Below are 56,610 nucleotides of genomic sequence, written 5' to 3' on the forward strand. Positions count from 1 at the left end.
AACCACTTTTGCATCCGTTTGTAGCAGACATAGCCGCGGTCCATGACGTACGTCACAAAAGGATCTGTCACTAGAAGGTCTGAACCTTCGTAATCACTAACGTTACCCGTTGAAGGAATGATTTTATCCGGATAAGGGGTTTCCTTATCGATGACGAGCAGTCGCGTATGCACCTTAATTCCACTCCGATACTGGGTTACATAAGCCCAATCGGCCAAAGTGAAGGGTAGACGAATATTGGTAGAGTCCACAAGCGCTAAAGGGTCTGTGTTAGAGGAAGCATCCCGTTTACAATGCTGCATTTGAATTTTTTGCACGACAGCATGAAATAGAGCTTGTGGGAGTTCTACTGGAATTTCGTTCATCCGCCGACTTAGCTGAGACTTACTAATCGACGTGAGATTAAACTCTTTCTGAAGCTCCCGACTTGAGCGAATTTTCTTCTCAATATAGTCTAGAGAATGCCAGTTTAGCAGTTGAGCTGTAATGAAAATCTTTAGGATGTTCGCCGCAGGTAATTTGTGTCTACGGTAGTCGAGAATGGGTAAAACAAAATCTTGCAAGGGTAGCAAAGATAAACATTGACTTATGACCTGATTTTCCGATACACTCAAGGGGCTGTGTCTCCTTTGTGAGAAGTGATCGGGTAGTGACCTGCCTATACTTCACACTAGGAGATTTTTTGTGTTTTATCCATGAAAATTAATCTTATTTTTACAAAAATAGTAATTTCATGTTAGATTTGATGCAACGCCAGTGAGTCCTGTTCCGTTCGCAGGCCGCGACGGCGCCTCCTCGCCAGCCCATACGTTCAGTCCGATGTGATGGTGATATCCGCCGGCGGAGATGAATAAAGCTTTCATCGTCTCCCTTGCATCTGCCACCACATCAAAGCCAAGCAGATCGCAGTAAAACTCTTTGGACTGCTGCAAATTTTTAACATGGAAATGAATATGTCCCATCGTTGTTCCGGCAGGCAAACCGCTCCAAGACGTGCCTTCCGCTTCGCGCAGCAAGCCGTCCCAGTCGATCGGATCAGAGGCCATGATGTAATTCCCGTCCGCATCGCGGCGCCATATGCTTCTAGGCCGGTCGCAATAAATTTCAATCCCGTTATGATCCGGATCTGTGATGTATAGCGCTTCGCTGACCAAATGATCCGCTTGCCCGATATGAATGCCGGATTGGATCAAATTGTTCAAGCTAAGCCCGAGATCTTTGCGTGTAGGCAACAAAATCGCGAAATGATACAGCCCGGCTGCCGATCTGCGGGGAGTGATCCGTGCATCTGCAATCTCTTCCAGCAGTAGAAAGGGCTGAGCGCCGTCAACCGTTAATTCAGCAGACGTAGCGTTAGATTTTCCTAAGCGCAGACCAACGATCTCTTGATAGAAGCGAATAGAACGCTCTAAATTTGAAACATATAATTTTAAGATGCCTAGTTTTATATCCGAAGGTAATGTCGTGGACATTGGATAATCCCCCTCAATGCTTACTATTTGTAATTAAGTTTATTAAAGTTATTTAATTACGTCAAGTTGTGTTTGTAGGAGTGGCAGCTCTAAATCAACGCCATTCTTAACTTTTCTCCCGTCTGAGCTAAGCGTCCAGCTGCATGCGAGCTGTCTGCCGGTTCCAGCCATGCAAACCCGTCCTCCTGATATCGCGGAAAAATATGCATGTGGTAATGCGTTAAATCATTGAAAATACCGCCGTTTTGCATCATCGTTATGCCATCAGGGCGGAAAATTTCAGCCGAGACACGAATCGTCCAGCATATCACTCCCTCCTCCCTGCCCGCCAAGTCACCCAAGCACTGCTTGCATATAACAGGGCACTGGCATAAAATAGCGCATTGATGGTCAGCCAATCAATCACATAACCGCCAAGGATCACAGCGAAGCCTGAAGCGACCGACGTCCAAAAATGGAAATTTCCAATAACAGGCCCACGCTCGCCTTTCTCTGTATAATCGGCCAACAACAGGCGTTCGCTCATTTTTTGCATAGCATTGCAAACGCCCATCACAAGCTGCAAAACAAGTACCCAAGAGTAACTTGTTATCCATGGGAAGATCAGCATGGCAGCCATCATGCCAACCGAGCTCCAAGTCAGCAGCCGTATCCCGTGGCGATCCAGTTTCGAACCCAACCATTGCGACACAGCCGCTGAACTAATTGTGAAGACGGCAAATGCAAGCCCGTATTTCGAGTAGCTGTTGCCGAGATTTTTAAGAAACAATAAATAATAAGGATAAATCATCCCTGCTGCCAACGTCACGATACTTTGTGATCGAATGAGCCATTTTGTATCCATGACTGGTTACTCCCCTTTGTAATCCGTGTAAAAATAGTTCATGAAAACATGATCTGGATCATACTGCTCTTTCTTTTGAAAAAACTCCGCATACCTCGGGTAGACAGTACGAAACTGATCAAGCCGCGGATAAGCGATGTACGGCAAATAATACGATCCTCGATGCTCAATCACGCGATCTAGCACTTTCTGGATACCTGAGCGCACATGATCCTGCCCATCTTTTGACAGAGGAACGTTAAACAGACACACAAGCGCGAACATATCGTCCGTCGCATAGGAGAGCGCTGCTTCCTCATCATGGTTGACATAACGCACCGTAATGTTCAGCAGATTTAACTTCTCCGTTTGCAGCACCGTCCTCATATCGTCGACAAAACCGGCGAATTCTTTGACCGGAATAAAATATTCCTGCAAAATATCATTGCTCCCCGCATGGCGATAGTCCATGAACTGAGATTCCGAACGCATAGCGTTATTGCGGGTTATTAACTTTCCTTCCTGCTGGGCAAAAAGCGGCTTTTGCAGCTTCCACAGCACATTTTTTCCCCAATCGAACGTGCGGTTCAGATTGAACATGAGCTTGGCAATGACCACACCGTCTTCTCTCGTTGTCAACCGGTCATTCCTTTCCAGCGGAACGGAACGCTCTTCCACATAATTCAACGCATACATATCCTTCAGAAAACTGTCAGGCGCTACCGATATACGCGCAATATGCAGACGAATATCAGGGTTCGCCTTCACCTGCTCCTCAAAATAACGGCTGTACGAGCTAACGTCCATTTGATCGTAGCGCAGCTTATACATTTCGTTTTCAGTCAATGCAAGCGTAGCGTCAAGAATAATCCCGAACAAACCGTAGCCTCCGATTGCTAGTTCAAATAGCTCGGCGTTCTCATTTCGGCTCACGTTAACGATACGTCCATCTGCGAGAAGCAGGCGAAACGCTTCAACGCTTTTAATAAGCGAGCCGTTCCGGATATCCCGGCCATGCGCATTCACGCTAAGCGATCCGCCGATCGTAAAAATGTTTTGCGACTGCATCGTTTTCACAGCCAACCCGTACGGGTTAACGTAATCTTGCACGTCTTTCCAGGTCGCTCCCGCCTCAATGCGAATCCGCTTCTGCTGCGGCTCGAATGATAGCACTCTGTTGAATGACGTCATGTCAACGACAACGCTGTCTTTGTAGAACGTATGCCCTCCTTGACTATGCCGCTGTCCGGCAATGGAGACCGTTAAATGCTTTTCCCGTGCTTCCCGCAAGATGTTTTGAAGCTGCTCTTCCTCACGGCCTTTAACGACACTTGTAACTTTCACCGGATGCAGTCGACTGTAATCTGTGATGAGGTACGGATCCTGATCCGACGAATCGTTTTGCACATAATTAACGACGCACAAGGCTGTGAGAAGAAGCAGAGCGATCCATTTTTTCATTGCAGCTGCTTGCTCCTGTTCATTTCGAATTCATCTAACCACATTGTCATATATATCCTTTTGACGATTCTAACACGAAATTAGGTAAAAAAGCCCCCAAAAACTTTGGATAAAGTTCTTGGAGGCTTTTGCTTATCACAGATTAATCCATGAAACGAACTACTTAAAATAGGAGGGATATTTCAACCGAAGCTCTTCCTTTTCGAAACTGACTCGGCCCAAATGCTCGCCCATCGCTTTCTCAGCTTCGTCGGGATTTTTCTCACGGATAGCCCGAGTAATGGCTTGATGTTCGGATAGTATAATTTGCCAATCGTAATTCACGGCTAATCGCAGAAAGCGAATCCGATTATAGTGGGTGCTGAGCTGCTGCAGTAAGTTCCAAGTCCGGTATTTGCCGCAGCCAACGATGATTGTCTTATGAAACTCTTCGTCCAGTTCAAACAACCGCTCGTAATTATTCCCCTCTACGCACAGTTCTTGGAGCGAGATCAGATTTTGCAGCTGCATCACTTGCTCGGCATTCAGCATCTCGCAAGCCTGCCGGATGATGGCACACTCCATCGTCTCCCTTACGAATCTTGATTCCTCGACCAGCGCAAGATCAATCAACGAAATGAACGAACCTTTTTGCGGGATGGTCTCGATCAATTCCTCTTGCGACAGCTTGACGAACGCTTCCCGGATCGGGGCGCGGCTAACCTGCAGCATTTCGACGACTTCTTTCTCGGAAATAACACGGCCGGGCTCCAGCTTAAGCTCCATAATATTTCGCTTTAGGGTATTATGGACATAGTCGCGGACTAGTCCTTTCGCGTCTCGTGAAGCATCCATTCTTATGTTCATCGTTCTTGTGACCCTCCTAAAGGAGCTCAACTACTACTACGACGTACGAGCCAAAAAATCGCATCCTCAGACTAGTATTACTAGTAATACTAAATTGATTATATATGCCATTGTAAGGGTTTGCAACCCCTTATTTTTCAAAAATTTCACAGTCCTGCTACAAAAAAAGACCTAAGAACCGTTATGAACCGGCTCTTAGGCTTTTGAACTCACGCATTTGCTCCAGAATTAGCGGCAGTCGCTGCTGTAGGAATCTCCTCTTTGGACGTTAAAACTTCTTTCTTCATGATCCAAGTCACAAGAAAAGCAACGATCGCGAAACCGATACTAATCGCAAAGATGTGCTGGAAGGCTTCGGCGAAAACCAACTTGATCTTCAGCACCAAATCAGCGGAAAGACCATGCGGGATTCCTCCGTTCATGATTGTCTCGCTAGTGCCCGCAGGAAATTGACCGGATAAGCCGTGGATGCCGCCGGTAATATTTCTGGACAGGAGACTGCCAAAAATACTAAAGCCCAGCGTCGTTCCAATCGCCTGAAATAATTGAACGGTCGCCACGCCCACACCGCTATGCTCCTTGCTCACGGATTCCTGAACGATCAGATTATCGGAGCCGAATAAGACCCCAATCCCAAGCCCCATAATGAAAAAGGAAACGATGATATACCATACTGTCGTATCCACATGAATGCGTGACAGCATAATGAAGCTGGCGATCGGAAACACGAATGAGACGAGAAACAGATGCTTGTAAGCAATCTTCGTAATGAGATTTCCGCAGATCACGCTCGCCGGAATCGCCCCGACCATAAATGCAAGCGACAAGTAGCCGGAAGCTGTCGGGGTCAAGCCCATGACATTTTGAGCGAAGAACGGGAATCCGGACATCCCGCCCATAATGCCTAACATCGTTACGAATACGATAACGGAAAGGACGACTATGGAACGGTTTTTGAACAGGACAAGAGGAATGACAGGTTCCTTGGCTTTCGCTTCAATCCGTACAAAGAGGACGATCAGAACCAAGGATAAAGCCAGCAGACTAATAATGACCGGTGAAGCCCAGGTGTAGCCTTTTACATCGATTAATACAGGTGCCAGCAGCAGCGATAACATAGCAAGAACCAAGGTGGTCGCGCCGGCCCAATCAATCGATTGTCTCTCCGCACGCATCGACTCGCGCAGACCTTTGGATACGAAGATGGCCGAAGCTATGCCGACCGGAATGTTGATGAGGAATATCCAATGCCAACTCACATGAGAGACAAAATATCCGCCGACCGTCGGCCCGAGCAGCTGCGGCAATATTAATAACGGGCCAACGAGACTTTGTACTTTCGCCCTCTGCTCCAGAGGAAACGTATCTCCGATAATGACCATGCCCAGGGGCATGAGTCCGCCTGCGCCAATGCCTTGAATGCCTCTGCCGATTAGCAGCATGGTCATTGAACCGGATAAACCGCAAATGACTGAACCGGCCAAGAACAGTGCGACACAGCTCAAGTATATTTTCTTTCGACCGTAAATATCGGCGAGTTTGCCGAAAATAGGCATGAACATCGTAATCGAGAGCATATAAATGCCCGCTACCCAACCGTATAGCGATAGTCCGTGCAGATCACGAATGATGGTTGGCATTGCCGTGGACACGACGGTTTGGTCCAATTCGGAGAATACCAGGCCTAACAGCAGGCCGATTAAGATCAATTTTTTGTTATTCCCTTGCTTATTCACTTACACACCTCATCTTTTCAAAATGTTTGAATTCCATACGCTAATCTTACCTGCGCATATGAACGCAATCATCCGACTAGAGGATTTATAAGCTCTCCGTCTTCAGACGGAATTTCAGATTGGAAAACTAACTTGAAGACTTCTCCGAACAAGCAAAGCACAGGAGGCTTTATCCTCCAAAACGATACCGTCAAGAAACCCTTCCCGACAATAAATCTTTTTCCCGCAAGCTTTACATAGACCAACAAATTCCTGCATCCGATGCCCTCCGACTGTGATCGTCAGTAAATACCTTCCGCGTCTTGAGGAAGCTTTCTTACATGTGCCAGATGCGCTGTCACCCGTTCATCTTCCTCCGCATGATAGCGATAGCCGAAATGCTGAGCCACTTCCATGGCTGTTTCCCTAAATAGCTCGCACATGGCAAAAAGCCCGTTCCATATGTTGTCGTAGCCCCCATCCGGGAAGGTACGAACAAATGCCGCCCATTGATCAGGCTCCAAGTAAAGCTCGAAATATTTGCCGCATTTCCCTGAATCAACGGCGAAATCCGTTTTCACCCCGATATGCCATTGCAGCATCTGTATCAACATATCTCTCACTGGCCGGTCATACATAAACTTCGCATAAGCAAGCTCCCTGCGCCATAAGCCTTTGGCAATATATGTACTTACCCACCAGAACTCATTGCAGCAATGGGCAAATTCGGTCGCGCTCGGCGGTTTTACCAAATAGTCGCGATTGCTGGGTTCGGCAAAAGGCTCGATAATACCGTCTTTATCCAGCAAAAGCACGCTTAAGCTGTCTCTCTCAAAAGCAGCCATTTGGTCAATCTCATAGAAAGTAAGATCGATCCGGTTTCCATCTGTAAATTGCATGAGAAAAGTAAACTTATGAGGGGGCTCTGCAGCCTCAAGTCCCATTTCATCCGGCGTTTGCATGATGATCAATTCCCCGAATCCAGCTATCCAACTACGGTCGTTAATAAAAGGCTGGAGTGATTTCACCATATACACGACGTCGTAATCCTGAAAAATATCCCGCGGAACGCTCGGATTGACCCTCGATCCATTCATGACGACCGCACGGATATGCTCGCTCTCTTGGGCAAACTGCAGGATGGATTGCAGCATTTCATTTTCCGTTCTCATTTCTCTCACCTCTACAAATATTCGCGTTTTATAATACTCACGTTTTCCTTATGGCACTCTTCGGTAAAAGAGGACAGGAAGGCATGTTCTTGATACAGCGCCTCCAGCGCAGCCTCGTCGTTCGCAATTACGGACTCCCGGAGCCGTTTCAAATAATCAGACGCTGTTTCCAGCCGTCTTTTCATTTCTGCTCTTTCCGTTGTTACTGCGCCATGTCCAGGAATTAATAGCTGTACTGAATGCTTCTCGAGCATCATCGCGCATTTTTCAAGTGTTTGGGTATAAGCCTTCGCACTCTGGTAAATAAACGGAAGTTCAAAATTCGATAAATAATCCCCCGCAATCAAAATACCGAGCGGTTCAACAACCGTCATCAAACCATCAGCCGTATGACCGGGCGCGTGGTAGAAAGTCAACGTTGCGTCTCCCAGATGAAGCTGTTGACAATCTTCTTGGATCACAATATCCAGCTCCGGAAACTGGATGGGATAGTTTCTGACGATATAGTTTTGATTGTCAAAATCCCGGATAAGCTTCAATTTATGCTCTTTCTTAGGGTGATTATGAAGCTCCAGACTTCCGATCGTTTTCGCATTCGGAAATGCTTGATAGCCAATAATATGGTCGAAATCGCCATGAGTAAAAAGCAGATAAGCCTCCCGATTCCCCTGGATCGCATTAACATGATATTGAATGGCTTCAATTTCATGCGGCAACCAATTCGGGTCCACAATAAGGATCGCTTCTTTGCTCTGGATGACCGTCGAAGTGGTTTGATATAGTGCGCTCTGGAACACAGTAACGTGTTCATTTTGATATTGAATCATGACGGTTCAGTCCTTCTTTCTAGCAGCTGTTTCATTCATCTTATAATAATTTTCTATGAATTCACAACAATAGCCTTGGCTAATATCCCCATGAGACCCAGCAATCAACTAAAGCTCCCTATGATTATCTATGGTACAGTTATCCCATAAAAACTTCATACTACCAAATTTGGAATAAGGATGTGTTGTCAGCAATGAAAAAACTAGTTATTTCCACCTCGGTAGCGCTTTCCGTTCTATTCTCAACAGTTGGGATGTCCTTACCGGCTTCTGCCTCTGCACAAGAGATTTATGCGACGAACGGCCATATGTTTGTCAATACCGCCAAATCTTATATCGGCAAAGTCACTTACCGTTTCGGCACAAGAGATCCGCAGCATCTGACATTTGATTGCTCCGCATTTACACAATTTGTGTTCCAAAAAAATGGCGTGAATATCCCGTGGGGCTCAAAAGCTCAAACCAGCTTCGGCACCAAAGTTCCTAGCAAAGATCAATTAGCCATTGGCGATCTTGTAATGTTCAGCGTGAGCAAACCTGGTCAAATCGATCATGTAGGGATTTACGTAGGAGACGGTAATTTTATAAGCAATACCAAAAGTTCCGGTGTGGTCATTACATCTTTGAACACAGGTTACTGGAGTACTCGCTACATAACAGCTAGGCATTACTAGCACTTACACAACTAATAAAGAGAGTTCAAGGATATCTTCCTTTGAACTCTCTCCTTTTTTTGCGTCTTGATCCTACCTATCTAGATCCGAGAATGATTTCATCTAAATTTGGGTTTGCTTTTACGTTCACTTTTCAATAGAATAAATAAATTCGCTAACAACTATGCAAAGAAGGAATCAGCATGCCGTTTCTCCGTTTTAAAGGATTTCAGCAAGACTTCGTTTCTGCGATTTCGACCGATGTGATTCAGGAGTTTTCGAAGATAACAGGCGTTTTGCCGCAAAAAGTCAAAATCGAGCTTCTGCTTGTGGAACAGATAACCAATTCTCCGCAGTCTCTGGAAATTCTCATGTTCCCGCGAGATCAGGAAATGCATGACCGCATTGCACTAGAGATGAACAACTTGTTGGCCGCGCATGGCTTTGGCGAGGTTCATATCTTTTTTATCCTATTGTCCCCGCATTTGTACTACAAAGAAGGACAACCTTTGAAATCCAGCCTCGAAGAGCCGATTTCGCTGACATGACGTTCAAAAAAATGATAGGCTGTCCCCGACATGTGGGACAGCCTTTTGTGCTGGTGCTACAGCTGCACATTTCCTTCCGCTGCAAAAGGCACGGAGGACTTGCGCAAAACAAGCTCAGGCAGCAACACAACGCGCTGCTTAAGCACTTTCTCGCCTTTGATCTCCTGTACGAGCAGATCGACCGCCCTGCGCCCGATTTCCTGTATCGGTTGGGCGATGGTCGTCAGCGGCGGATCGATTAAAGTAGCTAATATCGTATTGTCGAAGCCGACAACCGAAAGATCATCCGGCAGCTGCACCCCCGCTTCCCTGGCTGCGCGTATGGCACCGATCGCCAGCAGATCGTTGCAAGCAAACACCGCCGACGGCGGGTCGTCCAGTTGAAGCAGCTGCTGCATAGCCTTTTGCCCGGTTTCGACCGTGAACCCTCCGGTTGCGATCAGCCGCTCCTCTGCTTGCAAACCAGCGCCGCTCAATGCTTGCTTACAGCCTCGAACCCGCTCGCGATTGCTCATGTTATCCATATCCTCTACGAGGATGGCAATTCGCTTATGACCTAGCTCTACCAAATGGTTGCCCGCTTGAAAGCCTCCGAGGAAATCGTCCACCATGACCGTATCCACTGCGAGCGTTGGCATTTCGCCTGTTATTAAAGCGATCGGGATATTTTGCTGGATCAGCTTTTTCAGGAAATGATCGTTTTGAATCCGGGTTGCGGAAATTATGCCGTCTACTCGCTTTTGCATAAGCAGCGACAAATATTTCACTTCCTTATCCGGATCGTTGTCCGTGCTGCAAATAAACACGCTGAAACCATGTTCGTGCCCACGGTCCTCGACAGACCGGGCAATTTCGGCGAAGAATGGATTCGCCAAATCAGGGAGCGTAAGCCCGATGGTGTAGGTGCTTTTCCCCGTCAAGGCAGCCGCTACCATGCTTGGCTGGTACTTCAACTGCTCCATTACGCTGTGTACGTGTTTCCGCGTCTTATCGCTAATACGGCCAGTGGCATTAATCACTTTCGATACGGTAGCGATGGACACCCCGGCAGCTTGGGCCACATCGTAAATAGTCGGTTTCATGCCTTGCCCCTCTCAACATACGTTCCATTTCATAAATATTCCATATTGGATTTATCATACGATAAGAACGTCCGCGCTGTAAACTTGAGAGTGAGTCTTCATTGAGGATGCCGCGAATTCATTCCTCCAGGCCGCAAAATTCGGTGTGTGTCGTATAGGGAAGCTTGTGCCATATCAGTTGTCGATTCTCCAGAAAGGCCTGCGCTCTCTGCTTCTCTTCCTCATGACTCTAGCAGCATGCTTCTGCCTACAACCTGCCACCGGCACTCACTTGTGAAAATAAATGGGATTCGTAAGCACGGCCATTAACGTCATATCCACTTCCTCAAAATAGCGCCATACCTCGACCCGGTAAAACATGCTGCCGTTCTGTTCAAACGCCAACTCGAATGCGCCCGCAGTCGAGCAAATTTCCGTTCGTTCCACGCCTCGCTCGCTGATTAGCTTCAATTGATCTCCAGCCCACAGGTTTTCTGCATGGACAAGTATGCTGCTCGTCACTTCCGCGGGTACCGTATCTCCAATCATATATCCGCCACAAGTCAGCTGCGCGAATGGCCCCTCCGGCGAGTAGCTGATCGCCACATGCCCTTTCTCAATCCCCTGCATAATGCCCGGAACGGTTTTCGCCTCCGCGAACACCCATGTACATGGCATAGCATGCTTCACATAAGGATCAGGCCGGTGAACGTCGCTGCCGCCAATCGCGACAAGCTTCCTACCTGAGGCAAGCTGCTCCTGCCACCAAGCTAATGCCCGCTCATTGCGCGCTGTCCAAGGGCCATTCCATACTTCCCACCAATCATGATCGACAAACAGATCCCACTCCCAAGGACAATAATCGCAATGCGGATGGTTGAGCACGATTTTGGCCCCTCGCTCACGTGCAGTTGCCAATCGAACATCAACATCCTTTTGACTTTTTACCCGAAAATCATCGATAGGCTCTAATACGCCTAAGAAATTGCTATGGCCGAAGTTCGTTGTAAACTCCATCCCGGGAATCATGACAACGGATGTATTTCGGGGATACGTATAATTTTGACTAACCGCATTGTGATCCGTCATCGCAATGAAATCGCAGCCAAGCTGCTCCATGATCGCAGCATTTTCTTCTAATGTGTACGTGCCGTCGCTGTTCACGCTATGCGTATGCAGATCCCCTTTTAACCAGCGCGCTGTATAGAAATAGAACGTGATGGTGATCGTCACTTCGCAGCCTTCCACCGGAACTTTGTAGGCGTTATGAAGAACCGCCCAATCGCCGGCCTGCAGCTCGCCAGGCAAATAGCCGGGAGTTGCCTTTTCCACTCCGATGACAAATTCGGAACGCGCCCCGCCGCTCCAGCCCCGTACTTTACGGTTGTCTCTCACGCCAAGATCAATGACAGGCCTAGCCTCGCCATGGGATTGGACCGAGACATGCACATGCATCTCTTCCACCTGTTCAGGCATTTCAAATGGCACTTCAATGTACGAGCTTTGCTCAAAGTGATGAATATTTCTTCGGTATGTGGCGATTTGGGTTTTTCGATTATGTTGCAGCATGACGACTACCACGCTCCCTTTTTTATGATGAAGATTACTCTTTGTTTGCTCCTACCAAAATGCCTTTAACGAAATATTTCTGCACATAAGGATAAATAATGACGAGAGGGAGCAGCGCGATCACAATCCCTGCCATCCTGACATTCGTAGTGACAATAAAGTTGCTCGATGTCGCATCGGTATCCACAATCAGCGATTTCAAAGCAATTTGCAGCGTATACTTCGCGTGATTGTTAATGTACAAAAGAGCAGGCGTAAATTGGTTCCAACGGCTCACGAATTCGAACAGCGTCACGGTCGCAAGTCCAGCCGCAGCAAGTGGTATGTACATGGTAAAGAAAATCCGGAACGCGCCTGCCCCATCCATCGTCGCAGACTCCGACATTTCAACAGGCACAGATAAGAAGAAATTGCGCATGAGTAAAATACTGAACCCGGAAACTAAACCGGACATAATTAATGCCGTTAAGGAATTTAACAAACCAAGCTCTTTATTAACCACATAAAGCGGGATCATAATGGCTTCGCTTGGGATCGTCATCGTCAGCAGAATGGCTGAAACCATCAGCTTTTTCCCGGGCAGCCCTTTTTGGATCAAGACATAACCGGCCATCGAGCATAAAAAAACATGACAAACCGTTCCTACTAACGTGACGATCACATTATTCATGAAAGGCAGATATAACTGCATCCGATTCCAAACCGTCGTAAAACCTTGAACACTGAATTCTTTCGGATATAAAATAATGCCTGGCTGCATTGAAGCAAAATTGGATGAGAAGGCCAGCGCGAACGTATTCAATAACGGAATCAGCATGGTAGCCAGCAGAATGAATAAAAATAACAAATTAATCCCATCGAATAGCCGGCTTCCCCAGCTCGTATGCCATTTGTTCGTTTTCATGAAGACCCCTTCACCCCTCGTCATAGCGAATGATCGCTCTGGTCACAAACGTAATAATCAATGTCGCGAAAATCACTAGAAATCCTGCTGATGTTGCCAATCCGACTTTAAACTCCAATATCCCTTTTTGAAACGTATACATCATGATGACATCGACCTTTTTGGCAATGGCGCCGTTACGCATCACGATGATTTGATCGAAAATACGCAAAATGCTAAGCACATTGAGCATAATAACAACTTTCATCGTTGACACCAGAGAAGGCAGCGTGACATACCGGACTAATTGCCAGCGATTCGCCCCATCGATACGAGCGGCCTCATAGAGCGAAGGATTGATCGCTACAATCGTCGCAAGATAAAGAATGCAGATAAAGCCCATCTCTTTCCACACCGATGTGAGCACCATAACCCAGCGGGCCGTGTCCGCACTGGACATAAAAGCAATCGGCTTCTCCATGCCAGTCAGCTTAAGGAAGGCGTTCACAATGCCGGTGTCCGGAGAAAGCATGAGAATCCACATCCCGCCGACGACTACCCAAGAAAACAAATGCGGGATATAAACAATCATTTGAACGACTTTTTTAAACCACGCTTGAAGAATCTCATTGAGAGAAAGCGCGAGCACGATTGGCATAATAAAACCAATAAGCAGCATGCCCCCGCCAAGCAGCAGTGTATTTTGCAGCATTTCCCAGAATGCCTGATCCTTCAGCACCGTTATGTAGTTATCGAATCCAATGAACGGCCGGTTTCCGATCAATCTGAACTCTTGAAAGGAAATGATAAAGCCGCGAAGAAGCGGATAGTAGGAAAACACAAGGAAATAAGCCATGATTGGAAGCATCATCACGTACAGGGCTTTGAATTTCCATAAAGCTTTCAAGCGCAATCACCACCTGCCATTAATTGTAAGGGGAGCATGCCGCACATACTCCCCCAGACACATCCAGATAAACTAATCGATCAATTTAGCTGCTTTCAATTGTTCGCGCATTTTCTTCACAGCATCGGCAGCCGGCATTTCACCAAGAATCGCTTTGAAGGAGTATTCATTAATAATTTTTTCTGCATCTGCCCATTTAGGTGGCGTCAATTCCAGCGTTGCATATTTCATGACAAGATCCTGCGCTTCTTTTACGCCTGGAAGCAATCCGAATGGATTCGGGAACGTTTTGTTATACCAGAAAGGGACGCCATGATCCATGGCATGATCTTTCCCCGCTTGCGTAAGCTCATATTTGCCGCCATTTTCGTTGTAATCATTATCTTTGATTCCCAAGCTGCCCAGAACGATCCCGTCTTTGGAATGCCACCACTCGATGAATTCAAAAGCCGTTTTCGGATTTTGCGCATTAACCGGAATCACCCAAACATCCGGATCTCCACGGCGCAGCATGTATTTCCCGTCAGCGCCTGCAATCCCAGGGAGCCCTTTTGCTTCAAATGCCGTATTGGCATCAGCAATTTTCCGGGTGTTATTCAGCATGCCTACCCAAGCATCCCAGTAAGTGATCATGCCTACGCGATCAGCCAAGAATAGATTACGCATTTTGCCCGTATCGTTCGTTGCAAAGTTAGGGTCCAGAATGCCCTCTTTATACAGTTTGTTCAACCACTCGTAAACCGGAATGGCTGCATCCGTGGAATAGGGAACGTCCAGCTTCCCATCTTTCTCGACATACCGCTGTTTCAAACCAGCGCCGCTGAAAAATCCTTGCAGCTCATACATCCCTGCTGTGCTTAAGCCATATGTATCTTTCTTGCCGTTGCCATCCGGATCTTGCTCCGTGAATGCTTTCAGCACCTTATAGTAGTCGTCAAAGGTTTTAGGTTCAGGCAGGTTGAGCTTCTTCAGCCAGTCAGCGCGAACAATCGGCATCGTACCGCCTTGAAATTTACTGAAAACGCCGTAAATCTTGCCGTCCTTCGTCTTGACTTGGTCCCATTCCTGCGTTGGCAAAACGTCAGGATTTTGCAGCGACTTTGACCCTTTCACTTGGTCCGTCAGCGGCATGATAACGCCTTGCGCCGCCAACGTATTCATCGTCTCTTTGCTCACTTGCAGAAGGTCGTACTTTTCGCCTGAAGAAATAGCCGCCATCAGCTTCTGATTGTAATCGGAAGCAGGCTTTTCTACTTTCGCTTTAATGCCCGTCAAGCGCTCGATTTCTTTTTCAAAGAGGACGTTTTCTTCCGGCGTTTTACCGCCGACAACGCCGGACATTATCCGCAAGGTACGCTCTTCCTTCTTCCCGTCGGACTTCGCCTGATCGGTTGCTTTCGGGGTTTCGCTTCCTGTACCGCTAGTTGACGTACAACCTGCAGTTAAACTTCCGACGAGCAGAACAGCCAACATCGAATGGACGACTTTCATTTTCTTAGCTTTCATAGTATCCCTCCGTTAGTTGCAATTTTGATGGACATGACTTTACGAAACCTTAATAAAGCGCTTTCATTTTTGGCAAAGAACCTGTACGGAATGAACCCCATTCCTATACAGTTCTGCAAGACTCGCGATAAATGAGCTGTGCGTCTACGATATGTTGTTCAACGGTTAATGGATCTAACATTTTTTGAATTAAAATGCGAGCTGCCTCTGCTCCTAACGTTTCCGCAGAAAGCTCGACGGATGTCAGCTTTGGCGTCATTTCTTCGGCCAGCCTCACGTCATTGCTCAAAGCCACAATCGAGAGATCTTTAGGTACTTCCATCCCAAACTCTCTTGTAGCACGCAGAACGCCAAGCGCGACTCTGTCCGTGTCAGCCACGATAGCGGTGAAAGGAATCTTTGGATACGATTGGATCATCGTTGTATAGCCATACTCACTTGGCGATGTGTGATGCTTACGGTCAAAATTCACGACTATGGCGTTGTGAAAAGGGATTTCCTGATCTTCATAAGCTCGCTTAAGGCCATTGATTCTATCGACCGATACCGTCATATCAGACGCGGCATTTAAAAATAAAATAGATTGGTGCCCATGCGCCAGCAAGTAACTGCCGACTTCGAACGCCAGCTGTTCGTTGTTATTATCAACGTAGCTAATCGAACTATCCAAGGGATCGGGTCTTCCGACAAGCACGATGGGAATTCTCATTTGTTCATAACGCTCAATACGCGGATCGTGTTTACGCGGATTCAGCATAATAACCCCATCGACCGGATCGCTTGAAAATTGTGTAAGATCCTCATGTTCCGGAAGTGTATCGAGCAGAATACGGTATCCGTGCTTCGTACATTCCTTAATCACTCCACCCAGCATTTGAATTTCAAATTGCGACATATAGCCCGTCTTGGGAATCGGCATCTTCAATCCAACAATCATCGTCTTCTTAATCGCCAAGCTTCTGGCAATATGATTCGGAAAATAGCCCAATTCTTTGGCTACCGAAAGCACCCGATCTGTCACCGGTTGAGAAATCGGCCGCTTTTTACTGAAAACGCTGGATACGGTCCCTTTGGAAACACCTGCCAGCTTGGCAACATCATCAATGGTAGCCATCTTTCCACCTCCTTCTTTCTCTTCATCTTGCCTGTCATTAAAGCGGTTTAATTAAACCGGTTTAATGGCCCTCGTATTTCTAATTATAGTTCAATTCATTCAAATTACAACAGGTTTTTTATTAATAATTCGTTAAATGAGGGAAAGCGATTAACCCAGCGTCATGAAAGGCATTTACATGATTAAAACATTTTATGAAACCGCTTACTTTGTCACTCTTACCTTGCTGCCGCCTAATGTCCTGTTTCCCTGTTAATCCGTATGCTTGCCTAAAAACAACACGCCTATTTTCGTCGAACTGAAACAGATGTCTTACACATACAATGATATGAGAAGTAAAACAACCTACTCGTTGCGGAGGGATTTCAACTTGAAAGCATTACTTCGGCTGGAGGACATCGGTCCTGGGGGCTATTACGAATCAGCGGAGAGCCTGATGAAATTGCGTGCCGTTGCGGATTATTTATATATGCAAAAAATACCTTTTCACGTCGCCGTCATTCCCCGCTTCATCAATCCGGGGCTTCAGTATGACTGTACCATCAGCAATCCCTTCGATGCCGTATCCGTAAGATTTGTTGAAACGTTGCAAGCATTACGAACGCGCGGCGCTTCATTAGGCATTCATGGATATACCCATCAATACGGTCAATCCGTCAGCGGCGAAGGGTATGAATTTGCTTATGGGGATTGTGTCAAAGATTGCCCGCCGGATGATCCGAAGTCATCTCTGACCGATTCTTTGCATATTCAGAAGTCCTATGCGTACGGCAGATTTCATATGGCCTTGTCCGCTTTTCAAACAGCCGGCTTGCGGCCGGATTGGTTTGAAACTCCGCACTATACCGCATCGGAAGTGCAGCGTCAAATATTGGAAGCCTGTTCCTGGTTGATCTACGAAAACAATCCCCATGACCCGACTAACCGTCAGGTGACCTATCAAAACGCCGCTTCCATCGTTGGAAGAACCTACTACGTGCCTACACCCCTTGGCTACGTTAGCTCCGATGCCGTGGAACAAGATGTCGCCAGGATGATGCGGCAGGTTGATGAGTATGCGGAAAATGATTTAGCATCTTTCTTTTATCACCCGTATCTCGAATTTCCGTATATTCACATCCGAAAATATGCTCCGCCCTATTACGAAGAGCGCACGCCGCTCAAAAGGTTGATTCATTTCATGCTCTCCAAAGAGCGGCGGTTCGTCAATATTCAAGACTTAATTTATTGTTTCATGTCCTCCCAATCCGTATAAAATATTCCTATTATGGGATACTATGCTTTGTTGTGTAATAAACAAAGGAGGTGTCCTTATGCAGAATCAAAATAATAATCAAGCAAGCAAAGCGCAGGTTCAGTCAACCGAACTAAATAAACTTCCGGTTCCAGGTCAAGATGATACGGAGTTTTCCGCAGAGGAAGCAGCTGAAGTTTTCCAATCCAACCCTTCCTCCTCTTCCAACAACCAGTCACAATCGCAAGATTAGTACCGCTGCTGCAAATCAAACAGGCTGTCCCAAAGGTGATTAACCTAGCGGACAGCCTGTTTTCAATTCAACCCATCATCATCATAAAATAGCATATGTGGTTTTTCATCCCTGTAGTAAGCTAGCCGATCTTCCAAAGTACCCGTATGAAATTCGAATTTATGACCATCCGGATCTGTGAAATAGACGGAACGCTTGTCCTTCTCATCTCTCACACGGCCAGGAAGTATATGCACGCCTAATTGCTCAAGCTTATCTACAGTCGATTGAAAATCTTCCTCCTCAACGGTAAAAGCAATATGCGTGTAGGAGTACTGGATCTCATTGCGAGGAATGTCCTTCTCCACATTCAGCGCCAGCCACAGGCCGTTTAAGTCAAAATAAGCTAAGCTTCTGCCTCTTACTAAGAGCTTTGCCCCAAATACGTCTTGATAAAATGGAATGGACTTGTCCAAATCCGTGACGGAAAAAAGAAAATGATTTATAGCGTTAATTTTCAATAGAACGACCTCCTCGCCAACTATTTCCATTGCCGAACGAATGATTCCTGCCTCATTGGGAATATTAACTAAGAAAAAATCCAAGAGACAGGAGGCTGTTTCATGTCAGACCAACAATCCGATCAACAGCAAAGCGCTGAAATACAAGCTCATAATGCCGTTGCTCATGCCCTTAGCAATCTGAATGCAGCGCAGACAGCTGACAATAATCGCCGTCAGGCGATTCAGGGTGCGCAGGAGCAACTGGACGCGGCGCATGCACAATTGGCCGAAGCGCGTACTTCGCAAGCAACTAGCACAGATGACAACGAGAGCCTCTCTTGATGACGCAAGGCAGAGACGACGCCTCATCCGGGCTTTCAGATGGAACACCCCTCGGCACGTTCGAGGGGTTTGTTTTGTTTTCACCGCGCTACTTGCCGCTACCGATGAAGATCAGCTCTGGCATGTAGGTTCTCATATGTTTTTTGATGAGTTCATACTGAAAGCTGCTGTTGTTCAGCTGTTCGTTAGTGGCTTGAAGCATTGGAATCACCTTAAACTGTGTCATTTTTCGATAAGTCGTATACGTTGGAAGAAAAGCCGGATGTTTCAATGCAATCGTTGAACGATCTTTCACGGTAGTTTTGATGACGTCTATCGCCGCCATTCCTCCCACGCGTTTGGCTACTCCGCCTTGTGCCGATATAAAATTGCCTAACGAGTAAAGCACCAGCGTTTTGTGGCCATTTTGCCCTGTCACCCATGCCGGCGGCTGCAGCACATGAGGATGATTGCCGATGACGATATGTACGCCTAAATCCGCCAGCTTACGGGCCAGCTCCTTCTGGCTCTCATTGGGGAATGACTCATATTCCGTCCCCCAATGCATGGCGACCACAACGACGTCGGATAGGCTTTTGGCTTGTTCCACGTCCATTGCGATCTGAGAGACATCGATTCGATTGATTAGAAACGCTTTTCCTCTCGGATGGGGAATCCCATTGGTGCCATAAGAGTAGCTTAGGAACGAAAATGTGATGTTATTTTGGGTCAGCGTTCGAATTTGATTCTGATCTTCCTGTGATTTGAATGAGCCTGTATAAGGAATGCCCAGTTTATCCCAGTACGAAAGCGCGCTTTGAATCACTTTTTCACCGCGATCAAGCGAATGATTATTAGCGACCGTAACAAGGTCCACGCCTGCCGTCTTCAAGGCATCTCCCACTTCATGCGGACTGTTAAACGACGGATAACCGGACAATCTAAGCTCTTTCCCTCCAATCATCGTCTCCTGATTAGCAACTAAAATATCAGGTTTGCGCAAATATCGCTGCACCCCCTCAAACATGCCGTGGAAGTTGTAGGTACCGTCCCTTTGCTTGGCATCTTGATAAACCTCGCTATGAATCAGAACGTCTCCGATCGCTGCCAATGTTGCTTTATCCACTCTAGGCTCATCCCCTCTAGAGGGGATAGGCGGGACCGAAGGGATCGGCGGATTCGATGGAATTGACGGGATCACGGCCGAGGGTGGCTGAACCTGTTTCGCCTGCGGTCCGGGTTCCTGCGGAACAGAAAGCTTGGCGGAATAGAAGCAACCGGTGGTCAGCAGCAGCATGAATGAAATGACAATCAAGCGTTTTCTCTGCAAGCCGATCCCTCCTGCTGAACATTTGTCATTAGTATGTCCAAACCATCTACACAAAAAAAGCCCCGAGTCCGCACCCGAAGCCTGAAATCTTCCTATTCCATTCCCACGCAACGCAAGGAAATTACGATTTCTGATGGTTTGTATAAATACCGACAACGGAAAGCAAGGCAGCAACACCGTTGGCGATCGCGTTCATATCGGCGTCTTTAATCATGTCTACACCGTACGCGTCTAGAATCAATTTGGCTGCACCAAGTAAGCCTAAAGTTAACGTATAGTAGTTTATTTTCATCTCTCTCACCTCCTATAAAAATAGGATGCTATATGCTATGAGAGAGAGTGAGAATTGGACATGTTCAAATGACAGGTTGCAAAGGTACAAAAAAAAGCCGCCGCCTCATACATGGCAGCAGCACTTCCTAATTATTGCGAGGCAGCAGGCTCGGCAATAGCTTTATATTTGGAAGAAACATACGTTTCTACCTTAGCTTTTGTAATCACTTGCGGATACATCATATCCGTGTCAGGTTGCTGCACGGTATATTTAATAACAGCCTGGCCGTCTGCGGAAAACTCGATGGCCTGAATGGCAAAAACATAACCGGGATTCGGCAATTCTATGGACAATGTCACTTTGTTGACATCGTCATTCACTTTCTCGACCTCTACGGAAACTTCTTCAACCGGAGCCTGGTTCTGCGTATGGGTTTCCACATAGCGAATCGCTTTGTACACCCAATTGGCCGCTTCTCCACGCGTCAGTTCGGCTTTCGGATTGAAATTGCCGTCTTTATCGAGCTGGGCGATTTTGTACAGCAGCAATCTTTGCAAGGTGCCTTGATAATTCACATTAATTTGGTCCTCATCCTTGATCGCAATAAACATTTTGATGAGCGGGAAATTCCCTTTCTTTTCAAGCGCATGCACGAGCAAATCCCCGAATTGTTCACGGGTAATGGTCGCATTCGGGTTTACATCCTTAGGGATCTCCAGTCCGTTATAAAATGCAATGACAAAAGCCTTCGCATACCAAGCGTCATTCGATATGTTGGTATACGTATCCGATGCCACTGGCTGCTTAACGAAACGAATGGTGTCCAAATTCAAATTCAACCCTTTGACAATCATTTGCACACTTTGCGCATAACTGATTTTACCTTTAGGAACAAAATGCTCGCTGTCGATCCCACTCACGATCCCACGGTTTTTCAGCGCCAATACAGCTTCCGACTGCCCCTCTTCCAGGTCAGAGAACGCAAATGCGGAACTAACGGTCAACGAACTGATCAACAAAGTAGTCAACGTTATGGCGGCTAACTTTTTCATTCATCTTTTCTCTCCTTTGCGAAATAAAATGGAATGGTTGTTGTTACCTTCTTAACGTTGCTTCTCCGTAGAAAGTTGCAATGTTCTTGAAATTTTTGGCATAGCTGATTTGATTTCAGAACTGATCTTCAAGCGCCAAAAGCGCTTTAGCTCCCTCATGCTCTGGCATCTCTTTCAGGATGAGCTCGGCATAACGCCGGGCAGCTTCATTTTCCCCTGCCTCGTAATAACAGATTGCCATGGCATAGCGTACTTCCGGGTTTTGATAATAAGCACCCTCCGTTCGCTCATAAAAAGCGATAGCATCTTGGAACATTTCCATGTGATACAACAGCGCCGCACATTCGAGAGCAGCTTCATGCTGCGCATTCATCGGATAGTACCCCTCCCACATCTGGAAAATGCCCTGACGCAAATCGTCAAACACACCTTCCTCAGACATCGGCAGCATCTCCGTAAGCCGGCTTGAACATTGCAGGAAAAGCTGGACATCATAGCCGGACAATCGCCAGAACGATAGGAATTGAGGCATATCCAGCTCATCTAAATAACCATCCAACCATTCTTTAATCGTTATAAAATCATCCGGACCATAGCGCTCTATAAACCGCCGATAAGCGAGTCGCGTATTTCCATAACCGTTCGGATTGGAAAGCATCAACATGCAGCCAATGTTCAGGTGGTGATAAGAATGCTGTGTAAATAGACACTGGGCGCCTTTCTGCTCCCAAACATAGTTCAAAGCATGATAATTAGCGGTTAAAGAAAAGCTGCCGTGATGGATCAGCTGCGGCGGTTCGCTGTATTCCCAGCTTTCCAAGCGGTGGTCTCCTTTATCCGCCGTAATCAGCAGAAAGCCCTCCGACGAGAGCAAGTTCAACCGTTCTAGGCATTGCAAGCCTATAGCCGGAAAGAGAACATGGGAATCCTCCAGCTTATGCCTATAATGTTCGATCACATCGCGATACGGGTACGATGCTTGTCCGTATTCCTCTGTTAAGCGATATTCATACTCGGCAGCAACGCTTTCCAGCATGTCGGAGGCGGACAGATCTGCCGTTTCTTCCGAGAAACGCAGCGATACCATGCAATCATAAACGGTATGGTCATCCACGTAGATCAGCTCTTGCGGGATACTGTCGAAAAAATAATTCGCGAGCACGAGCAGCGGCTGCTGCAAGTCTCCCCTGCGGATGCGGATGCCAGTTTCCGTTAAGTTTAGCTCCGTGTCCGCTGCGGCATCGAACTGTGCAAAATCCAGGAGCCCCTGCTCCACATAAGGACGCAAGCTCGGGTGCTGCCGCCAGTAGGCGATATTTTTGAGTGCCAAATCACTCATTACATAGCGAAAAGAGGGAAGCGGCATGCCCGCATAGTCCCTCATGGCGCAAAGCTCCTTCAAAATATGAAAAGCCAATCGGCCGGATCCGGCGCCAAGTTCAACAATCGTAACAGGCTCCGTCGTGCAGCCTTGGTTGGCCCGGTCTTGAAGAAAACCAAATATAATCTCCGCATAGGAGTTTGCAATCATCGGATTACTGGTTATGTATTCAGGAACCTCATTATTTTGCCATGCCCGAATGCCCTGCTCTTCATAATAAGCCCGCTGCAGCTCCCAGATTGGCGATTCGCTGAAACGGTACATTTTCTGATCGTTTGGTGCCATGCACAGAACCTACTTTACTCGAATGTCGTCAAAAACCTTTCTCATCTTACCATAAAACACCTCTGTGGGCATCCTTCCGGCATACTAAGGACAGGATAACTGACCTGCTGCCTTAGGATGAGCTTTCAGCCAATTCAGGATATCGTCTAACGTATTTACGGGCACGATTTGCAGATGGGCAGCCCCTTTTCTCGCTTCCGCTTCATTGGCGGCAGGAACAAAGAAAACATCGGCGTTCGTTCGGCTAACGGTGTATGCTTTCTGTTCCAAGCCCCCAACAGGACCGACAGAACCGTCAGGTTCCATCGTTCCCGTACCGGCGACATGATTGCCGTAAGTCACTCCGCAAGGAGTGAGCTGATCTATCAAAGTGAGCGCCAGCATGGCGCCATGCGAGGGCCCGCCCTCATGCAATAAATAATCATGATAGTTCACCGGCATAGGAATATCGTATTGCCATTCATTCGCTACTTGAATACCGAAAGCTGCACGGCTTGGATCGTCGGGATTCGGACGCGTTGCAGCCTGCAGGGCTGCTTTCTGGCCGCCGCGCAGCACGATAAGCGATACTTGGTCGCCAGGCTTGACCATTTTCATACGTTCAGTGAGCTCCTGAATCGTTGTAACGGCTTGCCCGTTCACTTCTTGAATGACATCGCTAAGCTGTATACGGCCGGATGCCGGGCTATCTTTGAGGATGGCCGTAATCCGCACGCCGCTGGAAGTGATTCCTTTCCCTTTTCCCAACTTTTGAAAAGCAATGGCACTTCCTGCGGCATTCGCGTCCTCCTTCATGAGCCGCACTTCTTGATTGTATTCGCCTAACGTCATACCTAAGTTTTCGACTTCGAACGTATACTTGGCAAAAAGTTTCGCGTAGACCCAATCAATAGGGAAAGCAGGACGCTCAAAAACGAGCACGCCCGCCATATCGCTATGAACGCTTCCTCCAGCCGCCTGCGCATAGCGGTTCATATTCAAGGTCAATCCGGGATACGTAACCAAGTATTTCGTAGGCCAAAACATAACCAATAGAAAGACCGCCATAGCCGCAAAAATGCTTATACTCCGAATTGGCAGTTTACGACGCTTCCGTTCATGGACAAATAAATCCACAAAGACCAGCAGCCAAGTCAGAATCAAGGCCCCTGCCGAATATTCCAGTTTTTTCGGTATCGTCATCACAATGATGGCACTCGTCAAACCTGATACGAAAACTGCCAACGTTCGGATTCTCAACCAGATCTGAGTGTCCGAGAATAGATGGAGAAGGGCCCCGGTCATCCATAACAATGGAACGAGGGCAAGAACATACAGCAATTCATCGATCACGTCAATCCAGTAAATGGAGGCGCCAAACCGCAGCGGATCGGGGAGCCAAATCAACTCGCCTGTAACAACCAGCAGCATAATCAAGACCATTGCCGAGTAGTAAAGCTTTTGCCAAAGAGCCATTCTAAGCATCCTTCCCTATGTAAAAAAGTAGCAGATGCTCTCCTAAAGAGAGTTCGCTACTTCATCTCAAATTCATTGCTCTTTCATATAGGCGACAACTTGATCGTACGAAAGGGTTCCGCCAAAAATATCAAGCGCACTGCCAATCGTAATGTCCAGCTTCCCATCCGATAATTGTTTAAACAGCTCAATATCCGCGAAGGATCTTGCTCCGCCGGCGTAGGTTGTCGGTATCGTTACCCATTTCGCGAGCGTGCTTACGAGACTTTGCTGAATACCGCTTTGCTTGCCTTCTACATCGACTGCGTGAATCAGAAACTCATCGCAGTATTGCTCCAGAAACCGAATGTTTGCTTCATTCAGTTCAAAATTGCTTAACTGCTTCCATTGGTTCGTCGCTACAAACCATTTCCCGTCCTTTTCTTTGCAGCTGAGATCAATGACTAGTCGTTTCTTTCCAACCGCCTTCACTATGCTGTCCAAGTTATCCCGGTTCAGCTGTCCATCACGGAAAATATAAGAAGTCACAATGACATGGGAAGCGCCGCGGTCCAAATAATAATTGGCATTGTCCGCATGAATACCGCCGCCGATTTGCAATCCGCCGGGATATTCTTGAAGCGCGCTGACAGCCTCATCCTGGTTCCCTTCCCCCAGCATAATCACGTGTCCGCCTAGTAATCGATCCTTTTTGAACATCGCGGCGTAATGCTTGGAATCATATGAAGAGACAAAATTTTCAATAATGGCATTTTCCTCTGTGCCTAACGTTTCACCTACAATTTGTTTCACCTTTCCATTATGCAGATCGATGCATGGCCGAAATTCCAATGACTTTCCCCTCACTATCCCTAATTGTTGCTAGCTTGATTGTCCAACTATTATAGCACATTCTTCCAAAGGACCTACATGTCTTCTTAAGTAAGAAAGGACCCTCCCAAACCTTCTGGGATGGCCCCTTGCCTTATGCAGCTGATTTATTGCTTGGCGAATCCTTCTTCGGCCATGTACTCTTCAACTTCTTCGTACGTTTCAAAGGCGCAATCCAGATTGCTTCCGGCATAAACGTACCACAGATCCTCGACGAAAGTAACGGCAAGAACGTGGCCTTCATCATCGGTCCAAAGCTCTTCCTGTTGGGCGCTGATTTCCGGCTGAACTTTGGAGGGAGCAGCCGTTAAGGAAAGAATCGACTTTTGAATAATAACACGAAGCTCTTCCTCGCTAAAATCGCGAATATTAATTAATCCTTTGCTGTCTGTCGGATAGCCTTTCACATATTCCGCATAAACAAATCCGTTGCCGTTCGGGTGGAGATGATAGACGACGATCTTTTTATCATAGCTGCTATTCTCATAATGAAAATTAATCCGTCCCAGAGAAACATCCTTGCGCTGCAACTCGGGAAATGATTCCACAATCGCTAACTTTTGTTCTAAACTAAGCATAAGACCTCCGCCGGTTACTCCATCACTTGAATTTTAAAAACGTTCTCCAACTTGCCTTCCGACCTTTTCTTCAAAGGTACTTTGATATCCCGGCTTAGCTCCTTGAAGAAGGTGTCGACATCGCATTGCACATTGGAAAGAACAACTTTGAAGTTGCCATCTTGGACGATATTTTGATTAGCCTCTTCAGGAACGTTAACATCGACGGCATATTTCTTTGTCAATGTGTTCATATATCGACTGAAAATCTCAATTAATTCCTCATTATTAAAATTTTCTATAACCAGCTTGCCTTTGTTCGTAAAATTCAAATGAACATTCAATTTGTGTGCCCCTTTTCCATGAACCAATGATGTATTGTATAATTATAACACACTTTTATATATTCTAAGCCTTTCGCATGAAAATAAACAGCAGGACGGAGACCGCTATGGCCTTTGGCATAAAAAGAGAGGAACTTATTCGTTGGCAGGAAGCCGTCAAGCGCGGCGAAATCGCCTTTTTAACCCACTATTGGCTCGATGAGCGATTTAGCGGCATAAAAACTGTGACAAAGGTAGGCTGTTCGAATTTGGAGCGGCTAACCACCTGGTGTGAGTCACACGGTCTCAATCCGCGTTATATTCACCATAGTCCTTCTTATCCCCACTACGACTTATTTGGACCCATCCAACGGAAAATATTAGAGCTTGAACAGCAATGGGAACAAATCGAAAGATTTCACCTGTAAAAAGAAAAACCTCCAATTCGTATTTCACGAATCTTGGAGGTTTTTGCCATTTGCAGCATCTCTTCTTAATCTCGTTTCAAGCCGGTTAATCGCGATGATGGAATAGTCGCCAAACGATGTAATTCTCTCACGGACAATCCCTGGAAAAGCCGGGTGGCTGATCTCCAAAGCATCATTGAGCTCATTGTACCAGGGCAACAGATTCATTTTAATAACCAAAACCCGATTTTTCACTTTCTGCCTCCACCTTTACTATGCTATGTTAGTACTATATTCGCTTTACTCTGCTAGTGTACTAGATGATTTCTCCATTTCAACCGTGCGATCGCCCCCATCTATTTATTTAGCATATATTTGGCAAACACTAGAGGAGTTTCATATGTCCGGTAATAGGTTTCATCCATTTTTAGCTTCTTGAATTCATACCTTTGATCCCTTCCATTGACCTCAATGAACCAAATATGACCCGTTTGATCAATGCCCATGTCGAGTCCCACATCCGCCAGAATCGGCAATCGTTCACCCAAAATTCCAGCAATTCGAAGCGATACCTTCTCTACCTCCGCTTTCATGTCTTCAGGATGAAAGCCGCTGCCTGCAAACAATTCCTCGCATCGCCGGGCTTCACCGCCTTTGGCCAGATTCGTCACCTGCCTGTCGGGGGCGGCGACTTTTCCTGCGATCCCGCTTACCTGCCACATCCCTTTTTCACCGCGCTGAACCGAAACTCGTAAATCATAGGGTCTGCTTTCGTATGTCGCTAAAGGAATGGCTTGTTGGATAAGATAAGAATGCTTCCCGACCTTCTCCTGAATATAGGCGAGCGCCTTTTCCTTGCTTACCCGTTTGGGTTGGCTATTGCTCCAGAACAGCCGCCAAGTATCATCCGTTTCCTTGGAAAGCTTAATAATCCCCTGCCCAATTGAGCTGTTCGTCGGTTTGACGAAAAATGCCGGGAATCGCTCCATAGCCTCTAGCAAATTCGTCCGAGTATACGCTAAAGTCTCGGGGAGGTGTTCCCGCAGCGACTTTTTCGTGTATAACAGCTTGTTGATTCGCAGTTTGTCATAACGATTCTGACGATTAAAGATTAAACTTGAACGGGCGAGACGTTTCAATTTTGCTTGCAAGTCAGGTTTCAGTGACATCGCACGGTTATGGATGACTTTCGGGATGGGAAGCCGGATCAAGCGATAAGCATCGTTCTCAACGTATAAACCAATGACTGTATTCCCTTTCGGCTGCTGCAAGCACATATAAAAAATTTTGATACCGAGCTTCTCGGCCGCTTGATTATAAAGATCAATCTGTTCATACCCTGTTTGTTTACGATGAATGCCTGCATATGTTTCCCGATCCAGAAGAATGCCAACTACATTGCGCACGTTAACACCTCCACCAAGTAAAATCATCTTTATTACTGTATGCAATTGGTGTCTATCTGGTCCGAAGCGAGCTAGTTCATGTGTTTTTTTCACATGAACTTTCGGGCCGCGAGCAGCAAATAAGGATAAACGACTGCGTCGTCCTTTTAGAACGGGTGCGTTTTCCAAGGTAGGCACGAAGTGAAAGTATAAACTTATACTTTCTGAACTACGAAAAAAAACCTAGCCTTGCGGCTAGGTCTTTGTCTAAGCTTATACGTTGGAGCGTGGGGAGGGAATTGGGAATAGGATGATTCCGGCCGTTTATTTCCGTTACACCGATCGGGCTGCAGGAGTCCTATGGCTCATCACGCTTCGGACACAGCAGCCGTTATTTTTGCGAAAAGCGTCGTGTCCTCTCTGCTGTCGGACACCAGGGGACTTATTTGCCAACTGCGAAGAGAAATCAGTCCCCAATTGAGCAAGCAGCAGCGCTGGTGTCCGTTACATGCTCGGTGAGGCTCTTTTTCATTGAATAAGAGCCTCTCTGACCGTTAGCAAGGAAAACAACGTCTCACCCTCTCTATCTCCAACCAACACTCTCAAACCAGAGCGCTTCCTGATCATGCTCGACTGCTAATCGAATATAGCTAACCATATTATCCGGAAGCTCATCCATAGGAAACCACTTCAACTGCTCGCATTTCTCGGGCTCCATATTCGTGATTTCCCCGTTCCATTCGCGGGCGATCAGGAAGAAATCCACCCACTCGGATGACGTATTCTTGCGGTGCATCATCCCAATCACAGTCAGCTGCTCCGGCAAAATGTCAACCCCTGCCTCTTCCTTCGCTTCCCGGATCGCCGCCGCAACGACTTCCTCATGGCCGTCCATCCTTCCGGCAACGACGCTCCAATTGCCGTCCTGAAATCCGGTATTTTGCCGCTTTAATAATAAAACCTCATCATTTCGATAAAATAAAATGTGTACCGATCCATATAAAATAGGTGCTCGCATGGTGATCCTCCAAATTTTTGTTTCCGAGTGAACCTCATCTATTTTACATGATCGCTCTGAAACGATAAAGCCACATCCAAAAAGCCGTCTTCGCTCGAGTACATCGCGATGTCCGCTTTGCCGTTACCATCGAAGTCTGCGACAGAAAGTCGCTCGTTCGCTTTTCCCCACGGTCCAAAAATGGATAACAGCTTATATGTCCCGTCATCTGTTTGCTGATACACGCGATGGGTTAAGTTTTTTGAATCCCAGCGGAGAATATCCTCTTTCCCGTCTCCATTAAAATCGCCGAACCGAATGTTGCCCAGCTCATCCGGAATGTCGAGCTCTACCGTCTTTAGCTTCCACTGCATTTTCGCCTGATCAAGCTCAAATTCCACACCTTGCGACGTATTCTCTTTAAATAGCATTAATTTTTGTTCGTCGTGGTGCAGCATGCTTCGAACGATCAAATCACGGGATGTGCTTGACTTGAACGTATAAGGCTTAATGGCTTTAACTTCGCCTTCATGCATGTAAACACCAAGCAATTTGGTCCGATCCTGCGACTGGCCGGCAAGAATACAGTCTCCATTGGGCTGTCTTATTTCATATAAGTCGTACCACCGATTGGCTGGAATCGTCCACATCTCGCTTCGTTTGAAAGAACTGCCGGTCGATGCGTAGGCTTCAAGCTTGCCCGTTGGCCGCACGATCCAAAGTCCCTTTTTCTTGCCATCGATCTTACTGTTCAGACTAAAAGCGGAACCATCGGTATACGGTACCGATGCCCACTGCTGGGGAGCCGGCTGGCGGTCATTGCGCAATTCCTTAAATTGCCCTTGGATGACTGAGATTGCACCAGCTTGCTTATCCCAAGTCACAATATCCGCCTGATCTCTGCCGCTGACATTTCCAATTTGCACAAGCGTCGATTTCGGGTTTCCGACCTTCACGCGCTGAGCAGGCGTAAAAGGCACATAATCATGGATAGAATAAAAAGGATACCCCTTCATCTGGATTTGTTTGATGAGTCTTTGCAGCACGCTTTTGTTGTCGCCTTCATATTGGTAGACCGGGATGCCTTCCCTGCTGACAGGAATGCCCAACTCATCGAGCGTTGGCTCCAAATGACTGAATTCCAAAAAAGGATGATAGAAAAAAGAATAAATGCGTCCAGGCACCGCTAATTGATTCAAAATAAACTTCTCATCTTTACCTGCTGGAATGTAGGAAAGTGTTGTCGGCACATACACGCTCCCCAGAGAAGCGCTCCCAAAACCTTTGTTTACAAAATTTTCATATTTCGCTGCCGGCGGATTCGGATCAATCGTTACATCCGGTTGATACTGCAGTCCAAAATAAGACCGAAACACCTTATCCTGCTCAGGCGCAGTGTGATAGTGCGGCGCTTCCCAGAACTCAGGCGTAATACCGGCTTTGCGGAAGCGCCCCCAGCCTTCTTTTACCCGACTCTCCGCAAAAGCAGCGGTCGCTGTTTCCGGCAAATCACTGATGTTAAACTCATTGCCGATTCCGGATGCATGATGGCCATCCTCGCGGCGCACATCTCCCACCTGATGCGTATAACCGTGCATGCCGATTGTTGCGTGGTGCGCGGCCGCATCTTTAATAATCTTGTTAAACGCCTGTATATACGTATCGTCCAACTGATCGATGGATTTATCGTAACGGGCTCCTTCCGCCGATATATTAATCCACCGGGGAACGACTCCCACGCTGAAATGCACCTGCTGCTCATCCAAATAGTCAAGGACAGCCCTTAGCTTGCCAAGCCCCTCAAGTGTACTATAATAACCGCCAGGTCCGATGTCTTCCAAACGAAGCATCATAAATCGCGGATTGTTATCGGCCCCTTCTACTGTCATGATATGATACAGCCCGAGAAATAAACCGCAGGACACTAATCCGGCAATCGCATACCGCAGCCAGCCATTTTTTTGCCATAACTTTTTCATCAAGCAAATTCCCCCCAAGAAAGCTGAACCCATGATGTTAATGAATAACGGTTATGATCGATCGTGATACGTTAATAATTGGCTGTAACCGGCTCTATTTCCTTTCCAAAAAATGATGAATCATTTCGAATGAGTGGGAAATCATTATTTCTACACCATTCAGGCAGCTTTTTGTAAGCGCTATTCGACCAAGTCGTTTGACTCAGTTAAAATGAAGTGCTACAATTCAAGCAAATTTGGTTAACGCTATCCAAGGAGGGGATGACCCTTGCATCGATTTACACGGAGGCACCAATGGAAAATATTGGTCTGGATCATTCTCGGCTTATTCGTATTTCCTTTGACACCGCCAATTTCACATCATTTTTCTTCCGATACCGAAATACTTGTTCTTGCCAATACGACGCAAGTTCTTTCCATTCAGGATCTTTCTCCTGCCAAGAAAACGATCTATAAACACATCGATAAGCTTCAATGGCCTTATGATGTTTATACCCAGTATGAAATTACCGTTTTTGTCATTTTTATCGTTTATATAGTGAAGAAGATTTGGCTAAGATTAAAAGCGATACTGCTCTCCTTCCTTAAATTCATTTCGGGTTACACGGGCCTCATTTATTCTATTTCATAGGCGCTAATGGAAATGAAATATGGAAAAGAGGAACCTACATGTCTAACCAACCTAATGGAATTGAACAAACAATCTCTCAGCACCAAAAGTTGACCAGGCTCAAATTTTTACGCAGAATCTTGTTTATGATCATTGGATCAGGCCTAGTGTCTGTAGCTTTAGAAGTCTTCCTGGTACCGAACAACATTATTGATGGCGGTATCGTCGGTATTTCGATTATCTTGTCACACTTAACACATTTGTCTTTAGGAATTTTTCTTGTTTTGCTAAATTTACCGTTTTTATTAATCGGCTATAAACAAATCGGTAAAACCTTTGCCCTATCGACGCTATTTTCTGTCATCCTAATGTCCATCGGAACGACCCTGCTGCACCCGGTGCAAGCGTTCACGATCGATCCCTTGTTAGCTGCAGTATTCGGCGGTATTATTCTAGGTATCGGCGTCGGGCTTGTCATCCGCTCCGGCGGCTCGCTCGATGGAACTGAAATCGTCGCCATCTTGTTCAGCAAGAAGTCGCCTTTCTCCGTTGGCGAAATTGTTATGTTTTTCAACTTCTTCATTCTAGGCAGCGCAGGATTCGTATTCGGATGGGATCATGCGATGTACTCGCTGATTGCGTATTATATTGCTTTTAAAATGATCGATATTACGATCGAAGGTCTGGATCAATCCAAATCGGTTTGGATTATCAGTGATGAGTTCAGCAAAATCGGGGATTCCATCACCTCCCGGTTAGGCCGCGGCGTCACCTACTTGAACGGGGAAGGCGCGTTTACCGGAGATGATAAAAAGGTTATTTTCAGTGTCATTACCCGACTGGAAGAGGCCAAATTGAAGTCCATCGTCGACGAGCTCGATCCCAAAGCCTTTCTCGCCATCGGCAATATCCACGATGTCAAAGGCGGACGCTTCAAGAAAAAGGACATTCACTAAAAGAGACTGTCTGCGAAGAACCACAATAGATACATCCGTGGTCAAAATAAGGAAAAATGTTCCCTCTAATTTGACTACAGGAGCTTGCTAGATCCATTTAGTCGGAAAACTCCCTCTATTTGCGCCGGTTTCGTGAGAATTCACGGAATTCGGTCAAAGTAGCGGGAGTTTTTTCTTTTATTTTCCCCGAGTGGTCAACTTCGAAGCAATTTAGATGGAGATTTTCCAGTTATCTAACTGTTGACGTCCGTCACAGGCGTAACAAAACTTTCCCCATCTGCCTCTTCTTAGCTCCAGTAGCCCCTCAGATCGATCTTCTGGCCGCTCTTCGCGCTGTCTAAGGCGCCAAGCACCATCGCCATGCTCTTGATATTGTCGCGGCAGTCCGTCTCCGCAGGGCGCCCTTCCTGCAGCGCTGCGAACATCTCGTCCAGACCGCCCGCATGGCCGCTCCGGCCCGGCCAATTCACCTCCGCGTCAACTCGCGTATGCTCGCGGAGGAACTTGCCGGTCTGGTCGCCGCCGGCCACGATCTCGGCGTACGGCGCCCCCGCGCCGTCCCAAATCGCCGTGCCCCTCTCGCCCGTCACGCGCCATGACGCCTCCCAAGAGGTCGGCGCTCCCTCCGCGCACCAAGAGCCGCGGTAACAAAAAACCGTGCCGTCTGACATCTCATAGATGCAGATCGCAGAAGCATTCCCGGCGTACCAGGAGCCCGGCGGGTTAAATTCCTGGCAGTACACCGACACGGGGTCTGCCCCCGTAATCAAGCGAGCCTGATCGAACGTATGGATCGCCATGTCAAGAATTAGCGGGCTTTCCATCGCATCGCGAAAGCCCCCGAAATGCGGGCCGAGGAAGAAATCGGCCCCCACAAAGCCCACGCGGCCGATCGTGTCCGCGTGGATCAGTTCCCGCAGGGCGCGGATGTTCGCGTTGTAGCGGCGGTTTTGCATGACGGACAGCGATTTCCCCGTCCGCTCCGTCAGCTGCACGAGCTCCCGCGCTTCCGCCATCGTGGCGGCCATCGGCTTCTCGCCGAAGACATTGCAGCCATGACGCAGCGCCGTTGTCGCCACTTGGAAATGGCTGGCCGGAATCGTAATGTCCATCACCAGATTCGCGCCGGTTTCGCCAATGGCTTGCTCCAGATCCGTGTAAACGCCGCACGTCAGATGATGGCGGTCCGCCATCGCCTGCGCAAATTCCTTTTTAATGTCGACGAGGGCCGCGATCATGCAATCCTCCCGTTTGACCAAATAATCAACCCAGACATTTGCCATGCTTCCGCAACCTGCAATTACAATTCGATACATAGCCGTCATATGTACACGCTCCTCTGCAAACTCAATCTTTCTTTCATCGCTGCAAAAAAGACGCCTGCTCCCATATAGCAGTACGTCTTTGCCTTTATCTATCCGTGTTCTAACGGTAAGATTCAAATAAATCAAACATGAAATGCATCGCTTCTTCCTCATCTTTGCCCTTCGTTAGCAAACGCAGCGTTGTCCCCGCTCTAATAGGCACTAACAGCATGCCCAGCAAACTTTTCACATCCACACAGTGCATCGTATGATCGTACTCAAAATCAATCGTAATGTCCGAAACAAAATGAGAAGACTTAGCCGAAATAGCCGTTAAATCGCTCCGCTGCAAATCAGCATGAATTTCGAATTCATGTACTCTCATAGACGCGCCTTCCTTATGTTTGAAATGTAGGAAATCTCATCTTTCACTTTAAATTGTACCACGAGTTCTGCGAAATTTCTTCCATTTCCGGTAGCTTCTTCGCACCACATTCAAAGCAAAATCGGGAATTGGCAATTTACGCACCCATGGGAAATAGAAACGGTCATACGCACTTTTCAAATCGTCCCACATGGGACAAAATTCATTTTTCATAAAATCCGAAACGTCAACGACCAACCCTCTGCCGTCTTTCATCATCACATTTTTGCCGTGTACGTCATGTGGGTTCAGCCCTCTGCTGACAGCGTAAGCAAGCGCCTCATCTATATCCTTAATCACTTGCCGGGGAATTGGAATTCCGCGATGCAAGCATTTGTATAAAGTAACGCCTGTCAACCGTCGCAATACTAAGTAATTATCTCCTGCGTGCAGGCATTCGGAATACGCGGGGTGTGTGCCAAGACGGCGGTATACTTCCGTTTCTTCCTCTATACCCGGTCTCCCCGGGGCATAAACTTTGACAACAAGATCGGCATAATCCGGGTGCATAAGTACTGCGGCATAGTTACCTGAACCAAGCAGTTTCCATGGCTCCGGCATATAATGAACGACAATCGGTTCGTACGGTTGTTCACTGTATATTTCTAATTGAGGCAGCAATTGATGTTCAATCTCTAGCAACCATGGTTTTGGCATGGGGTCTCCCAATTTCCCTTCCCCTCGAATAAGTGCGCGCTCCAACCGGGACTCGCCAACTCGCGGTTTGTTAATTTCTGCTATGTGTGGTATTATACAAAGATATTTGTGCAAAGTGAAGTGTTGATTATGATTCTATTATTTATTACTAGATTTTATTATATAAAGCCCAACAATCCCTTGATCTGAGCTCGCCTTAGGTCAAGGGATTTTTTTTCCTTCGGGAAACACTTCTGTAGGAGGTCATCATTAATGACTGCGGACAACAAATCATCCGTACTGGCGATATGGCTATCGCTGATCAGCAACATTTTTCTCACCATTATGAAAGTGGTTATCGGGTTATGGTTCCAAAGCGAAGTCTTGTTAGCCGACGGACTCCATAACGCAGGCGATATTATCGCCACGATTGCGGCGCTTAGCGCTATGCGAATATCCAAACTCCCTGCCGATGAGGACCATCCTTACGGACATGGCAAAGCCGAGGTACTTGGCTCCGGATTCGTTGCCTTCATCCTGCTTATCGCTGCACTTTATATCGGCTATCATTCTACCCTCGCTCTCTTCGATGAGCCTCAAACGCCAAGCTGGATCGCTTTTTCCGCCGCTGTCCTATCAACGCTTTGGAAATACGCGCTTTACGTATATACGATGCGCATTGGCGTTCAAACGAACAGCAAAGGCTTAATTGCGACTGCGAAAGATCACTTGGCGGATGTCTATGCGTCGCTGGCAGCCGTTGTCGGGATTGGTTTAGCTTTTATCGGCAGGGCTTACGATATTCAATGGCTTTCCTTTGGCGATGCCGCAGCCGGAATCATTGTGTCCTTCCTCGTTTTAAAATTAGCGGTAGAAATGGGCAAAGAATCCTTTGACATTTTGATGGAGAAAACGGTCGATCAAGAGAAGCTTCACGAATACACGCGACTAATTGAAGCCGTGCCTCAAGTCAAACGAATTGACCGCATTCGCGCACGGGAACACGGTCATTACATTCTGGTCGATGCCAGAATATCCATCCCCGGCGAGCTTACGGTCCAAGAAGGCCATGATATCACTCGCGTGATCAAAAAATCCATTATGGACCAGCATGCTGATGTTGACGAGGTGCTGATTCACTTGAATCCTTGGTACGAAGAGTAAAGAAAGACGCTAGTCAGGATAACAAGCCTGTCTAGCGTCTTTCTTATGTTAAATAACGTTATTTCCCCTCAAAGAACCGAAGATAGGCCCCATAGCCTTCTTTCTCCAAGTCAGCTAACGGAACGAAACGCAGCGCAGCCGAATTAATGCAGTACCTGAGTCTGGTCGGACCCGGTCCGTCATTAAATACATGCCCCAAATGAGAATCCGCTTCCTGACTGCGGACCTCCGTCCTGACCATGAAATGGCTGGTGTCGATTTTTTCCTTTACGCTGCCTTCGAAGACAGGTTTCGTAAAGCTCGGCCAACCGCAGCCTGAATCGAATTTATCCATGGACGTAAAGAGCGGCTCGCCGGAGACGATGTCCACGTACAATCCTTTGTCATGGGAATCCCAGAACTCATTGTCAAATGGCCGCTCCGTCGCATTATTTTGCGTGACTTCATACTGCAGCGGCGTAAGATTCTTCCTGCGCTCTTCTTTATCTTTGGCGGTATTCCAATGCTTCTCAATAAAGGCATCGCGCCCTGACCCTTTGCGGTAAGCTTTATAGCGCACCGGATTTTTCTGGTAATAATCCTGGTGATAATCCTCTCCCGGATAGAAGGCATCCGCGTCGATACGCGCAATTTCCGTCGCAATCGGAGCGTTGAAGCGGCCGCTGTCCTGCAGGGCTTGCTTGGAAGCTTCAGCCTCGGCCATCTGCTCGTCGCTATGGGCGAATATAGCCGTGCGATAGGAGGAGCCGCGGTCATGGAACTGGCCGCCTGCGTCCGTCGGGTCAATTTGACGCCAAAAAGTGTCCAGCAATTTATGGTATGAAAATAGTTCAGGGTCAAATGTAATTTGAACGGCTTCTGCGTGGCCTGTTGTTTCCGAGCATACTTCCTGGTACGTCGGATTGCTCGTATGGCCGCCAATGTATCCGGATACGACGGACACAATCCCCGGCAGTTGGTCGAACGGCGTTACCATACACCAGAAGCATCCCCCGGCAAAGGTCGCCTTGTCATAATTGATTTGCTGAATATTAGAATCCATCTCTTTCTCCACCTCTTTCATTAAACTCACCTCTATCATACCAAAAGATTGCTCCATAACCAAAAAAGACACCGTCCATTTGTGTGAACGGCGTCTTGCTTATGTTATTGACTTACAGATTGTTGAAAATGTCAGTAAGCACAGGAACGATTTGCGATTTGCGGGAAACTACGCCTTTCAGCAGCGCTTTGTTATCCGCAAGTGTTACATTGTACGCTTTCTCAACAGCGTCAGCTTTGCGTCCGAGCGCAAGACCGACGGAATCATTGTTAAGAATGTCCGTCACAACAAACAGGAACAAATCCAAGTTTTTCTCTGCAATGATCGTATTCAAAGCAGCTTCAATTTCCGCTTGTTTGGCAAGCACTTCATTTACATCCACCGCGTTCACTTGTGCGATTTCAGCTTTGTAGCTGCCCATTTGGAATTCTTTGGCATCCAAGGAGATCAATTGCGCAACCGTTTTGTCGCTCAAATCAGCGCCGGCTTTCAGCATTTCAAGTCCATAAACCTCAGCCTCTACGCCAGCGATAGCTGCAAGCTCACGAGCTGCTGCCACGTCTTGCTCCGTGCATGTCGGGGATTTGAACAACAAGGAATCGGAAATAATGGCGGAAAGCATTAAACCAGCAATGTCCTTATCGATGGACACGCCGTTCTCTTTGTACAATTTATTCAAAATAGTCGCGGTGCAGCCTACAGGCTCAGCACGGTAGTATAGCGGGTGGCTGGTCTCAAAGTTCGCAATACGGTGATGGTCAATAACTTCCACTACACGTACTTGATCGATATCAGTGGCACTTTGCTGACGCTCTACGTGGTCAACCAAAATCACGTTCGCCGCTTCATTGGCAACAGTCTCAACTTGACGAGGCGCCGCAACTTTAAACGTATCCAGCGCATATTGCGTTTCACCGTTCACGCTGCCGAGACGAACGGCTTCAACCTCTTGGCCCAGCTTCGTTTTCAGTGCCGCATAAGCAATTGCGGATGTGATTGAATCGGTGTCCGGATTTTTATGTCCGAAAATAAGAGTTTTTGACATGGTACGACTCCTTAAAAATAATAGTGTAATGAGAATTTTGAAATCTCTACCTACGATTATACTAGAAAATCCGGTTAAATCCACTCTAAGCTGTAAAGGGTTCCCTGCCTCGCCGTTTCACTCATTTCCGTGAACTGCGCATTGCGAACAAAAGCTCGGGGCCATCCGGCTGATGCGTACCCGCTTCGACAAATTGCCGATACGCTTCCGATTCCATCGGATAGATCGCAATTTTGCCTTCTTCGTTGTAATGAACCCCCCACCCGTGCTTCTTGGGAAGCATGGACGCTCTCAGACACGGATGATTTCTGGCGAACAGCTCTTCCCTTATTTCTGCGCCACGCAGCTCGCGTTCCCCTTCCGGGATTTGTTTATGCTGCATGTAAACCTCATAGATCAGCTCGCCCTGCGTATATTGGTAAGGGTTTTGCGACAACAGCTCGTATTGAATTCTGTGTGCGGTTTTGCCTTCTTTTTTCATAGGGGGGACGACTCCCGTTTCAACCGGGCAATCCGCAGCAACTTGAATGAACGTATTTCTATAACTCATATGCTCATCGTTATAGGGCATAGACCAAACTCTCTCCTCGCAGCCATATTTATTCCATTATACACCAATTTTCGATCAAGCTTTCATATAGGCTTAGGATTTACCGCCAAAATGTATTATACTTTGGTCAACTACTTATTCAGGAGACATGTATGAATGGAACTTCTCCCCCCTACCAATTATGAAATCGCTCAAGTTTGCTTGCTGGCCGGCAAAATCATGCTCGAAAACGGCGGAGAAACGTATCGTGTTGAAGATACGATGGCCCATGTCGCCGAGGGCTTCGGAGTGCCTAACTCGCACAGCTTCGTCACGCCGACCGGCATCATTTTCTCGATCGATGGACCTGAGCAGACAACCAGACTGATTCGGATATCTGCGAGATCGACGGATTTACATAAAGTAACCTTGGTGAATGCCATCTCAAGGCGCATCAGCCAAGGCGAATTGACGCCTCAAGAAGCTCATCGCCTGCTAAAGGAGATCGATGCCGCCAATACGGGCTTTCCAACTTGGATCAAAATCCTTTCCGCAGCGCTTGCAAGCGGCTGTTTTTTAATTATGTTCCAAGGTGAGTGGCGTGATTTCCTTCCGGCTTTTGTTGCAGGCGGGGCGGGTCTCGCCTCTCTCGGCTACTTTCATCGTCTGGTGCCGATTAAATTTTTTGCCGAATTTCTGGCCTCATTATTTATTGGAGCGTTAGCTTTCTTGTTCGTGTTCTCGGGGATTGGGCATGCTCTGGACACCATCATTATCGGCTCGGTAATGCCGCTTGTTCCGGGACTTCTCATTACGAATGCAGTTAGGGATTTAATGGCCGGACACTTTGTTTCAGGACTTTCTAAAGGGGCTGAAGCTTTTCTAACGGCCTTTGCCATCGGTGCCGGCATCGCCTTTGTCCTGTCCTTTTATAACGGGGAGGGGTTGGTATGAATATGCTGGAACAGCTCGTCACCAGCTTTATCGCTACGGCTGCGTTCGCTATTTTGTTCAATGTGCCAAGAAACACAATCGTTCAATGCGGTTTCATCGGCATGGTCGGGTGGATGCTCTACGCCTCCTCCCTGTTGATTCCGTTAAATCCCATCCTGGCAACCTTGATTGCCTCTTTCTTCGTCACGGTGATGAGTCAATTTTTTGCGAGATTATACAAAACTCCCGTTATCGTTTTCAGCATCGCCGGGATCATCCCTTTGGTGCCAGGCGGATTAGCGTATGACGCAATGAAAAATGTCGTCCTTAATCATTACGATCTTGCCGTGCAGCTGGCTGCAAAAGCCTTCATGCTTTCAGGCGCAATCGCGATGGGGCTTGTCTTCTCCGAAGTGTTGAACCAACTTTTTCGCCGGACAAAATCGTAATACACTTGACCTATTACTATAGGTCGCGCCTTTTTTATAGTTTTAAACTATAAAGGTAATCGGATTTATGTCTTAGATTTTCCCTGCCGTTCCCATTAAAATAATCCTATGAAGCACGGGCCCGCTAACCGACGAAATGGAGTTGATCTACCGATGAATATAGAATCTAACGATCGCATTACGACGAAATTCAATGAAATTGCAGAGAAATACGACAGTCAACGAAGAAAGCTCATTCCCTGCTTTGATGATTTTTACAATACAGCCGCCTCCCTTGTTCAGGTCCATGCGGTTTCTCCGCACATTCTTGATCTTGGCGCAGGAACCGGGCTCCTCTCCTCTTATATCCTTAACCGGTATCCGCATGCCAAGCTTACGCTCATTGATCTTTCCCAAGGCATGCTCGACATCGCCAAGCTTCGTTTCGGAGAGCATCATCCCAACTTAACGATCCAGGCAGGGGATTATACGGCATTTGAGTCGGAAGAACCCTTTGATTGCGTCGTCTCTGCACTGTCTATTCACCATCTGGAGGATCAAGCTAAACAAGACCTGTTCGCACGGATTTATAAACTGCTTAAGCCAGGCGGCATATTCGTAAATGCCGATCAAGTTCAAGGGTCCAGCCCTTTCCTTGATCGCTTGTACCGTACGGATTGGGAAGCCAAAATTGAAGCTACAGACTTAAGCCCTGAAGCTCTTCAAGCAGCCTATGAAAGAACGAAGCTCGACAAAATGGCTCCTCTCGATCAGCAGTTAACCTGGCTGAAAGACTGCGGCTTCGAAGATGCGGATTGTGTCTACAAATATTATAATTTCGTCGTTATGTATGCGCGAAAGCCGGAGGCATAACCTTTCACCATAAGGTAGGCTTCGCCACCATGAACCACATCATGGCCAGCGTGATGATCACATACCAAATTAACGCGTTTCGCAATTGATTCACCAATACGTTCCGGTCGTCATGCGGTGCGCGAAGCTTGCGCAAAATCGGTGAAAACGCACGCGCAATAAAGTATAAAGAAGCCACCATAATTAGCACCGTGATAACGATCCATGATGTTTTCCACGTCCATGCCGTTATCCAAGTGAGCAGAATCCCCGTCGCTACCAGCACATGGCCGGCATGCTTCGTCAACCGCACCGTAATGCGAAACGGCTCCAAATATTCCGGCAGGAGCTCAAACGGCGCGTTTCTTATTTTAACTAATAATGGAAATAACACAAAATAAGGCCCTATGCTTAGTACAACACTAAAAATATGAATATATAGCAGCAATACGTACCACGACAATGCCATCATCCTTCTTCTAAAAAATTCAACAAAACAGTGCGGATCGCACGATCCACACTGTTTTGCGTTCTTCATTTATTCGGCTTTTTGAAATTCGTGTACCCATACTTTCATTTGCGGCAGCCAAGGCATACCCGGATGTATGGATAAAATGCTGTCACGATATTCGTCAATGGTTTCATGCCCTTCGGCTTTTGCATCTTCCACCGTCAGATCGCCCAGCGCTTGCTGGTAAACCTTAGTTACTGTGAAAGAGCTTCCTTGCAAATCCATTGTTTCACCGATATCTGCATAGCGTCCGTTGCGTCTGCAAGCCGTTTTCTGGCCTGCCAGAACTTTGCTGACTTCAGCTTCCTTAGTCACAAGACGGTCGATGGAGCAAGTTTTTGGCGGTAATGTTTCGTTCATATGTGTTTCCCTCCTTTTTCCAGTACTCATTATAGCGAATGAAACATCATTTGTCGAACTGTTCAGTTCGCTATTCTCGCAGCGCTTCCTTCAATTTCGTGGACATACTGTCCATCGAGCCCGCTTGAGGCCGTTTAACCCCTCGCAGCTTAGCAATTTCTTGCTTTAGCCTTTCGTTTTCAAGCTTCAGCCTCTCAACCTCTGCGATTAATTGATCTTTGTCCATTTCGTTCACCTAAGCTTTCGATAAAAATGCCCCCATGACTGCTTGCAGAGCATCACGTCGGATTCTCTCCATGCGGCAAAGGGGCGTATGTAAAACTTATTTCTTTAACTCAATCGTATAAAGACGAGCGGATTCTCCCCATACTTCGCCAGGCTCTAAGCTTGCCAGACCGATTTGGTCTCCCGGTAAATCTACATTCGGAGCGTTGACCAGATTCATTTGCGGCTCCGGACAGAAAAATCCTTCCGCAGCGCCATTATTCCAAATCATCCACTGCTTATAGGAAGTGCCGACATCATACACCAGTTTGACGCCTGCGCGGGAGTCTGTCAACTCCATGTAGTTGCGTCCATTTTGCGGAGCGGTTGTGTAATGGTTGTCCATGGACTCGAAGAACGGCGACAAGCCGCCTGTTTTCATCTTGGCTTCTTCCTCCGATAACGGCTGGTAGTTGCCGGTCGGCAGCATTCTCTCGCTCATTTCCCAGCGATCTCCGATCGTCATTTTAAAGCTGTAGTCCGAGGCCTGAGAGTTTGGCGCAAAAGGTGCATTGATCGTCGTATGGTAGGCGATTAAGCAAGGCATTGCTTCTTGCCCTTCATTATGAACGGAAATATGCTGGTGTAAACCGAATTCGTTCAGTACATATGTCAGGCGAATAGTAAATTCGAACGGCAAGTAGGTATAAACCGAATGCCCTTCTCTGACGCGAAGCGCTAAGGTTACACGGCTCTCGCTTTCATCTTGGCCAAACTTCTCAACGGCCCACGGAATATCATGAACAAATCCATGCAGATGATTGCCTGTTCTCGGCTCATTAATCGGGAATTGAAGAACTTTCCCCTTCCAAGGAAATTTCCCGTCTTCATAACGGTTAGGCGGAAATAGGACAGGGATGCCATGTATTATAGGACGTGCTTTAAACGCTTCCATCTCATCAAGGGATGGCTCGCGCAGAAAGCGGTATTCCTTTTCATTGTCTCTAAAAGCAATCAGGTTCGCGCCAATTTCCGGCAGAACGGCAGCCTCATAACGGCCTGCTTGCAGCCATACGGCTTTCTCCCCTTGGAAAGTTCCTTCATAGGCTTTCACTGTCATGTCGTGTTATCCTCCTAATGCATTGCCCCTAAATATGGACAGGCTCGTATGAATTTAACTTTATAGCATGAGAAACATGGAAGTCAATGGATGAAAATAGCGCTGACATCGACAAAAGTGACTTCTTTATCATAGTGTCAAAAAGAAAACCGTCTTCCATAAAAGGAAGAACGGTCTTCTTTTTGATTCCTGCACGGAGCTGCTTTTGCTCCCCTAGCGTTTCCAAGCCGCCTCGCTCCAACGAAGCTCGTTACGGAACTGCAGCGTTGACGTGTTCTTATTAATAATCACCACTTCAACGCCAGCCAGTTCAGCCCAGTCCACGAGCTGCTCCGTGCTTACGTTGTAGGAGAATACGGTATGATGTGCTCCGCCAGCGTAGATCCAAGCCTCCGCTGAATCGCGCAGCGACGGCTGCGGCTTCCACAGGACGCGCGCAACAGGCAGCTTAGGCATCGCTTTCGCCGGTTGAACCGCATCCACCTCATTAATCAGCAGGCGGAAACGGTTGCCCATATCGATCAGCGATGCATTCAGCGCCGAGCCGGAAGCGCCGTCGAAGACGAGACGTGCCGGATCGGCTTTCCCGCCGATCCCCAGCGGGTGAACTTCGATTTTGGGACGCGTTGCTGCGATCGTCGGACATATTTCCAACATATGAGCGCCAAGAACCAGCTCTTGCCCCGGTTCCATGTGATACGTATAGTCCTCCATGAACGAAGTGCCTTCGTTGCCCGCGATAATTTTCATGACGCGGGTGAGCGCTGCCGTCTTCCAGTCGCCTTCGCCGCCAAAGCCGTAGCCTTGCCCCATCAAGCGCTGAACGGCAAGCCCAGGCAGCTGCTTTAACCCATGCAGGTCTTCAAATGACGTCGTGAACGCGCCGAAGCCGCCTTCCTGCAAAAAGCTTTTCATCCCAAGCTCAATGCGCGCTTGCTCGCGAATGGCTTCACGCACCGGTCCTGCCGAGCGTCCTTCAGGCGTTATGTCATAAACTTCATTGTATTCATCCATCAATTGATCCACTTCTGATTCGGAAATGTCTCTGACGCGCTGAACAAGATCACCCACGCCATAACCGTTAATGGACCAACCAAATTTAATTTGCGCTTCGACTTTATCGCCTTCCGTCACGGCGACTTGACGCATGTTATCGCCAAAGCGCGCCACTTTCAGACTGCGGCCTTCAACGAACGCAACCGCCGTGCGCATCCATCCGGCAATGCGGGAGAGGACCTCCGGATCTTCCCAGTAACCGACGACCACTTTCCGGGAAATGCCCATTCGTGCGCCGATGAAGCCGTATTCGCGATCGCCGTGCGCCGCTTGATTAAGATTCATGAAATCCATATCAATCGTTTCCCAAGGGATATCGCGATTAAATTGCGTATGCAAGTGGAGGAGCGGCTTGCGATATTCGGCAAGGCCGGCAATCCACATTTTGGCCGGGGAAAATGTATGCATCCAAGTAATGATGCCTGCGCAATTGTCATCGGCATTGGCATCCAGACAAAGTCTGCGGATCGCATCCGGCGTAGTCAAGACAGGCTTGAACACAAGCTTGCTTGGAATCGACGCATCACGGTCAATCCCTTCCGTTATTTGTTTGGAATGTTCTTCCACCTGAAGCAAAGTCTCAGGTCCATACAAGTGTTGACTTCCGGTTACGAACCAAAATACTTTATCTGAAAAAGAGTTCATGGCAATTTGCCTCCCTGGAATTTGGAATATGGAATGTGGAATGAGGGGAAATGAAGAACAGGAATTAGTGCTTGGCTTCCTCACGGATTGCACGAAGACGCTTCATCACATGATTTTCTCCGCGTCCGAAATAATCGTGCAGCTTGCTGTACTCTTGGTACAGCTTCTCGTAAACCGCCACATTTTCCGGAACAGGTTTAAATGTTTCTTTGCGTACGCGCGCCATTTTTTGTGCGGCATCTACGATATTGTCGTACCCGCCTTTAGCAGCGCCTGCGGCTACCGCTCCGAACATGGCCGCGCCCAGCGCCGGCGTTTGCTTGGAATCCGCGATTAGAATCTCGCGATTGGTCACATCCGCATAGATTTGCATCAACAGGCGATTCTTTTGCGGAAGCCCGCCGCATGCATACAATTCCTGTACTTCAACCCCGTTATTGTGAAAGGCGTCAACAATTTTACGAGTTCCGAATGCCGTTGCCTCCAGCAGCGTCCGGTAAACCTCTTCCGGCCTCGTCAGAAGCGAGTAGCCCAGAATAAGGCCATTCAGCTCCGTGTCGACCAGCACCGAACGGTTCCCATTCCACCAGTCGAGCGCAAGCAAGCCTGTTTCGCCTGGTTTGTAAGCGGATGCACGACGCTCCAGCCATTCATGCACATTCGTTCCTTCCTGCTCCGCCGCTGCTTGCACATAAGCAGGCACCCCTTGTTCCACGTACCAGGCAAAAATATCGCCAACCGCAGACTGTCCCGCCTCATAGCCCAAATATCCCGGGATGATCCCGTCTTCGACAACACCGCACATGCCTTCGACTTCCCGCTCCTCTGTGCCGAGAAGCATATGGCAAATCGAAGTTCCCATCGCCATCACCAATTTCCCAGGCGTTACAACGCCAACCCCCGGTACAGCCGCGTGCGCATCGACATTTCCTACAGCAATGGCAATGCCTGGCTGCAAGCCCATGGATTTCGCCATAGCTTCCGTTAATTCTCCGGCTTTCGTGCCAAGAGCCACAACTTCGCCGCGCAGCTTCGTTTGAGTTAAATCCTCTAAACGCGGGTCAAGCGCTTTAAAGAACTCGTTGCTCGGATAGCTGTCTTTCTTATGCCAGATCGCTTTATAGCCGGCCGTACAGCTATTGCGTACAATGTCTGCTGACCCTGTCATCTGCGATACAACCCAGTCGGTCGCTTCCAGGAAACGATCGGTTTGCTCGTAGATATCCGGCGCTTCATTCAAAATTTGCCAAACCTTCGCAATCATCCACTCCGACGAAATTTTCCCGCCGTACCGGGGAAGGAAGGCCTCTCCTCTGTGCTTAGCAATTTCATTGATTTGGTTCGCCTCGTCTTGCGCGGCATGATGCTTCCACAGCTTCACCCAACTGTGCGGATTATTCATCAGCTCCGGGTTGAAACATAGCGGCTGGCCCTGCGAATCCACCGGAAGCATCGTACACGCCGTGAAATCGATGCCAAGACCGATAATATCTGCCGGATCCACGCCAGACGCTTGCACGACGGCCGGAACCGAACGCGTCAGTACATCCAAATAATCCTGCGGGTGCTGAAGCGCCCAGTCATACGCAAGTTTAATGCCGGATACCGGCAGCTTCTCATCAATCACGTTGTGCGGATATGGGGTCACATGGTCGGCAACTTCAGTACCGTCACTCAAATCCACCAGAACGGCGCGGCCGGATTCCGTGCCATAGTCAACGCCAATCGCATACTTTTTGGACATAGAGAACCTCCTTAGAATTTCCAATCTCTATGTCCAGTATAGCACTTGTACGTACAAGTTGGCTAGATGTAATTTTTTTCCGCTAGATGCCGATCGTAGACTCCCTTACGATTAATTCTGGCTTATAAATTTTCCCGGTCTCTCTCCCGATTGCCCGCTTATTCTCAATCATATCGATCAAAAGCTCAGCAGCATCCGCACCTAATTCGGTTTTGGGATGTGTCAGCGTCGTCAGTTTCACCTCGGTAGCTGTCGCTAAAGAGGAGTCGTCAAAGCCCACTAAAGAGACATCCTGTGGAACTTGAAGTCCAGATGTACGTACAGCCTCTAGCAAATGCACAGCCAGCTCATCGTTGTAACAAACGAAAGCTGTAGGACGCTCGTCCTGAACAAGCAGCGTCAGCGCATGATCGTACGGCTTCCGCCTTTTTTCCTCCGTCGAGTAGTGAATGACCAGTTCAGGCAATAATGGAATTTGGTAGTGATGATGCGCGCGAATAAATCCTTTCAGGCGATTGATCCCCTGCAAATCGTCCGTCTTGAAAAAGCCGGCAATCTTGCGATGCCCCAGCTCAATCAGATGCTGTGCCGCCTTAAAGCCGCCCTCTTCGTCGTCCACGACCAGGGACGGACAATTCATTTCGGGATACCGTTCATTAATCATCAAATACGGAATATGCTGGTAATCGAGCGAAAGGTAATAGTTGATATTCGGATTGCCTTCGGCGCTTTTCGTAGGTTCAATAATCAGCCCGCTTAAGGGCTGGCTCAGCATCATGTCAAGACTTTCCTTTTCTTTGTCTTTATCGTTATCCGTCGATGACAACACAAGTCTGTAGCCTCTGGAACGCAAGGCTGACTCCGCCCCCCTCACAATATGGGGAAATATATAATCGGATATATAGGTGGTCAAGATGCCGATCGTCTGCACATCGCGGCCTTTTTGCGTTTGCGGCGTAGACACAAAGGTTCCTTTTCCTTGCATCCGGTACAGCCACCCCTCCTGCTCCAGCTCGCCAAACGTCTGGCGAACCGTCTGCCGGCTCATCTGGAATTGATCGGCAATCTCATTCTCCGAAGGCATCTGATCGTTCGGTTTCAGTTTCCCGGTATGAAGCCACGATAAAATTTCCTGCTTTAGCTGCATGTATTTCGGCATTTGCTTTTCTTTCATATTTCGGTTTCTCCTCAGGCGTATGATTCTGAACGTATTATACCATTCGCTTAACTTGTATGTACATATTGTGGGGGATAAGCGATAAGTGTCATGGTGGAGGAGCTAAGTATGCGCATTAACCGGCCCATCCTTGCAAGCAACAAGGATAAACGACTTCGTCGTCCTTTTAGGACGAGCGCGTTTGTCAAGGTAGATGCGAAGCAAAAGTATACAACTTATACTTTCTTATCTACGCACAAAAAACCCGCAAAATCACGGGTTCCGTTGTTTTCTACTGGCAATGATCGATTGATAATGAGGCTGCATATCCGCCATAGGAAGTACGTGAAAGGTTTCAATGTCGAAAACTTCGCCAACCCGCTCCTGGATTTGCGCATCTTCATAGAAGGCGAAAAACCGTTGCGGCCTGTACGAATCATTTTCCCAAATTCCCTCGCTCTCATATCCTCCATACAGTCCAAGATAGAAAAAACCTTCAGGCTTCAGCACACGTTCAATGTTCTCCAGTACTTGCTCAAGACTGCTCTTAGGCACATGCAGCAGCGTATTCATGGACCATACAGCGTCAAACGACGCCGCCGGCAAATCCAGTGCGAAGAAATCCATGGCAAAGGCTTCAAGCCCTTTTTCACGGCAAATCGCGACCATCTCGTCCGACAAATCGATGCACACGACATCACAGCCATGCTCCCTCAAATAGTCAGCCTGATGTCCCGGCCCGCTGCCGAGATCCAAAACCCGCTTGCCGCCGCCCCCCGTTTGAGCCTGCCGATTTAAATTCGCAAGAAAACGGTCCAGCTCGTCGATTTTCCACGACTGCATGATTTCCCCGTTCCGCAATCTGGCCTGCTGATCGTAACTTGTCTTAAGCACCTGTTTTACCTCTGAATCGTTCCGAGACTCCAAGCCTATTTTCCCCCTTACGGACTGCGTCCGTCTCGCAGCTATTTTTCTAGAGCCTGAAGACCTGCATTCACAAGCAGATCGAACCACTCGTCTTCTTCCAAAAGCTCTTCCACCGCTTCGATATCTTCTTCTTTACCTGACTCGCTCAAAAAGTTCAGCGCATAGCTCCAATCGTTCTTGCCCTTCAAGCTTTGCAGTGTAATCTCGTAGGGATGCTCATGACCTTCTACACCAAACTGCACATGACCAAGATAGCCGTCTTCTTTGCTGTGTTCCATATTTGCTTTTAAAATATTAATCATGTTCATCTTCCTTTTCTGTAATTTGTCCCCTATGATCCTCGACTTCCTTGTGTTCCGCTTCTTCCTCGTAATCCTGAAGCTGCGTCAACCACGTCCAAATCGCTTCAATCGTCGTTTGCAAATTCGTTGCATCCCGCCATACATAGGGTTTGTGATCCCGAAAATAGTCGGCATGCCCGCCAATAATTGGCAGCGTGATCCGGTGAACCGGAGCATGCTTCATCCGATGCCATCGGCGAACGCCAAGCCGGGACTTCATCCAGCCCCCCCAGGTGCCCAGCCGCGGAATCGGGTCGTTCTTTTGATCCAGTTGATTGGTTCCATTCAAATATAAAACCCGGTTCGTAAGTTCCGGCGGAATCGCGCATTTCGGCGAACCGATTTGAACGACCCCAAGGATTGGGACGCCTTTCTTCATCAGAGCACCTGCCGCCTGGATCGACGCCACGGCTCCGGCGCTGTGACCTATCAAGAGCAATTTCTGATTCGAGCCTAATTGATTGGCAATCAGCTTCATTAAGCTTTTGCCGCCATAACGCGAAGGCTTCCCGTGGGCATTATTCCAAAGATCGCTTGCTATTTCGCGAAGCTGCTTTTGGCGCTGCCGGCTCCAATCGCCATACGGAAAATGAATCACAACGCGAACGCGCGCCCCCGCCTCTTCAAAGCAGGCAGCGAGCGCCTCGCCGAACCGGTCGAGAAAATCAGGCGCCGTCGCAAAGCCGGCCGTTATATAAATGACGATTTCCTCCGATGCGGAGCGAACGGTCATACTTTACTCAGTTCCCTTCCCGGCACAACGCGTGCCAAATCAATCAAACGCGCGGCTTGGCGCGATTCGTAGGCATGGCGGCCATGGGATCGTCCGGCCAATAATGTTTGGGGTAACGGCCTTTGAGATCTTTTTTCACTTCGAAGTAAGCCTCCCGCCAAAAACTCGCCAAATCCTTCGTCACCTGTACAGGACGCTGTGCAGGCGATAATAAATGCAAAGTGAGCGGAACCCGGCCCTTGGCGATTCGCGGCGTGTCGGCCAAGCCGAACATTTCTTGCAGCCGGACAGATAAAGTCGGCGCTTCCAACACGCTGTAATCAACGGGAATCCGCGAACCGCTGGGCACCTGTATGTGAGTCGGCGCCCACTCCTCCAACCTGCGACGCTGCTCCCATGTTAGCATTTCCTCTAATAGATTTGTCAAGTTCAGCCGCCCAAGCGCGCCTTTGCTCGTCATGCCGTACAGATGAGGCGCTAACCAATCCTCTAAGGTTGCGAGCAGCGCATCTTCCCGCATATCCGGCCATTCGCCGTCATGGCTGTGCAGAAAAATAACCCGCTGCTGCAGCTGCCGCGCACTGCGGTTCCAGGGCAGCGCCTCCAGGGACTCTGCCCGAATGCCAGCGATCAAGGCTTGTACAAGCAGATCAGGATTCGGCTCCTGCAAAGGCTTTTCTTTAAGCACGATGGCGCCAAGGCGCAAACGTTGTCTGGCCTTAACGGTGCCGGCCGCCGAATCCCAAACCACTTCCTGCTCCTGCAGCAAACGGCCCTCGAAAGCTTCCAGCAGCTCATCTTCCGGCACGGGGGCGGCTAAGTAGATGCGGCTTTCCGCGCCGCTGTCATCCAGCTCAGCCGCAACCAAGTAGCGCTCGTTCGAGAGCGCCTGCAGCTCCGGCAGCACGGCGCCGCGCCCGCTGCTGAGCAGGTACCGGCCCGTCGAGCGCCGCTGCGCGACGCGATCGGGGTAAGCGAAGGCGAGCAGCAAGCCGCTCGCCGAAGCCCGCTGCGCGCTCGGCCGGATGCCGAGCGACTGCATCAATGCTTTGGCTTCCGCCGTAATCCGGCGGCACAAGCCAAAGTCTGCCTCTGCGCGCTGCTCGCCCTGCGCAGCGCGCCAGAGCGCTTCGATGCGGGTGCGCACATCCGCATCACGGCTGCGAGCGCTCGACAGAATGTCGCGCTCGCTCAGCAGCACCGCGAGCTCGCACGCAAGCGGGCCGAGCTCGAGCGGCACGGCTTGCAGCACCATGTGCGCAAGCCGGGGGTGCAGCCCCAGCGCGGCCATACGCTTGCCATGCGCGGTCAAGCCCCCGTCCTCGCGCAATGCGCCCAGCTGCACGAGAAGTTCCCGCGCCTGCCGGTATGCGGCGGCAGGCGGCGGATCCAGCCAGACCAGCTCCGCCGGGTCTGTCACGCCCCAGGCGGCCAGCTCGAGCGCCAGCGGCGCCAGATCCGCTTCGCGGATTTCTGGCGTTGAGCTGGGTGCGAGCTGCCGCTGCTCGGTCTCGGTCCACAGGCGGTAGCATACGCCTGGACCGAGACGGCCGGCCCGGCCTCTGCGCTGATCGGCAGAGGCTGCGGACACAGGCACCGTCGTCAGGCGGGTCATGCCGGTGCGCGGAGAGAAACGCGGCACGCGCATGAGGCCGCAGTCAATCACAACCGTGACGCCTTCGACGGTTAGCGAGGTCTCGGCGATTGAGGTAGCGAGCACAACTTTGCGGTGCCCGGGCCTGCATGGCGCTAATGCGCGGTCCTGCGCCTCTTGGGCCAGATTACCGTACAGAGGTGCAACTTCCACCTCAGCGCCTAGCTGCTGTGCGGCAAGACTGCCGGCAACACGATGGATTTCGGCTGCGCCCGGAAGAAAGACGAGCAAGCTGCCTTCGTTCGCCTGTAACGCTTGCCGAATCGTTTTGACCACAGCGGTTTCAAGTCTTTCATCTTGTTTGACGCTCAAGTAATGCGTTGTAACGGGATAGGCCCGCCCTTCGCTTTCAATAATCGGAGCCTGATCCAGCATGTCCGCAACCGGTTTGGCCTCAATGGTTGCAGACATGATGAGAATACGCAGGTCCTCGCGAAGCAGCGTCTGCGATTGCCGGCTGAGAGCCAGCCCCAGATCCGCATGCAAGCTTCGTTCGTGAAACTCGTCGAAAATGACAAGCCCAACCCCTTCCAAAGCGGGATCCGTTTGGAGCATCCGGGTAAGGACACCTTCCGTGATCACTTCAATCCGGGTAGTCGGCCCGATGCACGTATCGTTTTTGACCCGGTATCCGATCGTCTGGCCAACGGCTTCACCCCGAAGTCCCGCCATATAACGGGCCGCAGCTCTGGCGGCAAGTCTTCTTGGCTCCAGCATAAGGATCTTTTGGTTATGCAGCCATGCTTCTTGCAGCAGCGCAAGCGGAACTTGCGTCGTTTTCCCGGCACCGGGCTGAGCGACCAGCACGGCACACGGGTGAGTTCTTAATGCTTCTTTCAATTGGGGAAGCACGGCCTCAATCGGCAACGTATTCAATTCCTTCACTCCGAGCTTTCAGTTAGTTGTAATTTGTCGAATATTATTCGGAATTCCTCCTGTAAAAACTGTTCCTGACCCACGCAATCGTGTATACTGAAGAAATATCTGGTCACGAAAAGGAGAACTTGAAGATGAATGTACATGAAGCGATATCCAAACATTCGAATGCACAGCATATGCATCTCGTGCGATTTGCCGAACTGGATGCACAGCGCGAGAGTGCGATTGACGCTGCTGTCGATTTGTGCAGAAAGGGGCTTCCGTTTACCGTTGATGCCATTAATGCGGTTACGGCCCGAATCATCGCCCATGCCAAAGAAGGTATTTCTCCCCTCCGCTCTTATGTAACCGAAGACATGGTTCGTGATTACGTAAACAAGGGGTAGGGAGATAAAAATACATGGGAATTCTTACTTTTATTGCAATGCTGCTTATAGGATCGGCCTTCAGTGCCGGATTTCTGCTTATGTTTAAGCGTAGAACCATGCTTGGAATTGTTTGTTTCGGACTCTCCGTCCTAGGGTACATCGCTTACACTTACATAGCGACAAAATACTTCGTATAGCACTTTGCGTGTGCGAATGCAGAACCGGTCCGGTTGCCCGAATCGGTTCTTTGTCATGCGAACAGCCCGTTTTTCTTCAGTGTTTTGAACACAAGGTCATAATATGCCGCAGGATGCGGAACCAAATCCTCCAGCGTTACGAGTTTGTCCGTTTTTTCCAGTTGACCGTCTGCTCCGGTTTGATAGCCGCATGCCTCCAGTTGGCCGATTTCTCCATGCACTAGACGCTCTAGCCCTGACGTACTCACTTTAAAAAGGCCCGTAACCTTATCAGCCTGTAATACATATTTCGTCAACGGTTGGTCGCAGCGGTAAATAAACACGTGGCAAAACTCACGATCGATGAGATCGTCCGACATCAGATCCTCTTCAGCGAACAATCCGCAAGGAATTAGCTCGGTGAAATCAACCGTCAATCCTAATTCTTCCTGCAGTTCACGTGCGCCGTCTTCAACCGTTTCCCCCGCTGCCAGATGTCCGGCACAGGAAATGTCCAGCAAATTCGGAAATAAATCTTTATCCGGGTGTCTCAGCTGCAGCAGCAGGGAAGGCTCCGCCCCTTCCAAACTTACGATCCAGCACTGAAAAGTGATGTGCCACAATCCTTTCTCATGCACTTCCGAGCGCGGTGCCTTTCCGATCCATTTCATTTGCTCATCATAAATATCGAACATTTCTTCTGACTTGTTCAATGTGCCCGCTTCCTCCTCAAACAGCTTGACAGCAGCGCTATCTTCGTGTTTTTCGTGATATTTTCATGGCATACAAATCTTCTTCCAATGCGCTCATTCTATCCATCGCCGTTTTGCTCGCATCTTCGATAGCCTGATTATAAATCGGAGCAGTCAGCTGCCCGATCATGAAGTCAATCAATTGCTCTGCCGCTAAGCCGCCCATTGTGACCCCGTGGTCTGCCTCCATATATTCCTGCAAGTCATGGATCAGAGCTTCCTTTTCTTCCTTCGGTAATTTCAATGGTTTCATGTCGAAGCTCCTTACTCAAATATCGTTAAATCGATTTCTTGAAAACGGCTGACTTCCTTTACCCAACGCTCGGCTACGTAATGCATATGTACGGGATGTCCATTGTACGCGTCATAAGCCGCCTGATTAGCAAAAACCATCGAAAATGCATAATCGTAATCCGTTTTGGCACTCACTTGACGAAAGACTTCAAATTGCTCAACGCCCGGTATGGCCGCAAGCTCTTGAGCGCTGTCTTTTAGGAATTGCTCTGCTCCCGGAGTATCCTTGCCGACATGCAAATTAAAAACAACCATATGTTTAATAGGTTTTGAGTTCATCGTTCATTTCTCCTTTTTTAACCAGCTTCACTTATTATAGCGGATTTTGTCCTAGCGAACTACAGAGCGCCTGCGGGAATAAAATCGGAAGCAAGTGTACACGTTAAGCCTGAACGTTAATCTGACGCAGAAAGGCTGATGACCGGTGGAAAATAAAAAGCATACGGGCAATTACAAAGGAACTACGAATATGAACGCCAAAAATCAAGACTTAGAATTCGTCAATGACACATTAGAGAATGCGCCTAGCCTAACCCAAGTCAACATCGCGCAAGATGATTTGAGCGAAAGCAATGAAGAGCGGCAATTAAATCAAAAGTAAAATATCAACGCGGAATCAGGGCAGCTGGCTTATTCGAAGCTTATCGGATAGCCTTCTGCTCTATTTCGCTTTTCTTAAACTTGGCATCCCCTTCAGCTTGCGATACTATAAGATGAGTAAAAAGCAAAAAGGGGTTGTTGCATGTTGGAAGAAGCAATCGTCATTGGAGCCGGGCCTTGCGGATTGTCCGCCGCTATCGCCTTACAGCGCGAAGGACTGTCTCCGTTACTTATAGAAAAAAATTGTATCGTCAACGCCATCTATTTATATCCTACGTATTTGCAGTTTTTCAGCACGCCGGAGCTGCTTGAAATTGGCGGCTATCCTTTCACCACCCCGCACGAGAAGCCATATCGCCAAGAGGCTTTGGTGTACTACAGAGAGGTGGCGCGAAGAGAGAACCTGCGTATTCATTCCTATGAGGAAGTTGTTTCTATTGAAAAAACAGAGACAGGATTTACCGTTTATACGGAGAATCAGTTTGGCAAAAAAACGATGTACTCTGCTAAGCGGGTTATCGTAGCTACCGGCTATTTCGATCATCCGAACATGCTGGGCATCCCCGGAGAAGATCTGCCAAAAACGACGCACTATTATAAAGAAGCCCATCCCTACTCGGGAGCCAAGGTAGCCATTATCGGCGGGAACAACTCCGCGGTCGACGCCGCCATGGACTTGCTCAGAGTTGGCGCTGAAGTTACCGTCATTTATCGGGGCAAAGACTTTTCGGCCAATATTAAACCGTGGGTTCGTCCGATTTTTGAAAGTATGGTGAACAAAGGCAGAATCCGGATGTGGTTTAACTCCCAAGTTGTACGAATTGACGAACAGACGGTCTTGGTGCGAAAAGAAAACGAGGAAGTCATGCTGGGTAATGACTTTGTGCTTGCCCTTACCGGCTTCCGGCCGGATCGGGGACTGCTGACATCGCTCGGCGTCGGTTTCCATGAAGAAACGAACGCTCCCCTTGTTAATCCCGAAACGATGGAAACGAGCATTCCGGGCTTATACGTTGCGGGAGTCGTCGCTTCCTCCAAATACGATGCGAACGAAATTTTCATTGAAACAGGCCGCATGCACGGTCTGGCGATCGCCAAACATATTGTGTCCGAGAGGAACCTTCAATCCAGCTGATTGGAGGTTTTTTTCTATGAAAATTTTTCCTGTTTTTCAGAGATTCCTCTTCCAATACGAACGTTTGTTTGATATAATAAAAACAAGAACAAATGTTCCATTTAGATGAGGAGGTAGTTACATGATGAACGCCAGTCACAATTTCCGTTTTATTGAGAGAGATTATTGGTACCACAAGGCATTGTGTGACACTGACCATCTTCTTCCCGGACAGATTGACGCCATGCTGGATGAAGCGCATTCTCACTATGCCGATTACACATTCAAGTTTTATGACGACGGCTCTGTGATCATTATAGACAACGATACGAACAACCGTATTAAACCGAAAGAATTAACAGGTGCCGTATATGACTTTTACATACGCAAGCGAATTTATTTGATTAAATACAACTTGATGGAGAAACAGCTCCAATATGCCTGAGTGAAGCACACAGAAGGCCATCTGCCAGGACATTCGTCCTTAACAGATGGCCTTCTCCTTTAATTCACACTGTGATAACGAAAGCATTGTTGATTATGATCGTTCACCATGCCAACGGCTTGCATATACGCATAGCAGATCGTAGAACCGACGAATTTGAACCCGCGCTTCTTCAGATCCTTGCTCATAGCATCGGAAATTTCCGAAGTGGCCGGTACTTGGCTCATATTCGTCCAGTGATTTTTGATAGGCTGACCGCCAACAAATCCCCAAATATAGCTGTCGAATGACCCGAATTCTTCCTGCACTTTCAAGAAAGCTTTCGCATTCTGCACAACGGACGCGATCTTCAACCGGTTACGCACAATACCTGGGTGCAGCAGAAGCTCGGCCAGCTTCTTGTCATCATACTGAATGATGAGTTGCGGATCAAATCCGTCAAACGCTTCGCGATAGCCTTCCCGCT

At 48.2% G+C, this 56,610-nt stretch carries 64 protein-coding genes and 1 pseudogene (1 of these 65 only partly in view); 16 read left to right on the forward strand and 49 right to left on the reverse strand.

The features are described 5' to 3' along the window. The 9 genes and pseudogenes from AC3WRW_RS22865 to AC3WRW_RS22905 form a co-directional block, all read right to left on the reverse strand. Nucleotides 1–251: pseudogene (locus AC3WRW_RS22865) on the reverse strand (IS4 family transposase); the annotation flags it as partial. Nucleotides 252–731: 480 nt separating this feature from the next. Continuing rightward, a complete protein-coding gene (locus AC3WRW_RS22870) occupies nt 732–1,472 on the reverse strand; it encodes a VOC family protein (protein WP_492548586.1) in 741 nt (246 codons plus the stop codon). Nucleotides 1,473–1,561: 89 nt separating this feature from the next. Then, entirely contained in the window at nt 1,562–1,783 is a 222-nt protein-coding gene (locus AC3WRW_RS22875; protein ID WP_492548587.1) for an HIT family protein, read from the reverse strand. Next, on the reverse strand, nt 1,780–2,316 hold the full coding sequence (locus tag AC3WRW_RS22880; RefSeq protein ID WP_492548588.1) for an MFS transporter: 537 nt from the start codon (nt 2,314–2,316) through the stop codon (nt 1,780–1,782). Before AC3WRW_RS22880 ends, AC3WRW_RS22875 begins: the two co-directional genes overlap by 4 nt. A gap of 6 nt (nt 2,317–2,322) precedes the next feature. Next, nucleotides 2,323–3,756, reverse strand: a complete 1,434-nt coding sequence (locus tag AC3WRW_RS22885; RefSeq protein WP_492548589.1) for an FAD-binding protein — start codon at nt 3,754–3,756, stop codon at nt 2,323–2,325. 159 nt (nt 3,757–3,915) lie between these two features. After that, nucleotides 3,916–4,602: a GntR family transcriptional regulator gene (locus tag AC3WRW_RS22890; RefSeq protein ID WP_492548590.1), complete on the reverse strand. Its 687-nt coding sequence runs from the start codon at nt 4,600–4,602 to the stop codon at nt 3,916–3,918. 209 nt (nt 4,603–4,811) lie between these two features. Then, on the reverse strand, nt 4,812–6,338 hold the full coding sequence (locus AC3WRW_RS22895; RefSeq protein ID WP_492548591.1) for an MDR family MFS transporter: 1,527 nt from the start codon (nt 6,336–6,338) through the stop codon (nt 4,812–4,814). Nucleotides 6,339–6,619: 281 nt separating this feature from the next. Further along, nucleotides 6,620–7,489, reverse strand: a complete 870-nt coding sequence (locus tag AC3WRW_RS22900) for an aminoglycoside 6-adenylyltransferase (protein WP_492548592.1) — start codon at nt 7,487–7,489, stop codon at nt 6,620–6,622. 11 nt (nt 7,490–7,500) lie between these two features. Continuing rightward, nucleotides 7,501–8,316 (reverse strand): MBL fold metallo-hydrolase, encoded by an 816-nt coding sequence (locus tag AC3WRW_RS22905; protein ID WP_492548593.1) that lies wholly within the window; start codon nt 8,314–8,316, stop codon nt 7,501–7,503. A gap of 194 nt (nt 8,317–8,510) precedes the next feature. On the opposite strand from AC3WRW_RS22905, the gene AC3WRW_RS22910 reads away from it, so the two are divergent. Next, nucleotides 8,511–8,990: a C40 family peptidase gene (locus AC3WRW_RS22910; RefSeq protein WP_492548594.1), complete on the forward strand. Its 480-nt coding sequence runs from the start codon at nt 8,511–8,513 to the stop codon at nt 8,988–8,990. A gap of 182 nt (nt 8,991–9,172) precedes the next feature. Then, nucleotides 9,173–9,517, forward strand: coding sequence for a DUF1904 family protein (locus AC3WRW_RS22915; RefSeq protein WP_492548595.1), 345 nt, complete (start codon nt 9,173–9,175; stop codon nt 9,515–9,517). A 56-nt stretch (nt 9,518–9,573) separates the two neighbouring features. Here AC3WRW_RS22915 and AC3WRW_RS22920 read toward each other — a convergent pair whose 3' ends face one another. The 6 genes from AC3WRW_RS22920 to AC3WRW_RS22945 form a co-directional block, all read right to left on the reverse strand. Next, a complete protein-coding gene (locus AC3WRW_RS22920; RefSeq protein WP_492548596.1) occupies nt 9,574–10,599 on the reverse strand; it encodes a LacI family DNA-binding transcriptional regulator in 1,026 nt (341 codons plus the stop codon). 267 nt (nt 10,600–10,866) lie between these two features. After that, complete coding sequence (locus AC3WRW_RS22925; protein ID WP_492548597.1) at nt 10,867–12,147, reverse strand: CehA/McbA family metallohydrolase; 1,281 nt, start codon at nt 12,145–12,147, stop codon at nt 10,867–10,869. 34 nt (nt 12,148–12,181) lie between these two features. Then, a complete protein-coding gene (locus tag AC3WRW_RS22930; RefSeq protein ID WP_492548598.1) occupies nt 12,182–13,051 on the reverse strand; it encodes a carbohydrate ABC transporter permease in 870 nt (289 codons plus the stop codon). A 10-nt stretch (nt 13,052–13,061) separates the two neighbouring features. Then, nucleotides 13,062–13,937, reverse strand: coding sequence for an ABC transporter permease subunit (locus AC3WRW_RS22935; RefSeq protein WP_492548599.1), 876 nt, complete (start codon nt 13,935–13,937; stop codon nt 13,062–13,064). 72 nt (nt 13,938–14,009) lie between these two features. Then, the gene (locus AC3WRW_RS22940) at nt 14,010–15,443 is read right to left on the reverse strand and encodes an extracellular solute-binding protein (RefSeq protein ID WP_492548600.1); all 1,434 of its coding nucleotides are present in this window, start codon (nt 15,441–15,443) and stop codon (nt 14,010–14,012) included. Nucleotides 15,444–15,546: 103 nt separating this feature from the next. Further along, nucleotides 15,547–16,557, reverse strand: coding sequence for a LacI family DNA-binding transcriptional regulator (locus tag AC3WRW_RS22945; protein WP_492548601.1), 1,011 nt, complete (start codon nt 16,555–16,557; stop codon nt 15,547–15,549). Nucleotides 16,558–16,927: 370 nt separating this feature from the next. Here AC3WRW_RS22945 and AC3WRW_RS22950 point away from each other — a divergent pair, with 370 nt between their 5' ends. Continuing rightward, the gene (locus AC3WRW_RS22950; RefSeq protein WP_492548602.1) at nt 16,928–17,812 is read left to right on the forward strand and encodes a DUF2334 domain-containing protein; all 885 of its coding nucleotides are present in this window, start codon (nt 16,928–16,930) and stop codon (nt 17,810–17,812) included. 58 nt (nt 17,813–17,870) lie between these two features. Continuing rightward, nucleotides 17,871–18,044, forward strand: a complete 174-nt coding sequence (locus AC3WRW_RS22955) for a hypothetical protein (RefSeq protein WP_492548603.1) — start codon at nt 17,871–17,873, stop codon at nt 18,042–18,044. Nucleotides 18,045–18,106: 62 nt separating this feature from the next. On the opposite strand, the gene fosB is transcribed toward AC3WRW_RS22955, so the two are convergent. After that, on the reverse strand, nt 18,107–18,574 hold the full coding sequence (gene fosB / locus AC3WRW_RS22960) for a metallothiol transferase FosB (RefSeq protein WP_492548654.1): 468 nt from the start codon (nt 18,572–18,574) through the stop codon (nt 18,107–18,109). 72 nt (nt 18,575–18,646) lie between these two features. Here fosB and AC3WRW_RS22965 point away from each other — a divergent pair, with 72 nt between their 5' ends. Then, complete coding sequence (locus tag AC3WRW_RS22965; RefSeq protein WP_492548604.1) at nt 18,647–18,868, forward strand: hypothetical protein; 222 nt, start codon at nt 18,647–18,649, stop codon at nt 18,866–18,868. Nucleotides 18,869–18,956: 88 nt separating this feature from the next. Here the strand turns inward: AC3WRW_RS22965 and AC3WRW_RS22970 are convergent, their stop codons facing one another. The 8 genes from AC3WRW_RS22970 to AC3WRW_RS23005 all read right to left on the reverse strand — a co-directional run bounded on the left by AC3WRW_RS22970 (nt 18,957) and on the right by AC3WRW_RS23005 (nt 26,395). Then, entirely contained in the window at nt 18,957–20,177 is a 1,221-nt protein-coding gene (locus AC3WRW_RS22970) for a CapA family protein (RefSeq protein ID WP_492548605.1), read from the reverse strand. A 121-nt stretch (nt 20,178–20,298) separates the two neighbouring features. Continuing rightward, the gene (locus AC3WRW_RS22975) at nt 20,299–20,469 is read right to left on the reverse strand and encodes a hypothetical protein (RefSeq protein WP_492548606.1); all 171 of its coding nucleotides are present in this window, start codon (nt 20,467–20,469) and stop codon (nt 20,299–20,301) included. A 131-nt stretch (nt 20,470–20,600) separates the two neighbouring features. Next, on the reverse strand, nt 20,601–21,503 hold the full coding sequence (locus AC3WRW_RS22980; protein WP_492548607.1) for an S-layer homology domain-containing protein: 903 nt from the start codon (nt 21,501–21,503) through the stop codon (nt 20,601–20,603). Nucleotides 21,504–21,618: 115 nt separating this feature from the next. Then, nucleotides 21,619–23,169 carry a tetratricopeptide repeat protein gene (locus AC3WRW_RS22985; RefSeq protein ID WP_492548608.1) on the reverse strand — a complete coding sequence of 517 codons (1,551 nt, stop codon included), beginning with the start codon at nt 23,167–23,169 and terminating at the stop codon, nt 21,619–21,621. Nucleotides 23,170–23,253: 84 nt separating this feature from the next. Further along, the gene (locus AC3WRW_RS22990; protein WP_492548609.1) at nt 23,254–24,624 is read right to left on the reverse strand and encodes a PDZ domain-containing protein; all 1,371 of its coding nucleotides are present in this window, start codon (nt 24,622–24,624) and stop codon (nt 23,254–23,256) included. 72 nt (nt 24,625–24,696) lie between these two features. Then, on the reverse strand, nt 24,697–25,455 hold the full coding sequence (gene hisA / locus AC3WRW_RS22995; RefSeq protein ID WP_492548610.1) for a phosphoribosylformimino-5-aminoimidazole carboxamide ribotide isomerase: 759 nt from the start codon (nt 25,453–25,455) through the stop codon (nt 24,697–24,699). Nucleotides 25,456–25,601: 146 nt separating this feature from the next. After that, a complete protein-coding gene (locus tag AC3WRW_RS23000; protein WP_492548611.1) occupies nt 25,602–26,072 on the reverse strand; it encodes a hypothetical protein in 471 nt (156 codons plus the stop codon). A gap of 14 nt (nt 26,073–26,086) precedes the next feature. Beyond that, nucleotides 26,087–26,395, reverse strand: coding sequence for a hypothetical protein (locus AC3WRW_RS23005; RefSeq protein ID WP_492548612.1), 309 nt, complete (start codon nt 26,393–26,395; stop codon nt 26,087–26,089). 107 nt (nt 26,396–26,502) lie between these two features. Between AC3WRW_RS23005 and AC3WRW_RS23010 the strand changes: the two genes are divergently transcribed. Continuing rightward, nucleotides 26,503–26,802 (forward strand): hypothetical protein, encoded by a 300-nt coding sequence (locus AC3WRW_RS23010; protein ID WP_492548613.1) that lies wholly within the window; start codon nt 26,503–26,505, stop codon nt 26,800–26,802. Between the two features lie 24 nt (nt 26,803–26,826). Here the strand turns inward: AC3WRW_RS23010 and AC3WRW_RS23015 are convergent, their stop codons facing one another. From AC3WRW_RS23015 to AC3WRW_RS23030, 4 genes are all read right to left on the reverse strand, one after another. Beyond that, a complete protein-coding gene (locus AC3WRW_RS23015; protein ID WP_492548614.1) occupies nt 26,827–27,036 on the reverse strand; it encodes a hypothetical protein in 210 nt (69 codons plus the stop codon). A gap of 101 nt (nt 27,037–27,137) precedes the next feature. Continuing rightward, complete coding sequence (locus AC3WRW_RS23020) at nt 27,138–28,187, reverse strand: YheC/YheD family endospore coat-associated protein (RefSeq protein ID WP_492548615.1); 1,050 nt, start codon at nt 28,185–28,187, stop codon at nt 27,138–27,140. A gap of 562 nt (nt 28,188–28,749) precedes the next feature. Beyond that, nucleotides 28,750–29,184 carry an NUDIX hydrolase gene (locus AC3WRW_RS23025; RefSeq protein WP_492548616.1) on the reverse strand — a complete coding sequence of 145 codons (435 nt, stop codon included), beginning with the start codon at nt 29,182–29,184 and terminating at the stop codon, nt 28,750–28,752. 38 nt (nt 29,185–29,222) lie between these two features. Beyond that, complete coding sequence (locus AC3WRW_RS23030) at nt 29,223–31,142, reverse strand: DUF2334 domain-containing protein (protein ID WP_492548617.1); 1,920 nt, start codon at nt 31,140–31,142, stop codon at nt 29,223–29,225. Nucleotides 31,143–31,410: 268 nt separating this feature from the next. Between AC3WRW_RS23030 and AC3WRW_RS23035 the strand changes: the two genes are divergently transcribed. Both AC3WRW_RS23035 and AC3WRW_RS23040 read left to right on the forward strand, forming a co-directional pair. Beyond that, nucleotides 31,411–31,773: a hypothetical protein gene (locus tag AC3WRW_RS23035; RefSeq protein ID WP_492548618.1), complete on the forward strand. Its 363-nt coding sequence runs from the start codon at nt 31,411–31,413 to the stop codon at nt 31,771–31,773. 38 nt (nt 31,774–31,811) lie between these two features. Continuing rightward, a complete protein-coding gene (locus AC3WRW_RS23040) occupies nt 31,812–32,708 on the forward strand; it encodes a YitT family protein (protein ID WP_492548619.1) in 897 nt (298 codons plus the stop codon). Between the two features lie 287 nt (nt 32,709–32,995). Here the strand turns inward: AC3WRW_RS23040 and AC3WRW_RS23045 are convergent, their stop codons facing one another. The 3 genes from AC3WRW_RS23045 to AC3WRW_RS23055 all read right to left on the reverse strand — a co-directional run bounded on the left by AC3WRW_RS23045 (nt 32,996) and on the right by AC3WRW_RS23055 (nt 35,093). Continuing rightward, entirely contained in the window at nt 32,996–34,033 is a 1,038-nt protein-coding gene (locus tag AC3WRW_RS23045) for a Gfo/Idh/MocA family protein (RefSeq protein WP_492548655.1), read from the reverse strand. Nucleotides 34,034–34,133: 100 nt separating this feature from the next. After that, nucleotides 34,134–34,397, reverse strand: coding sequence for an HPr family phosphocarrier protein (locus tag AC3WRW_RS23050; RefSeq protein WP_492548620.1), 264 nt, complete (start codon nt 34,395–34,397; stop codon nt 34,134–34,136). A gap of 48 nt (nt 34,398–34,445) precedes the next feature. Next, the gene (locus AC3WRW_RS23055) at nt 34,446–35,093 is read right to left on the reverse strand and encodes a serine/threonine protein kinase (protein ID WP_492548621.1); all 648 of its coding nucleotides are present in this window, start codon (nt 35,091–35,093) and stop codon (nt 34,446–34,448) included. 252 nt (nt 35,094–35,345) lie between these two features. Between AC3WRW_RS23055 and AC3WRW_RS23060 the strand changes: the two genes are divergently transcribed. Beyond that, nucleotides 35,346–36,236, forward strand: a complete 891-nt coding sequence (locus AC3WRW_RS23060; RefSeq protein WP_492548622.1) for a cation diffusion facilitator family transporter — start codon at nt 35,346–35,348, stop codon at nt 36,234–36,236. Nucleotides 36,237–36,294: 58 nt separating this feature from the next. Here the strand turns inward: AC3WRW_RS23060 and msrA are convergent, their stop codons facing one another. From msrA to AC3WRW_RS23075, 3 genes are all read right to left on the reverse strand, one after another. Further along, nucleotides 36,295–37,278: a peptide-methionine (S)-S-oxide reductase MsrA gene (gene msrA / locus AC3WRW_RS23065; RefSeq protein WP_492548656.1), complete on the reverse strand. Its 984-nt coding sequence runs from the start codon at nt 37,276–37,278 to the stop codon at nt 36,295–36,297. Nucleotides 37,279–37,390: 112 nt separating this feature from the next. After that, nucleotides 37,391–38,323 carry a manganese-dependent inorganic pyrophosphatase gene (locus tag AC3WRW_RS23070; RefSeq protein ID WP_492548623.1) on the reverse strand — a complete coding sequence of 311 codons (933 nt, stop codon included), beginning with the start codon at nt 38,321–38,323 and terminating at the stop codon, nt 37,391–37,393. 121 nt (nt 38,324–38,444) lie between these two features. After that, nucleotides 38,445–38,873 (reverse strand): DUF6157 family protein, encoded by a 429-nt coding sequence (locus tag AC3WRW_RS23075; RefSeq protein WP_492548624.1) that lies wholly within the window; start codon nt 38,871–38,873, stop codon nt 38,445–38,447. 156 nt (nt 38,874–39,029) lie between these two features. Here AC3WRW_RS23075 and AC3WRW_RS23080 point away from each other — a divergent pair, with 156 nt between their 5' ends. From AC3WRW_RS23080 to AC3WRW_RS23090, 3 genes are all read left to right on the forward strand, one after another. Continuing rightward, a complete protein-coding gene (locus AC3WRW_RS23080; protein ID WP_492548625.1) occupies nt 39,030–39,806 on the forward strand; it encodes a threonine/serine exporter family protein in 777 nt (258 codons plus the stop codon). Then, a complete protein-coding gene (locus AC3WRW_RS23085; protein ID WP_492548626.1) occupies nt 39,803–40,234 on the forward strand; it encodes a threonine/serine exporter family protein in 432 nt (143 codons plus the stop codon). The genes AC3WRW_RS23080 and AC3WRW_RS23085 overlap by 4 nt, the downstream gene beginning before the upstream one ends. A 153-nt stretch (nt 40,235–40,387) precedes the next feature. After that, entirely contained in the window at nt 40,388–41,086 is a 699-nt protein-coding gene (locus AC3WRW_RS23090; protein ID WP_492548627.1) for a class I SAM-dependent methyltransferase, read from the forward strand. Nucleotides 41,087–41,090: 4 nt separating this feature from the next. On the opposite strand, the gene AC3WRW_RS23095 is transcribed toward AC3WRW_RS23090, so the two are convergent. The 11 genes from AC3WRW_RS23095 to hrpB all read right to left on the reverse strand — a co-directional run bounded on the left by AC3WRW_RS23095 (nt 41,091) and on the right by hrpB (nt 52,392). After that, nucleotides 41,091–41,513 carry a hypothetical protein gene (locus AC3WRW_RS23095; protein WP_492548628.1) on the reverse strand — a complete coding sequence of 141 codons (423 nt, stop codon included), beginning with the start codon at nt 41,511–41,513 and terminating at the stop codon, nt 41,091–41,093. 90 nt (nt 41,514–41,603) lie between these two features. Continuing rightward, nucleotides 41,604–41,936, reverse strand: a complete 333-nt coding sequence (locus tag AC3WRW_RS23100) for an ASCH domain-containing protein (protein WP_492548629.1) — start codon at nt 41,934–41,936, stop codon at nt 41,604–41,606. Nucleotides 41,937–42,006: 70 nt separating this feature from the next. After that, nucleotides 42,007–42,162: a hypothetical protein gene (locus AC3WRW_RS23105; protein WP_492548630.1), complete on the reverse strand. Its 156-nt coding sequence runs from the start codon at nt 42,160–42,162 to the stop codon at nt 42,007–42,009. 96 nt (nt 42,163–42,258) lie between these two features. Then, complete coding sequence (locus AC3WRW_RS23110; RefSeq protein ID WP_492548631.1) at nt 42,259–43,260, reverse strand: aldose 1-epimerase; 1,002 nt, start codon at nt 43,258–43,260, stop codon at nt 42,259–42,261. A gap of 213 nt (nt 43,261–43,473) precedes the next feature. After that, complete coding sequence (gene araA, locus AC3WRW_RS23115) at nt 43,474–44,961, reverse strand: L-arabinose isomerase (RefSeq protein WP_492548632.1); 1,488 nt, start codon at nt 44,959–44,961, stop codon at nt 43,474–43,476. A gap of 64 nt (nt 44,962–45,025) precedes the next feature. Further along, nucleotides 45,026–46,705 (reverse strand): ribulokinase, encoded by a 1,680-nt coding sequence (locus AC3WRW_RS23120; protein ID WP_492548633.1) that lies wholly within the window; start codon nt 46,703–46,705, stop codon nt 45,026–45,028. Nucleotides 46,706–46,787: 82 nt separating this feature from the next. Beyond that, nucleotides 46,788–47,879 (reverse strand): GntR family transcriptional regulator, encoded by a 1,092-nt coding sequence (locus AC3WRW_RS23125; protein WP_492548634.1) that lies wholly within the window; start codon nt 47,877–47,879, stop codon nt 46,788–46,790. A gap of 255 nt (nt 47,880–48,134) precedes the next feature. Next, on the reverse strand, nt 48,135–48,788 hold the full coding sequence (locus AC3WRW_RS23130) for a class I SAM-dependent methyltransferase (RefSeq protein WP_492548635.1): 654 nt from the start codon (nt 48,786–48,788) through the stop codon (nt 48,135–48,137). Nucleotides 48,789–48,826: 38 nt separating this feature from the next. Continuing rightward, nucleotides 48,827–49,090, reverse strand: coding sequence for a hypothetical protein (locus tag AC3WRW_RS23135; protein ID WP_492548636.1), 264 nt, complete (start codon nt 49,088–49,090; stop codon nt 48,827–48,829). Continuing rightward, on the reverse strand, nt 49,083–49,862 hold the full coding sequence (locus AC3WRW_RS23140) for a hypothetical protein (RefSeq protein WP_492548637.1): 780 nt from the start codon (nt 49,860–49,862) through the stop codon (nt 49,083–49,085). Before AC3WRW_RS23140 ends, AC3WRW_RS23135 begins: the two co-directional genes overlap by 8 nt. Nucleotides 49,863–49,905: 43 nt before the next feature. Continuing rightward, complete coding sequence (hrpB, locus tag AC3WRW_RS23145) at nt 49,906–52,392, reverse strand: ATP-dependent helicase HrpB (protein ID WP_492548638.1); 2,487 nt, start codon at nt 52,390–52,392, stop codon at nt 49,906–49,908. Nucleotides 52,393–52,526: 134 nt separating this feature from the next. On the opposite strand from hrpB, the gene AC3WRW_RS23150 reads away from it, so the two are divergent. After that, nucleotides 52,527–52,781 carry a YpbS family protein gene (locus AC3WRW_RS23150; protein ID WP_171685838.1) on the forward strand — a complete coding sequence of 85 codons (255 nt, stop codon included), beginning with the start codon at nt 52,527–52,529 and terminating at the stop codon, nt 52,779–52,781. Nucleotides 52,782–53,013: 232 nt separating this feature from the next. On the opposite strand, the gene AC3WRW_RS23155 is transcribed toward AC3WRW_RS23150, so the two are convergent. From AC3WRW_RS23155 to AC3WRW_RS23165, 3 genes are read right to left on the reverse strand one after another with little or no spacing between them, the layout of a single operon-like run. Further along, nucleotides 53,014–53,652 carry an NUDIX hydrolase gene (locus AC3WRW_RS23155; RefSeq protein WP_492548639.1) on the reverse strand — a complete coding sequence of 213 codons (639 nt, stop codon included), beginning with the start codon at nt 53,650–53,652 and terminating at the stop codon, nt 53,014–53,016. Between the two features lie 37 nt (nt 53,653–53,689). Next, complete coding sequence (locus AC3WRW_RS23160) at nt 53,690–53,944, reverse strand: DUF2164 domain-containing protein (RefSeq protein WP_492548640.1); 255 nt, start codon at nt 53,942–53,944, stop codon at nt 53,690–53,692. 11 nt (nt 53,945–53,955) lie between these two features. Next, complete coding sequence (locus AC3WRW_RS23165) at nt 53,956–54,264, reverse strand: Dabb family protein (protein WP_492548641.1); 309 nt, start codon at nt 54,262–54,264, stop codon at nt 53,956–53,958. Between the two features lie 145 nt (nt 54,265–54,409). Between AC3WRW_RS23165 and AC3WRW_RS23170 the strand changes: the two genes are divergently transcribed. From AC3WRW_RS23170 to AC3WRW_RS23180, 3 genes are all read left to right on the forward strand, one after another. After that, nucleotides 54,410–54,586 carry a hypothetical protein gene (locus AC3WRW_RS23170; protein WP_492548642.1) on the forward strand — a complete coding sequence of 59 codons (177 nt, stop codon included), beginning with the start codon at nt 54,410–54,412 and terminating at the stop codon, nt 54,584–54,586. 144 nt (nt 54,587–54,730) lie between these two features. Further along, nucleotides 54,731–55,720, forward strand: coding sequence for a YpdA family putative bacillithiol disulfide reductase (locus tag AC3WRW_RS23175; protein WP_492548657.1), 990 nt, complete (start codon nt 54,731–54,733; stop codon nt 55,718–55,720). A gap of 121 nt (nt 55,721–55,841) precedes the next feature. Next, nucleotides 55,842–56,144, forward strand: a complete 303-nt coding sequence (locus tag AC3WRW_RS23180) for a hypothetical protein (protein ID WP_492548643.1) — start codon at nt 55,842–55,844, stop codon at nt 56,142–56,144. A 59-nt stretch (nt 56,145–56,203) separates the two neighbouring features. Here the strand turns inward: AC3WRW_RS23180 and AC3WRW_RS23185 are convergent, their stop codons facing one another. Continuing rightward, nucleotides 56,204–56,610, reverse strand: the 3' portion of a protein-coding gene (locus AC3WRW_RS23185) for a DNA-3-methyladenine glycosylase I (protein ID WP_492548644.1). Its footprint extends 157 nt past the window's final position; the window shows 407 of its 564 coding nt (coding positions 158–564); its start codon lies beyond the right edge, outside the window — the gene reads right to left on this strand; the stop codon is at nt 56,204–56,206.

This window comes from Paenibacillus sp. FW126-R14 (assembly GCF_058789495.1).

Coding starts and splice junctions, on each gene's coding strand:
- AC3WRW_RS22870 (WP_492548586.1), bottom strand. CDS start 1,472: ATGTCCACGACATTACCTTCGGATATAAAACTAGGCATCTTAAAATTA.
- AC3WRW_RS22880 (WP_492548588.1), bottom strand. CDS start 2,316: ATGGATACAAAATGGCTCATTCGATCACAAAGTATCGTGACGTTGGCA.
- AC3WRW_RS22885 (WP_492548589.1), bottom strand. CDS start 3,756: ATGAAAAAATGGATCGCTCTGCTTCTTCTCACAGCCTTGTGCGTCGTT.
- AC3WRW_RS22890 (WP_492548590.1), bottom strand. CDS start 4,602: ATGAACATAAGAATGGATGCTTCACGAGACGCGAAAGGACTAGTCCGC.
- AC3WRW_RS22900 (WP_492548592.1), bottom strand. CDS start 7,489: ATGAGAACGGAAAATGAAATGCTGCAATCCATCCTGCAGTTTGCCCAA.
- AC3WRW_RS22905 (WP_492548593.1), bottom strand. CDS start 8,316: ATGATTCAATATCAAAATGAACACGTTACTGTGTTCCAGAGCGCACTA.
- AC3WRW_RS22910 (WP_492548594.1), top strand. CDS start 8,511: ATGAAAAAACTAGTTATTTCCACCTCGGTAGCGCTTTCCGTTCTATTC.
- AC3WRW_RS22915 (WP_492548595.1), top strand. CDS start 9,173: ATGCCGTTTCTCCGTTTTAAAGGATTTCAGCAAGACTTCGTTTCTGCG.
- AC3WRW_RS22920 (WP_492548596.1), bottom strand. CDS start 10,599: ATGAAACCGACTATTTACGATGTGGCCCAAGCTGCCGGGGTGTCCATC.
- AC3WRW_RS22925 (WP_492548597.1), bottom strand. CDS start 12,147: ATGCTGCAACATAATCGAAAAACCCAAATCGCCACATACCGAAGAAAT.
- AC3WRW_RS22930 (WP_492548598.1), bottom strand. CDS start 13,051: ATGAAAACGAACAAATGGCATACGAGCTGGGGAAGCCGGCTATTCGAT.
- AC3WRW_RS22940 (WP_492548600.1), bottom strand. CDS start 15,443: ATGAAAGCTAAGAAAATGAAAGTCGTCCATTCGATGTTGGCTGTTCTG.
- AC3WRW_RS22945 (WP_492548601.1), bottom strand. CDS start 16,557: ATGGCTACCATTGATGATGTTGCCAAGCTGGCAGGTGTTTCCAAAGGG.
- AC3WRW_RS22955 (WP_492548603.1), top strand. CDS start 17,871: ATGCAGAATCAAAATAATAATCAAGCAAGCAAAGCGCAGGTTCAGTCA.
- fosB (WP_492548654.1), bottom strand. CDS start 18,574: ATGGAAATAGTTGGCGAGGAGGTCGTTCTATTGAAAATTAACGCTATA.
- AC3WRW_RS22965 (WP_492548604.1), top strand. CDS start 18,647: ATGTCAGACCAACAATCCGATCAACAGCAAAGCGCTGAAATACAAGCT.
- AC3WRW_RS22975 (WP_492548606.1), bottom strand. CDS start 20,469: ATGAAAATAAACTACTATACGTTAACTTTAGGCTTACTTGGTGCAGCC.
- AC3WRW_RS22980 (WP_492548607.1), bottom strand. CDS start 21,503: ATGAAAAAGTTAGCCGCCATAACGTTGACTACTTTGTTGATCAGTTCG.
- AC3WRW_RS22985 (WP_492548608.1), bottom strand. CDS start 23,169: ATGGCACCAAACGATCAGAAAATGTACCGTTTCAGCGAATCGCCAATC.
- AC3WRW_RS22990 (WP_492548609.1), bottom strand. CDS start 24,624: ATGGCTCTTTGGCAAAAGCTTTACTACTCGGCAATGGTCTTGATTATG.
- AC3WRW_RS23000 (WP_492548611.1), bottom strand. CDS start 26,072: ATGCTTAGTTTAGAACAAAAGTTAGCGATTGTGGAATCATTTCCCGAG.
- AC3WRW_RS23010 (WP_492548613.1), top strand. CDS start 26,503: ATGGCCTTTGGCATAAAAAGAGAGGAACTTATTCGTTGGCAGGAAGCC.
- AC3WRW_RS23025 (WP_492548616.1), bottom strand. CDS start 29,184: ATGCGAGCACCTATTTTATATGGATCGGTACACATTTTATTTTATCGA.
- AC3WRW_RS23030 (WP_492548617.1), bottom strand. CDS start 31,142: ATGAAAAAGTTATGGCAAAAAAATGGCTGGCTGCGGTATGCGATTGCC.
- AC3WRW_RS23040 (WP_492548619.1), top strand. CDS start 31,812: ATGTCTAACCAACCTAATGGAATTGAACAAACAATCTCTCAGCACCAA.
- AC3WRW_RS23045 (WP_492548655.1), bottom strand. CDS start 34,033: ATGACGGCTATGTATCGAATTGTAATTGCAGGTTGCGGAAGCATGGCA.
- AC3WRW_RS23050 (WP_492548620.1), bottom strand. CDS start 34,397: ATGAGAGTACATGAATTCGAAATTCATGCTGATTTGCAGCGGAGCGAT.
- AC3WRW_RS23055 (WP_492548621.1), bottom strand. CDS start 35,093: ATGCCAAAACCATGGTTGCTAGAGATTGAACATCAATTGCTGCCTCAA.
- AC3WRW_RS23060 (WP_492548622.1), top strand. CDS start 35,346: ATGACTGCGGACAACAAATCATCCGTACTGGCGATATGGCTATCGCTG.
- msrA (WP_492548656.1), bottom strand. CDS start 37,278: ATGGATTCTAATATTCAGCAAATCAATTATGACAAGGCGACCTTTGCC.
- AC3WRW_RS23070 (WP_492548623.1), bottom strand. CDS start 38,323: ATGTCAAAAACTCTTATTTTCGGACATAAAAATCCGGACACCGATTCA.
- AC3WRW_RS23075 (WP_492548624.1), bottom strand. CDS start 38,873: ATGAGTTATAGAAATACGTTCATTCAAGTTGCTGCGGATTGCCCGGTT.
- AC3WRW_RS23080 (WP_492548625.1), top strand. CDS start 39,030: ATGGAACTTCTCCCCCCTACCAATTATGAAATCGCTCAAGTTTGCTTG.
- AC3WRW_RS23085 (WP_492548626.1), top strand. CDS start 39,803: ATGAATATGCTGGAACAGCTCGTCACCAGCTTTATCGCTACGGCTGCG.
- AC3WRW_RS23090 (WP_492548627.1), top strand. CDS start 40,388: ATGAATATAGAATCTAACGATCGCATTACGACGAAATTCAATGAAATT.
- AC3WRW_RS23100 (WP_492548629.1), bottom strand. CDS start 41,936: ATGAACGAAACATTACCGCCAAAAACTTGCTCCATCGACCGTCTTGTG.
- AC3WRW_RS23105 (WP_492548630.1), bottom strand. CDS start 42,162: ATGGACAAAGATCAATTAATCGCAGAGGTTGAGAGGCTGAAGCTTGAA.
- AC3WRW_RS23110 (WP_492548631.1), bottom strand. CDS start 43,260: ATGACAGTGAAAGCCTATGAAGGAACTTTCCAAGGGGAGAAAGCCGTA.
- araA (WP_492548632.1), bottom strand. CDS start 44,961: ATGAACTCTTTTTCAGATAAAGTATTTTGGTTCGTAACCGGAAGTCAA.
- AC3WRW_RS23120 (WP_492548633.1), bottom strand. CDS start 46,705: ATGTCCAAAAAGTATGCGATTGGCGTTGACTATGGCACGGAATCCGGC.
- AC3WRW_RS23125 (WP_492548634.1), bottom strand. CDS start 47,879: ATGAAAGAAAAGCAAATGCCGAAATACATGCAGCTAAAGCAGGAAATT.
- AC3WRW_RS23135 (WP_492548636.1), bottom strand. CDS start 49,090: ATGATTAATATTTTAAAAGCAAATATGGAACACAGCAAAGAAGACGGC.
- AC3WRW_RS23140 (WP_492548637.1), bottom strand. CDS start 49,862: ATGACCGTTCGCTCCGCATCGGAGGAAATCGTCATTTATATAACGGCC.
- AC3WRW_RS23150 (WP_171685838.1), top strand. CDS start 52,527: ATGAATGTACATGAAGCGATATCCAAACATTCGAATGCACAGCATATG.
- AC3WRW_RS23160 (WP_492548640.1), bottom strand. CDS start 53,944: ATGAAACCATTGAAATTACCGAAGGAAGAAAAGGAAGCTCTGATCCAT.
- AC3WRW_RS23165 (WP_492548641.1), bottom strand. CDS start 54,264: ATGAACTCAAAACCTATTAAACATATGGTTGTTTTTAATTTGCATGTC.
- AC3WRW_RS23180 (WP_492548643.1), top strand. CDS start 55,842: ATGATGAACGCCAGTCACAATTTCCGTTTTATTGAGAGAGATTATTGG.